At 44.8% G+C, this 57,671-nt stretch carries 37 protein-coding genes (2 of these 37 only partly in view); 20 read left to right on the forward strand and 17 right to left on the reverse strand.

All coding sequences use genetic code 11. The features are described from left to right. Nucleotides 1–1,083, forward strand: the 3' portion of a protein-coding gene (locus H6571_13415; GenBank protein ID MCB9324731.1) for a phosphotransferase. Its footprint begins 372 nt before the window's first position; only the last 1,083 of its 1,455 coding nucleotides appear in the window; its start codon lies beyond the left edge, outside the window; it ends in the stop codon at nucleotides 1,081–1,083. Between the two features lie 230 nt (nucleotides 1,084–1,313). Here the strand turns inward: H6571_13415 and H6571_13420 are convergent, their stop codons facing one another. Beyond that, complete coding sequence (locus H6571_13420; protein MCB9324732.1) at nucleotides 1,314–1,574, reverse strand: twin-arginine translocase TatA/TatE family subunit; 261 nt, start codon at nucleotides 1,572–1,574, stop codon at nucleotides 1,314–1,316. A gap of 306 nt (nucleotides 1,575–1,880) precedes the next feature. Here H6571_13420 and moaC point away from each other — a divergent pair, with 306 nt between their 5' ends. The 9 genes from moaC to H6571_13465 all read left to right on the forward strand — a co-directional run bounded on the left by moaC (nucleotide 1,881) and on the right by H6571_13465 (nucleotide 20,670). After that, nucleotides 1,881–2,366: a cyclic pyranopterin monophosphate synthase MoaC gene (gene moaC, locus H6571_13425; protein MCB9324733.1), complete on the forward strand. Its 486-nt coding sequence runs from the start codon at nucleotides 1,881–1,883 to the stop codon at nucleotides 2,364–2,366. Between the two features lie 152 nt (nucleotides 2,367–2,518). Beyond that, on the forward strand, nucleotides 2,519–3,679 hold the full coding sequence (locus H6571_13430) for an NTP transferase domain-containing protein (GenBank protein MCB9324734.1): 1,161 nt from the start codon (nucleotides 2,519–2,521) through the stop codon (nucleotides 3,677–3,679). A gap of 485 nt (nucleotides 3,680–4,164) precedes the next feature. Next, nucleotides 4,165–5,313, forward strand: coding sequence for a transglycosylase SLT domain-containing protein (locus tag H6571_13435; GenBank protein MCB9324735.1), 1,149 nt, complete (start codon nucleotides 4,165–4,167; stop codon nucleotides 5,311–5,313). A gap of 153 nt (nucleotides 5,314–5,466) precedes the next feature. Beyond that, nucleotides 5,467–6,111 (forward strand): carboxypeptidase-like regulatory domain-containing protein, encoded by a 645-nt coding sequence (locus tag H6571_13440; protein ID MCB9324736.1) that lies wholly within the window; start codon nucleotides 5,467–5,469, stop codon nucleotides 6,109–6,111. 418 nt (nucleotides 6,112–6,529) lie between these two features. Next, nucleotides 6,530–15,808, forward strand: coding sequence for a T9SS type A sorting domain-containing protein (locus tag H6571_13445; protein MCB9324737.1), 9,279 nt, complete (start codon nucleotides 6,530–6,532; stop codon nucleotides 15,806–15,808). A gap of 223 nt (nucleotides 15,809–16,031) precedes the next feature. After that, nucleotides 16,032–17,936, forward strand: coding sequence for a gliding motility-associated C-terminal domain-containing protein (locus tag H6571_13450; protein ID MCB9324738.1), 1,905 nt, complete (start codon nucleotides 16,032–16,034; stop codon nucleotides 17,934–17,936). Nucleotides 17,937–17,993: 57 nt separating this feature from the next. Beyond that, on the forward strand, nucleotides 17,994–18,920 hold the full coding sequence (locus H6571_13455; GenBank protein MCB9324739.1) for a PorP/SprF family type IX secretion system membrane protein: 927 nt from the start codon (nucleotides 17,994–17,996) through the stop codon (nucleotides 18,918–18,920). A gap of 69 nt (nucleotides 18,921–18,989) precedes the next feature. Beyond that, nucleotides 18,990–20,129 carry a DUF2236 domain-containing protein gene (locus H6571_13460; GenBank protein ID MCB9324740.1) on the forward strand — a complete coding sequence of 380 codons (1,140 nt, stop codon included), beginning with the start codon at nucleotides 18,990–18,992 and terminating at the stop codon, nucleotides 20,127–20,129. Between the two features lie 211 nt (nucleotides 20,130–20,340). Then, nucleotides 20,341–20,670 carry an RNA-binding protein gene (locus H6571_13465; protein ID MCB9324741.1) on the forward strand — a complete coding sequence of 110 codons (330 nt, stop codon included), beginning with the start codon at nucleotides 20,341–20,343 and terminating at the stop codon, nucleotides 20,668–20,670. A gap of 202 nt (nucleotides 20,671–20,872) precedes the next feature. On the opposite strand, the gene H6571_13470 is transcribed toward H6571_13465, so the two are convergent. The 10 genes from H6571_13470 to H6571_13515 form a co-directional block, all read right to left on the reverse strand. Further along, complete coding sequence (locus H6571_13470) at nucleotides 20,873–21,388, reverse strand: hypothetical protein (GenBank protein MCB9324742.1); 516 nt, start codon at nucleotides 21,386–21,388, stop codon at nucleotides 20,873–20,875. A 27-nt stretch (nucleotides 21,389–21,415) separates the two neighbouring features. Continuing rightward, a complete protein-coding gene (locus H6571_13475; protein ID MCB9324743.1) occupies nucleotides 21,416–22,912 on the reverse strand; it encodes a carboxypeptidase in 1,497 nt (498 codons plus the stop codon). A gap of 198 nt (nucleotides 22,913–23,110) precedes the next feature. Further along, on the reverse strand, nucleotides 23,111–23,788 hold the full coding sequence (locus H6571_13480; protein MCB9324744.1) for a formylglycine-generating enzyme family protein: 678 nt from the start codon (nucleotides 23,786–23,788) through the stop codon (nucleotides 23,111–23,113). Nucleotides 23,789–28,360: 4,572 nt separating this feature from the next. Continuing rightward, nucleotides 28,361–29,305, reverse strand: a complete 945-nt coding sequence (locus H6571_13485) for a MoxR family ATPase (protein MCB9324745.1) — start codon at nucleotides 29,303–29,305, stop codon at nucleotides 28,361–28,363. Between the two features lie 75 nt (nucleotides 29,306–29,380). Continuing rightward, on the reverse strand, nucleotides 29,381–30,478 hold the full coding sequence (locus H6571_13490; GenBank protein MCB9324746.1) for a hypothetical protein: 1,098 nt from the start codon (nucleotides 30,476–30,478) through the stop codon (nucleotides 29,381–29,383). 77 nt (nucleotides 30,479–30,555) lie between these two features. Continuing rightward, entirely contained in the window at nucleotides 30,556–32,013 is a 1,458-nt protein-coding gene (locus H6571_13495; GenBank protein MCB9324747.1) for an O-antigen ligase family protein, read from the reverse strand. A gap of 70 nt (nucleotides 32,014–32,083) precedes the next feature. Then, entirely contained in the window at nucleotides 32,084–33,184 is a 1,101-nt protein-coding gene (locus tag H6571_13500; GenBank protein MCB9324748.1) for a hypothetical protein, read from the reverse strand. A 74-nt stretch (nucleotides 33,185–33,258) separates the two neighbouring features. Next, nucleotides 33,259–34,710, reverse strand: a complete 1,452-nt coding sequence (locus H6571_13505; protein MCB9324749.1) for an oligosaccharide flippase family protein — start codon at nucleotides 34,708–34,710, stop codon at nucleotides 33,259–33,261. Nucleotides 34,711–34,872: 162 nt separating this feature from the next. Next, nucleotides 34,873–37,401, reverse strand: a complete 2,529-nt coding sequence (bamA, locus tag H6571_13510; GenBank protein ID MCB9324750.1) for an outer membrane protein assembly factor BamA — start codon at nucleotides 37,399–37,401, stop codon at nucleotides 34,873–34,875. A 75-nt stretch (nucleotides 37,402–37,476) separates the two neighbouring features. Beyond that, entirely contained in the window at nucleotides 37,477–38,220 is a 744-nt protein-coding gene (locus H6571_13515) for an isoprenyl transferase (GenBank protein MCB9324751.1), read from the reverse strand. Between the two features lie 152 nt (nucleotides 38,221–38,372). Here H6571_13515 and H6571_13520 point away from each other — a divergent pair, with 152 nt between their 5' ends. From H6571_13520 to H6571_13540, 5 genes are all read left to right on the forward strand, one after another. Continuing rightward, the gene (locus H6571_13520; protein ID MCB9324752.1) at nucleotides 38,373–39,362 is read left to right on the forward strand and encodes a ketoacyl-ACP synthase III; all 990 of its coding nucleotides are present in this window, start codon (nucleotides 38,373–38,375) and stop codon (nucleotides 39,360–39,362) included. A 139-nt stretch (nucleotides 39,363–39,501) separates the two neighbouring features. Further along, nucleotides 39,502–40,068 (forward strand): elongation factor P, encoded by a 567-nt coding sequence (gene efp, locus H6571_13525; protein MCB9324753.1) that lies wholly within the window; start codon nucleotides 39,502–39,504, stop codon nucleotides 40,066–40,068. 4 nt (nucleotides 40,069–40,072) lie between these two features. Further along, the gene (gene accB / locus H6571_13530) at nucleotides 40,073–40,576 is read left to right on the forward strand and encodes an acetyl-CoA carboxylase biotin carboxyl carrier protein (protein ID MCB9324754.1); all 504 of its coding nucleotides are present in this window, start codon (nucleotides 40,073–40,075) and stop codon (nucleotides 40,574–40,576) included. Between the two features lie 109 nt (nucleotides 40,577–40,685). Further along, nucleotides 40,686–42,032, forward strand: a complete 1,347-nt coding sequence (gene accC / locus H6571_13535) for an acetyl-CoA carboxylase biotin carboxylase subunit (GenBank protein ID MCB9324755.1) — start codon at nucleotides 40,686–40,688, stop codon at nucleotides 42,030–42,032. Next, nucleotides 42,004–43,845, forward strand: a complete 1,842-nt coding sequence (locus H6571_13540; GenBank protein ID MCB9324756.1) for an ABC transporter ATP-binding protein — start codon at nucleotides 42,004–42,006, stop codon at nucleotides 43,843–43,845. Before accC ends, H6571_13540 begins: the two co-directional genes overlap by 29 nt. Nucleotides 43,846–43,868: 23 nt before the next feature. Here H6571_13540 and H6571_13545 read toward each other — a convergent pair whose 3' ends face one another. Beyond that, nucleotides 43,869–44,486, reverse strand: a complete 618-nt coding sequence (locus tag H6571_13545; protein ID MCB9324757.1) for a CatB-related O-acetyltransferase — start codon at nucleotides 44,484–44,486, stop codon at nucleotides 43,869–43,871. 754 nt (nucleotides 44,487–45,240) lie between these two features. On the opposite strand from H6571_13545, the gene H6571_13550 reads away from it, so the two are divergent. The 5 genes from H6571_13550 to H6571_13570 all read left to right on the forward strand — a co-directional run bounded on the left by H6571_13550 (nucleotide 45,241) and on the right by H6571_13570 (nucleotide 52,181). Continuing rightward, nucleotides 45,241–48,129 (forward strand): tetratricopeptide repeat protein, encoded by a 2,889-nt coding sequence (locus tag H6571_13550; protein ID MCB9324758.1) that lies wholly within the window; start codon nucleotides 45,241–45,243, stop codon nucleotides 48,127–48,129. Between the two features lie 162 nt (nucleotides 48,130–48,291). Next, nucleotides 48,292–49,254: a c-type cytochrome gene (locus H6571_13555; protein MCB9324759.1), complete on the forward strand. Its 963-nt coding sequence runs from the start codon at nucleotides 48,292–48,294 to the stop codon at nucleotides 49,252–49,254. Nucleotides 49,255–49,357: 103 nt separating this feature from the next. Beyond that, nucleotides 49,358–49,831: a nuclear transport factor 2 family protein gene (locus H6571_13560; GenBank protein MCB9324760.1), complete on the forward strand. Its 474-nt coding sequence runs from the start codon at nucleotides 49,358–49,360 to the stop codon at nucleotides 49,829–49,831. Nucleotides 49,832–50,060: 229 nt separating this feature from the next. After that, complete coding sequence (locus H6571_13565; GenBank protein ID MCB9324761.1) at nucleotides 50,061–51,215, forward strand: T9SS type A sorting domain-containing protein; 1,155 nt, start codon at nucleotides 50,061–50,063, stop codon at nucleotides 51,213–51,215. A gap of 33 nt (nucleotides 51,216–51,248) precedes the next feature. Beyond that, nucleotides 51,249–52,181 carry a diacylglycerol kinase family lipid kinase gene (locus H6571_13570; GenBank protein MCB9324762.1) on the forward strand — a complete coding sequence of 311 codons (933 nt, stop codon included), beginning with the start codon at nucleotides 51,249–51,251 and terminating at the stop codon, nucleotides 52,179–52,181. A gap of 39 nt (nucleotides 52,182–52,220) precedes the next feature. Here the strand turns inward: H6571_13570 and H6571_13575 are convergent, their stop codons facing one another. The 5 genes from H6571_13575 to H6571_13595 form a co-directional block, all read right to left on the reverse strand. After that, nucleotides 52,221–52,628, reverse strand: a complete 408-nt coding sequence (locus H6571_13575; protein ID MCB9324763.1) for a hypothetical protein — start codon at nucleotides 52,626–52,628, stop codon at nucleotides 52,221–52,223. 326 nt (nucleotides 52,629–52,954) lie between these two features. Further along, complete coding sequence (locus H6571_13580) at nucleotides 52,955–54,166, reverse strand: hypothetical protein (protein MCB9324764.1); 1,212 nt, start codon at nucleotides 54,164–54,166, stop codon at nucleotides 52,955–52,957. Nucleotides 54,167–54,173: 7 nt separating this feature from the next. After that, complete coding sequence (locus tag H6571_13585; protein MCB9324765.1) at nucleotides 54,174–55,520, reverse strand: hypothetical protein; 1,347 nt, start codon at nucleotides 55,518–55,520, stop codon at nucleotides 54,174–54,176. Between the two features lie 3 nt (nucleotides 55,521–55,523). Beyond that, nucleotides 55,524–56,087 carry a sigma-70 family RNA polymerase sigma factor gene (locus H6571_13590; protein MCB9324766.1) on the reverse strand — a complete coding sequence of 188 codons (564 nt, stop codon included), beginning with the start codon at nucleotides 56,085–56,087 and terminating at the stop codon, nucleotides 55,524–55,526. A gap of 130 nt (nucleotides 56,088–56,217) precedes the next feature. Next, nucleotides 56,218–57,671, reverse strand: partial view of a DUF2012 domain-containing protein gene (locus H6571_13595; GenBank protein ID MCB9324767.1) — the 3' portion only. 634 nt of this gene lie beyond the right edge of the window; only the last 1,454 of its 2,088 coding nucleotides appear in the window; the start codon falls outside the window, past its right edge; its stop codon occupies nucleotides 56,218–56,220.

Below are 57,671 nucleotides of genomic sequence, written 5' to 3' on the forward strand. Positions count from 1 at the left end.
GCGCATTTTCAGACCAGGGGAGGAGAAGGGCTGGATTATTCCCTCTGTTATCCGAGAGAAGCTTTTGACAAACAGTCCATGCTTTGGGATTTTAATACCTTCAAATATTATTTTCTCAAACTGGCAGAAATCCCTTTCGATGAACAATGCCTTGAAAATGATATTCAAAAATTTTCAGAATATCTGCTGGAAACGGAAACGGACCATTTTATGATCCGGGATTTTCAGACCCGCAACATTATGATCAAAGGAGGAGAGCCTTTTTTTATTGATTACCAGGGCGGGCGCAGGGGAGCGCTACAATACGATCTCGCCTCCCTGCTCTTTCAGGCCAAGGCCAATATCCCTTCGGAGATCAGAACGGAATTGCTGAATCACTATATGGACACCTTAGAGGAGTTGACTCCCCTGAACCGCGAAGATTTTGCGACCCATTATTACGCCTACGTCATCATAAGAAGTATCCAGGTGCTGGGCACTTATGGCTTCAGGGGCCTCTACGAAAGAAAAGAACACTTCATTTCAAGTATTCCCTTCGCCATTCGCAATATCAAATGGGTGTTGGAAAATAAAGGATTACCGATCGAATTGCCCGAACTGGAAAAAGCCCTTTACGGAGTGATCCATTGCCGGCGGTTTGAGCCTTTCGATAAAATAAAAGGAATGTCCAGCTTGCTCACCGTTGAAGTGAACAGCTTTTCCTTTAAAAACAGTGGCATTCCCAAAGACAACAGCGGAAACGGCGGCGGATTCATTTTCGACTGCCGGGCCATCCATAACCCGGGCAGGTACGAACCTTATAAAAAACTAACCGGAAGAGACGAACCCGTGATCAATTTCCTGCAGCATCACAGCAACATGAATGACTTCATGAACAATGTCTGCCGGATCGTGGATGATGCGGTTGAAAACTATATCGACAGGAGTTTTACCAATTTAATGGTCAATTTTGGTTGCACCGGAGGACAGCATCGTTCGGTTTACGCAGCCGATACCATGGCCAGGCACCTAAAAGAAAAGTACGGGGTAAAAATCGAATTGACCCACATAGAGCAGGAAAAGAAAGGTTGGAAAAATGACTAAGGACATATTTGGGGCGACTCCTCATTTAGCAGTAAATAGGTCAATTTATTTTCATCAAATGACTGAGGGCAAGCAGTATCTTCAAGGATGGAGTATCCCTGGTTTGTTCAAATTGTTTCAGGAGTTGAACAATTTATTCAAGGCCGTACTAAACGATAACAATAATAGGCAGCCTCAACAAATTAAACTCCTGGAACAATTTGAACTTTTAAAACCCTTTGGGCCTAAGCTTAAGCTTCTTTTTTTTCTTTCAGCCTAAGTTCTTCTCTTTCCTTTTCTCTTCTCTCTTCGAGTTCTTTTCGATCCGCATCACGCATGCCTTCCTTTAGTTCGCTTTCAATAGCAGACCGGGCATTATTAAACTCTTTAATACCTTTTCCGAGACCACGCATCAATTCAGGAATTTTCTTTCCCCCGAACAACAGCAAAATGGCGAAAAAGACGACAAGCATTTCAGGTCCTAAGAAGTTGAACAACAATAAACTTTTCATATTGAAATTTTTTATTCAGTGACAAAGTTACGTCTTTTTATATATTGACCGAGAAATATTTTGGCTTTCCCCCTAATATTACATTTCATTAACAATTTTGTATCAGGACACCTCGAATTCATCTCGTTGGAACAACGGCATCAAGATCCGGCAGCCAAAGCATGGTCCAAAAGCTGAATATTTTTTCTCCTGTACCTTTCCTGAGAATGTAATTCTTCCAAAAAGTTTAACCTTAGGGTGAAATTTGTTGTACAAACTGAACCGTAAGACTACTTTTGTAGTTCACCAATAGAAAGCATCAATACCATGGGATCAGAAAAAGAATTCACCCATCTTGATACAAGTGGCAACCCGAATATGGTTGACGTGGGAGAGAAAACAGTCACCCAAAGAATCGCCCGAGCCCGCAGTATCGTCGTGCTTGGAGATGAAATCATGGATCACCTGGAAAACGATGAGATCGTGACCAAAAAAGGCCCCGTTTTCCAAACCGCCATCATCGCCGGGATCATGGCTTCTAAAAAAACATCGGAACTCATCCCACTCTGCCATCCGCTGAGTCTTGACAAATGCCATGTAGAGATCACGGTCAATAAAAACAGGGAGGTGGTGATAGACTGTACCGCATCCATCCACTCTAAAACCGGGGTCGAGATGGAAGCCCTCACCGGAGCAACCGTCGCCGCGCTTACCATATATGATATGTGCAAGGCTTTTTCCCACGACATAACCATCAAGGAAACACGCCTGATGGCCAAAAGCGGCGGCAAAAGGGATTTTGAGAGATCGTAAACAGCGCCGGTTTTCAGTTGCAAATGTCCCAAAGTTGTAAAGTGATGGCAAACGGGTCAGAAATGAAGTTTCATGATTTGAACCTTTAAATGAGGGAAGAATCTACTTTTGCAATAAACCAGATATCGAGTAACAAGTAACAAGTAATGAGCATGCAACATCAAAAACATACAAAACTCTCCCGCCCCAACCACGGCACCTTTGCACGCAACGAATGGGCCATTATTGGTACGCCCTGCAGCAATATTAAAAGCCTGGCTTTTGAACTCACACAAAGGCTGTCTGCCAAATACAAAGTAGCCTATGTAGATGCCGACCATAAGGGCGCAGAGGAAGAAAATATTATCGGGAGAGATAAAAACAGTGTCCTGGCCTTTGGGGGCAAAATGGAATATACCGACAAAATTACCTTTCATAGGGTAGATTTTGAGGGAACAATGGATAGTTTTTTATACCGGCAATGGTTCAACGACCAGGACCTGGTATTGGTAAACGGGAACCATTTCACTGCAAAAAATCAGATCGTTGTCATCGATCCTAAAAAAGAAGCCTCCCTGCAAAAGAAACTGGACCGGCTGGAAAATGTATCCCTACTCCTTCTCACCGAGGGACAAAATGAAATTTATCCCTTTTTAAGAGACCACCTAAAAGACCGCCAGGTACCGGTGCTGTCTATTGCCGATACAGATGCCATTGCCGATTTTATCCACCAACAGATGGAATTGGCCCTCCCAAAAGTTTACGGACTAGTCCTGGCCGGGGGAAAAAGTACGCGTATGGGGCAGGACAAAGGGCTGATCGATTACCATGGCAAACCCCAAAGAGAATTTGCCGCTGATTTACTCAAACCATACTGTGAGCAGGTATTCATCTCCTGCAGAGAAGATCAATTGCATGAAATCGATAGTGCTTACGAATTGTTGCCGGACACTTTTACCGGCCTTGGACCCTACGGAGCCATTCTTTCGGCTTTCCGCGCCTATCCCGACCACGCCTGGTTGGTAATCGCTTGTGATTTACCATTACTGAACCAGGAAACGATAGCATTTCTGCTCAAAAACCGGAACGAGTCCAAAACCGCTTCTGCGTTTATTAGCCCGGTAAATCAATTTCCCGAACCGCTTATTGCCATTTGGGAGCCCAAAGCCTATCCCGTTCTCTTTCAGTTTCTGGCCCAGGGATATTCATGCCCAAGGAAAGTACTCATCAATTCGGACGTTAAATTATTGAATGTTCCGGACGAAAAAACGTTAATAAATGTCAATGAAAAAGCTGATTTGGAAAAAATTTCCACTCATCTGTCCAGGACGTAATCCGGTTGTTAAGTTTATTTTGTTGCGAAAATTTAAAATATTAACATTTTTTTAACACTTTTTTTAGGCTTAGAATGCTTTTAGGCTCAAACCAAATATAATTCCGTTCATTTCTTGTTATCTGGTGATTAAATCCCTGATATACATTCCTTCCCATAAGGTCTAAGCCATTTTCAATCATCTAAATATTGCAAAAAACGCTCTTTCCAACGATTATTTGGAAAAGAGGGTAACATCTTTTAAAAACCATTGATTATTCTATGAGAAGCGAATACCTTTGCGCCTGCTTTTAACGGGGAAGTAACTTTTCAAAAATTTATACGTTTAAAGTATAGACATGAAAAGGACCCCTAATTAGTGTGTTGGTTATGGTATTCATTTAAACTACACTAATTAATTAAATTCATTATCCGGACAGTCGTTTAAAGAACCTCCTCCTTTTTTAAATGATATTGGCCTGATGATGAAAAACTAAATCTGAAAGAATGAAACTCCTATGGACATTAGTAATCACGCTATTGGTATTTCCTTTAGCGATGAAAGCTAGTACAATCAAACTAAATCCGCGCGAATCGGAACCTTCAGCTTATGCTGAAAGCTGGGACGCCCACACTGACGAGCTGATCAAACAAAGGCTCGGACAGTTGTCACTACCTTTTACTGTTAGATACAATGATAAGGTAAAAACTTACATCAAACGCTATGTTGAATTAGGTTTTAAAGAATCTGAATCAATGTTAGGCCGTTCAAGTCTCTATTTTCCAATTTTTGAGCATTATCTTAACCTTTACGGTTTGCCAATGGAGCTTAAATACCTCCCAATGGTAGAGTCTACATTGCTTCCTGGAGTTGAATCTAATGCCGGAGCCGCAGGGTTATGGCAGATGATACCTGCTTCGGCAAGATATTTCGGACTCACTATTGATGGCAATATCGATGAAAGGCTTGATCCAAACAAATCAACAGAGGCCGCAGTAAAAATGCTTTCTATGTTGTATGATCAGTTTGGTAACTGGCCCTTAGTCATGGCGGCTTACAACTGTGGCCCGGGTACCGTTAAAAAAGCCATCCGTTATGCCAAATGCGATGACTATTGGGAAATAAGCAAGTACCTGCCTAAAGAAACACAGCGTTACGTTCCTGCTTTTATCGCAGCAGCTTATTTGGTGAATTATTATGACGAACATGATATGGCACCCAAATACCCTGCCTATGATTTACAGGATACCCGTACATTTGTTACTTACACAAGTCTGAGATTTTCTGACATCAACAAAGCAACCAATGTAAGCTGGGATATTTTGAAAAAACTTAACCCGGGATACCTCGGAAATATTATCCCTGCCGGCAAAAATGGCCACTTTATCATATTGCCATCCTATGCTGCAGAATCTTTCCGTACTTTTATTTCCGGAAAAGTTAACGCTTCAGAGGATGCAGGATCATTTCCAATAGGTTCTTTGAGAACGTCCTACACTACCGTTGCAGGAGACAATATCGAGACACTGGCATTGCTCTTCGGATGCACTGTTGAAGATATTATGGCATGGAACCATTTGAGAAGCAAGAACCTCGCGGTGAATCAATCTCTTATTCTTTACCTTAAAAGAAATACGACTATTGTAAAACCTTAACAATTATTAAGGGGTCCAATGTCTGACAAAAAAAAACGGGAATCTTCAGTGTTTACTGATGTTCCCGTTTTTTTTATCTTTGCTATCAAACCAAATACAGGTTTTATTCGTCTTAATATAGTCTGTTGGCTTAATAACAAATATTGATAACAAATGAAAAATAAATTTTTGGTCCTGATCATAGCATTGACCCTTGCCGGAGGAGCTTTATTCGGCCAGGAAAATAGTACTCTGGTACAATTCTCGGGAATGGTCCTTGACGGGACTACCAATCAAATGTTCCCAGTGCCGTACACCAATATCCTGGTCAAAGAAAAAGGCAGGGGAACCTATTCTGACTTCGACGGATTTTTCTCTATTGTAGTGGAAGAAGGGGACATTATCGTTTTTTCGGCCCTGGGATATAAAACCGTAGAATTCCAGATCCCAGAAAATCTTAAAGATGACCGCTATTCACTTGTTCAACTAATGACCAAAGATGCCGTCAACCTGCCGGAAACCGTGGTATTTCCCTGGCCAAGTAAAGAACATTTCAAACTCGAATTCCTGGCGATGGATGTCACCAGCGAACTCCAGGCAAAAGCTTCGGAAAACATAGCCAACGAAACCCTTGAAAGGATGCGTAATGCTGTCGTTTCGGACGGGGTGGAAAATACCGGTTTTTACCTCCGGCAACAAGCGAGAAAAACTTACTATGTCGGCCAGACACCACCTATGAATATTTTCAACCCGGTGGCCTGGAAAGACTTTTTTGATGCCTGGAAAAGAGGTGATTTCAAAAAGAAGAAAACCAATTAATAAAGTTGTTTTTACAGATAGTTTGTTCTGATAGTTGAACCCCAATGACGTATTTTGCCATTGGGGTTCAACCGTTTTATGGGCATTCACTACCACTTAACCTCCCTATTTGTCTTATAATAAATAAAATTCGAAATTATATCTGATAATTTATGTATCTTTACACACGTTTGTTTTTTACCCTTTAAGTAGTTCCCCTTCGTACTAAACCCCCTTAATATCTACCCTTTCCTTTTGGGAGCAATCCAGGAAGGAATTTCCCTTATTTTGAAACAAATTTATCAGTCACCGTATGGAGGCTGGCCTAAATTTTTATTGAATTATTGTTAACTCGATAATAGGTATCCAATGGATGCCGTGATCGCGGTGCTCACCCCACTGTGTTCATCCCTATTTTGAACGTATTATAAGAAACACAATGAACAAATCATTTACACTCAATTTGACGGTCATTCTATTGCTTGGAATGAACGTGGCCAATTTATCAGCCCAAATGGTCTGGCCGGGCGATATTAATAATAGCGGCCGGGTCACCGGAATGGATTTATTGTATATCGGAACCCAATATTGGTCTTCCGGTCCACAAAGACCCAATGCTAATACAGATTGGACGGCCCAACCCATGGGGCAAAGCTGGAATACGAATTTACCGGCAACCTCTATTGACGCCGCTTATGCGGATGCCGACGGGGATGGCTACATTTCGGATACGGATATTACCGGGGGCATTGATGCCAACTTCGGAAAGACCCATGGCACCGTTACTCCTGACGTATTTCCACCGGTGGGCTTGGAAGGCATACATCCGCCTATTTCACTTTCTTCACCGGTCACAGAAGCTGCCCTGGGAGCTCATCTGGAATTTGACTTAACGCTGGGGTCTCAGGCATTTCCGCTCAATCATTTTTTTGGCATTAGCTTCAAGCTGCAATTTGACCCCCAGCTCGTCAATTCCGATATTACTTTTGAAAAAAATCCTGACTGGTGGCTGGCCTCTTCTCCGGGGAAAACCCGTCAACTGGTGAAAACAGATTACGAAAACGGTATTATTGAAATTACCATCGTCAGAATCGTCCCGAACGAAACGATTGGTTTTGGAAATATCGGGACCATTTCCCTAAACCTGTCTGATAACGATAATCTCGTATTACCCTTATCCCTTAATCTCGCAATAACAGATATCGTTGTCATTGACAGCGATATGCAAAAATCATCGCTTTTCCCCACAGGGGTTTCGCTGAATATTGGAGCTCCTCCAACTAACTTCAATTGTCCTGACATCATTGCTCCGGTGTGCGGAGACAATGGCGTAACTTATTTAAACAGTTGTTTTGCGGAAGCGGCGGGTGTTCTCAACTACACCGAGGGCGTCTGTTTTGGAAGCTGTATCAATCCGGAACTTATTGATCCTGACGCGGATTGTGGAGATGAATACAATCCTGTCTGCGGATGTAATGGTGTAACTTATATAAACGAATGTGTAGCCCTGGCTCACGGAATAACCACTTTTTCAAGTGGTTCGTGCAATAGCGATTGTTACGACCCCTATTATATTGTGACGAGTGCAGGCACATACGTTAATGAAGAAACAGGTGTAATTTCACTTGATTGTCCGGCGGGTAATGATCCGGTGTGCGGATGCAACGGCATCACCTACGCCAATGCTTGTATCGCGGAAGCCAGCGGCATTACCTTTTATACACAGGGTGTATGCAACGAAAATTGCGTGGATCCCGGAAGTATGAATCCTAATGCCAGTTGCCCTACCGTTTATGCTCCGGTGTGCGGATGCAATGAGGTGACGTACTCAAATGCGTGTTATGCTGAAGCGGCGGGAGTCACCAACTACACCCCCGGTGTTTGCGGAGTAAGTTCTCCCTGGTGCGAAGAGGCCATTCCCATCCAGTGCGGTGATTTCCTGGCTTATGAAACAACGATAGGAGCGGGGAATCAGATTACCAGCTACCCAGGCTGCAGTAATTACACCTTCCAGGGGCCGGATAAGGTTTACGTTTTGAATAAAACAACAGCAGGCGACCTGCAAATCGGGCTGGAAATTACTACGCCCGGAATGGACCTTGATCTCTTCCTTTTAGCAGACAATTGTAGTCAACTAACTTGTATACGTTCGAGCACCTCCAGCAACTCAGTGACCAATAACGAAGGGATTCTCTACGAAGATGCCCCGCTGGGAACCTATTATATTGTGGTGGATGGTCAATACGCTACCTCAAAAGGGGATTATCATATTGAAGTAAACTGTGGGTACCTTTATTGCGGAGACGCGCAACCTTTGGTGTGTGGAGTTCCTTTCCAGGGGAATAACATGAACGGTAATGACGACGTATCATTATATGGATGCGATGGAAATGTTTTTAATGTTGAAAATAACGGACCGGAAATGGTTCATTATTTTACGACTACTGAAGCCGGTCAGGTTACTATTACCATGACCAATTTATCAGCCAACCTTGAACTTTTCCTTTTGCGTTCCTGTGACCGTGGCGATTGTATGGATTACAGCCAGAATTCAGGCACCACAAATGAATCAATAACCGCCTGGCTTCAGCCTGGCACTTACTACGTGGTGGTTGACGGTTATAACGGTGGGGTGGGGAATTATACCCTTAACGTAGATTGTACCTCCAATTGTGACCTTGCCCTGGTAGATCTTACTTCAACCCCCACATCCTGTGGCCAAAATGATGGAAGCATACACATCGTTTCCAGCGGAGGCACCCCTGGGTTTATCATTCATTATTCTGGGCCATTATCGGGAAGCTTTTATACTAATAGCAATAACTGCACCCTCTATCATCTGCCAGCGGGAATTTATACGGTTACCAAAACGGATGCTTCCGGTTGTTCGGCAACACAAACCGTTACCGTTTATTCCTCAGGCAACCTTAGTGTGACGCTTACCCCTACCAGTACCTCATGTATGGATATGGGGTCTCTTTGGGTAACCATAAATAATGGCGTCGGCCCTTACAATGTGTTAATTTCCGGACCACAAAATTCTAATTTAACATCTAATAATTCCAGTTTCGAAATCCAGAACCTGCCCACCGGTCACTACACTATTTACGTGACCGATCACAATGGTTGTTCTGTATCTAAACCATTTGAAATAGACCAGAATAGCGGGAATTTTTATTACATAGCGACCCCACATCCCGGAGCATGTGGTGAATTAGGATACATCCACGTCGAAACTTACAATGGTATTGCTCCCTACAATATTCTTATTGCAGGACCGATGTCAGGATATACCACAACAAATTATTCATCATTCAACATCATCAATCTTCCGGCGGGAACCTATACCCTTACCATAGAAGACGGAAACTGGTGCAACGATCAACAAGTGGTCGTCATTGGCGAATCCAACCTGGATATTACCGCAGTCGCTATCAACGGAGCCTGTGGTCAGCAAGGTAGCATTTATGTAAATATGTCCTATGGAACAGGTCCATATACTGTCAGTTGGACCGGCCCCGTCAATGGAAGTACCGTCACCAATAACGATTCTTATACCATTCAAAACCTGCCTACCGGAAATTACCAGGTGATCGTTGAAGATGATAACTGGTGTTCTGATTATGCCGTCGTACAGGTAAATAATTCAGGAGGGCAACTCTCCTTTGATGTCATTCCACTGGATGGAACCTGCAGCGCACTGGGCGCTTTATGGGTGGACATCAATAACGGCACCCCTCCCTATATTGTAACATGGTCGGGGCCTTCTTCCGGAACCAATACCATTTACGGAGACGGATTTGACATTCCAAACCTCACAGGAGGTTGTTATACGGTTCAGATTACAGACGCCAGTGGTTGTACAAATACCGAAATGGCATGTATTGTTCTTGCAGGCAACCTGGACGTAGACCTTACCGCCATTAGCGGTACCTGTGGACAAAATGGATCCATAAATGTGCTCATTAATGGTGGTTCTCCTAATTTCCAAATCAACTGGACCGGACCGGTTAATGGTTCCGTAAGTGTTAATTCCAATACTTATACGATCACCAACCTGCCTTCGGGGACTTATTCCGTTTACGTTACAGATGCCAGCGGTTGTACTGATTATGCCGTCGTCCAGTTAAATAATACTACGGGGGGACAACTTACTTTAAATGCTACGCCAATCAACGGAACTTGTAATCAGTTAGGAGGAATCTGGCTGGACATCCTGGGAGGATCAGCACCTTATTCCGTCAGTTGGACGGGACCAGTTTCTGGATCAACCACCATCAATAATAATGGCATGGCCATCAACAACCTGCCTGCCGGAACCTATTGGTTGTATGTAACCGATGCCAACGGATGTTCGGGAAGCACAAACGTCCAGGTGGTTCAAACCAACAATATTGCCATATCATTGTCTTCCACCCCTGCAGGTTGTGGAAGTTACGGAAGCATCTTTGTTAATATTACAAACGGCACCGGGCCTTATTCCATCACATGGAATGGGCCTTCCTCAGGTTCTACCAACACCAACCTGTCCACTTATAACATTTCCAACCTGCCGGCAGGTGCTTATTCTATATGGGTCACAGATGCCAACGGTTGCTCGGTGGACAATAACATATCCATTCTCTACACCAACAATCTGGACATCGTCGCAAATCCTGAAAACGGTAATTGCGGCCAAAACGGAGCTATCTGGGTGAGCATTAATGGAGGAACTCCTGCTTATACAATTCAATGGTCAGGACCGGTTTCAGGATCAGCGACCAGTAACAATGGATACAATATCGCTAACCTGCCAACAGGAATTTACACTATCACAGTAACGGATGCGAATGGATGTTCGGATTCCCAAAACGTTTACCTCAACAACGGGGGCGGTACTATCGATGTAACCGCCATCCCAACAAATGGGGAATGTGGGATCAACGGAAGCATTCATGTGGGCATCAGTGGTGGCTCACCGGTGTTCACCATCACCTGGTCGGGCCCGGTTTCTGGAACAGCGAATACCTCTAACAATTTCTATAACATCAATGGTCTGCCTTCCGGAACTTATTATATAACAGTGATCGATGCCAACGGCTGCTTTGATACCTATACGGTTACCATTAACAATGGTTCGAACAACCTCGATATTCATACTACCCTCGTCGTCAACAACTGCGGACAATATAACTGGGTATGGATCGATATTACCGGAGGATGGCCCACTTACACCATCACCTGGACCGGACCACAAAATGGTTCCGGAACCACAGAAACGAACGGTTTTGAGATCATGGACCTGCCTCCTGGCATTTATACGATTACCGTAACCGACATTCACGGGTGTTCCGATACGGTAACGGTGACCATTTACAACGCACCTGTGGAATTATTGACCCTTACGGGGATCAACGGCGAATGTGGAGGACTTGGCACCATCGTTGCGCATGTGATCGACGGGGTTCCCAATTACCAAATTTCCTGGACAGGACCGGTTTCAGGATCAATAACTACAACGTCCACGACACACACCATAAGCAATCTGCCTTCAGGTACCTATACTTTTACCCTCCTGGATGGCAACTGGTGTACCGATGTGGAGGTCATCACAATAACTAATTCTCCGGGAGATCTGGACATCAACACCACGCTGGTTCCCAATGATTGTGGCCAATACAATTGGGTATGGATCGATATTACCGGAGGATGGCCCACTTACACCATCACCTGGACCGGACCACAAAACGGTTCCGGAACGACCCAGGGCAGCGGTTTTGAGATCATTGATCTTCCTCCGGGTGTTTATACGATTACAGTAACCGATATCCACGGCTGTTCAACCTATGAAGTGGTTACCATTTACAATGCTCCGGTGGAACTGCTGACGCTGACCGGAGTCAACGGGGAGTGCGGCACCTATGGGTCTATCATTGCTACGGTAATCGGTGGAGCCCCCAATTACCAGATCAGCTGGACGGGGCCAGTTTCGGGATCCGTTACCACCAGCAATTCAACCTACATCATCCAGAATTTACCTTCCGGAACCTATACCGTAACACTTCTGGACGGCAATTGGTGCACCGATGTAGAAGTCATCACAATTACCAATACTCCGAACGACCTAGACATTGCCACCACCCTTGTTGTAAATGATTGCGGTCAATACAACTGGGTTTGGATCGATATTAATGGCGGATGGCCAACCTACACCATCACCTGGACAGGACCGCAAAACGGTTCCGGAACCACAGAAACCAGCGGTTTTGAAATTATGGATTTGCCACCAGGGGTTTATACGATTACCGTAACCGACATCCACGGATGTTCAGTTACCGTCACGGTAACCATTTATAATGCTCCTGTTGAATTGTTAACCTTAACGGCCAATAATGGAGATTGTAATGCTTACGGTTCCATTACGGCCAACGTGATTGGTGGATTACCCGTTTATGAAATCAGCTGGACGGGGCCGGTTTCCGGGTCTGTATCAACAAATGATGTGACTTATGTGATCGACAATCTGCCTTCCGGAACTTATACTGTTTCATTACTCGATGGGAACTGGTGCACAGACGTAGAAGTCATTACCATCAACAACGCCGGTGGAAACCTGACAGTAGTTGCCGTTGCGGTAAATGGCACCTGTGAACAAAATGGTTCCATATGGCTGGATATCTATAACGGAACAGCACCCTACACCATTACCTGGTCAGGACCTGTCTCGGGATCGGTAACGACGGTTGCATCGGGTTACAATATTCCTAACCTGCCACAAGGCACTTACACGGTAACGGTAATCGATGCCAATGGATGTTCCGATACAACAGTAGTGTATGTATCGGTCAGTGAAAATGACCTGAGCGTAATTGCCGTTCCTTTTGACGGCGACTGTGAACAGGCGGGATACATCCACATAGGCATTACCGGAGGAGAGGCCAATTATATTGTCAACTGGTCAGGGCCTGTCTCAGGCAGCAACGTCATACAAGATCCTGGTTATAATATAACGGATCTTCCGGCAGGCACTTACACGATAACCATAACAGATTCGAATGGTTGTTCAGCTGTTGTAATGGCTACGATAAATTCTCTCAATACGGGCCTCAACGTTTCTGCCATGGCATCCAATGGCTACTGTAATGGTCTGGGCAATATCTGGATGGATTTTTACAATGGATCGGCACCGTTTACGATCACCTGGACCGGACCGGTTTCAGGATCCACTGTAACCAATTATTTTTATTACGATATTGTCAACCTGCCTTCGGGCACCTATATCGTGACGGTTACAGATACCAACGGTTGTGCTTATACGGAGACTTTTACCATTGTAAATGTCATAGATGACCTTACTGCTTCGCTTTCTGCGATCCAGGGAGGTTGCGGTGTTCCCGGATCAATACAGGTGAATGTTACGGGCGGAACCCCTGGATACACCATCACCTGGGTGAGCAGCAACGCATCCGGAAGTTTTACCACAAATAACAATACCTATTATATTCAAAACCTGCCTTCGGGCATTTATACGGTTTCTATTGAAGACGCCAATGGTTGTGGGGAGATCACCAGCATTCAACTGCTCAACTATCCGAACAACCTCCAGGTGTACACTACTCCTGTCCACCCAACCTGTACCCAACAAGGGGCTATTGGATTGATTTTCAATGGCGGCAGCCCGGATTACAATATCAGTTGGACGGGTCCGGTTTCTGGGTCTGCTACAGTGAGTTCAGGTAATTATGCTATTGGCAACCTGCCCGGTGGGGATTACACCATCAATATCAATGATGCCAATGGTTGTTATGCTATCGTAAATGTGAGTCTGGATTCAACTCCGGAAACGCCAATCGTCGACTTTAACTTCCAAATTTCCGGTTTGACGGCTACTTTCACGAATCTCTCTGCTGCAGGAAGTTACCTTTGGACTTTTGGCGATGGAACATCTTCAACGCAAACCGCTCCGACGCATCAATATTTATCAAGCGGCAGTTACCAGGTATGTCTTACTGTAACCAACTCCTGTGGCTCCGCAACGTATTGTGAAACGATAGGGGTTGCCAGTGGATTCGATGCGGTTATTTTAGATATAGGGCAAGGTTTTGGCGGGCCTGGCACAACCATCCAGGTACCTGTGACCATCCAGAACTGCAACCTGCTTGTATCCCTGGCGGGTACGATACAGGTAGATGTAAACGCCGTAGCTTCCGTAACAGGAATCAGCCACGGACTGATCGCTCCGCAATACAATGCCATCAACCATACCTTTAATTTCTACGACAACACAGGGGAAGGCATTCCTTTGACCGATGGGGATATTCTTTTCTATTTCAATATCGAATTGACCGGAAGTGCCGGTAGCCAAAGTGGCCTGCATTTAATCAACAATCCACTCTCTATCGAAGTGGGGGGTATTGTGAATGATCTGCCAACCGTATTGCCACACATCACCGTTCCGGGAAGTGTTCAAATTATGGATACCGGCATCGTTGAAGGTCTTGTTTCCACCTACTGGGGTGCAGGAATCAAAGACGTAGAACTGCTGATCAGTGCAGCCAATATATCGGATACGGAAATGACTAATGATAATGGCGTCTATTCGATAGGTAATTTACCGGTTGGACAGCTGTATAACATTCGTCCGGAAAAGGATAACCTGCCCGCCAACGGTTTGTCAACTTATGCTCTTTTCATCGGACAGCGATTTATTTTGGGAATGGATCCACCACAGATCACCTCTCCTTACCAGGTTATTGCCGGGGATGCGAATTGCAACGGTTCATTCACTACCCTGGATCTTTTTATCATCCAGCAACTGATCATCGGGGCAACTCAATCTTTCGAGGAATGTCCTTCCTGGGTATTTGTCGGGGAAGGAAATGCCATGCCTGAAGATTTCAATGCTCAGAATGTATTTCCTTACCTTTCAGAAACCTCCATGATGGTGATGCATGATACGATCGCCAATTTCATCGGGGTGAAAGTAGGGGATATTCTGGGGCATGCCAACCCGAACAATTTGCAGGATGATCCGGATGTGCGCAATGATAACGAGCTTTTATTCACTACCGATAACCATCAGTTAACTGCCGGGGAATTCATCGATATTCCTGTAAGCAGCAGTAACTTTGAGGATATCGTCAGCTTCCAGATGGGGCTGGCCATTGAAGCAGGGAAACTTGGGTTCGTGGAATTCCTCCCGGGCGACAATCCAAACTTCTCGGCCACTGCCGCTGCATTTAGCGAAAACGAATTAAGAATTAGCTGGTTCAACAACCAGGGGACTTCCTCCACCGTGTCACCGGAGGAGGTACTGTTCACGATCCGGCTTCAGGCTTTACAAAACATTGATGATCTGAATGGATTGGTTGCCGTCAGTAACCATGCCATAACTTCCGTGGCTCATACAGTAGCCGGGGAGGCTTGGGATGTTTCTTTCCAGTTTAACGGAGTGACAGCAACCAGCGATCCGACAATCGATTCGTTCAAACTTTTCCAAAATGAACCGAATCCTTTCAGCGATAAAACGACGATCCGTTTCACCCTTCCGGCTTCGATGGAGGCAGAATTGATTATCCACGATAGTTATGGCCGTACGCTCCGTCAATTCAACGGACAGTTTACCAGGGGAGAAAACAGTGTGCACCTTTCAGATCTGAACCTGGAAAGTGGTGTATATTTCTACAGTCTTAGGGCGGGAAATTACGCGGATACCCGGAGCATGGTTATTTTGAAATAATTAAGGCTAATAACCGAGGTCGGAATTTTTCCGGCTTCGGTTATTATTAGTCTTTTCTAAATCCAAACAGCCACAATACAATAAAATAGAATAGTGTGTTCATGAGAAGAACAAGGAATGGTCCTCCAGGGAAAATTACTTTTAAATGGTAATTTACCGGGTATCATTTAATTTTTGCGAAGACACCCAAGCCCTTCGATTTCCCAAAACCGTCATTATTCCTATGAGAAAAAAAACATTAATTCTATCGCTATTGGCGATTTTGTTTCCACTTTTTACTTCGGGTCAAACCATCCATTTTCAGCTTCCCGATCTCGAGGCGCAAAACGGGGATGCCCTCCAAATCCAAATTACGACTACGGGGTTTGACGAAATGGTGAGCATGCAGTTCTCCATCAACTGGGACCCTACTGTGATCACTTATGTTTCCCACCAACCGGCTGATCTCCAAAACGTAGCGATAGGCAACCCTGAAGCCGAGTTGGGAAAACTAAGGCTTTCCTGGTTTGATGTGGAAGGAAATGGGTTTTCCTTACCGGACAATGCTTCCATTATTGCTTTGAACTTTTTGGTTATCGGAACTGCAGGAGACTATACCGACCTCAATATAACGGATGATCCTCTCGCCATTCAAATTTTCCAGACTACGGATACCCCCGGAATTTTCACCCCCGTGAGCGTGGATCAAACTGCCGGATCGGTAACCGTAATTGCCCCCGGAACCATTTCTACCAATAGCCAGGCAGTAAGTTGCTTTGGTAATAATGACGGAAGCATCAACCTTTCTGTACCCGCTGGAGAGAATTATTCTTTTAACTGGACCGGACCGGACAATTTTTTTGCAGATACTGAAGACCTTCAAAACCTTTCTGCCGGCGATTATCAGGTTACGGTGACCAACGATTCAGGGGCCATAATTTATGAAAATACCGTTACTGTTATCCAGCCCTCACCCATGCTGCTTCAAAATATTGAATTAACTCCTGCCACCTGCAATCAGCAGGTTGGCACGGCCGATATTTTGATCACCGGTGGTGTTCCCCCGTTTTCATTTGACATTGGGAGTCAGAATAACAATACAGGTATTTTTACCAACCTTTCCGCCGGCAATTATGCCCTCACTGCCACGGACAATAACCAATGCACCCTGGTCGATACTTTCTTTATTCAGGCAGCGGATGCCCCCCAGGTTGACCTGGGGGAAGACGTGGCAATTTGTGAAGGAGAATCTGTGGTACTGGATGCCGGCCAATATCTTAATTATCAATGGTCAGACGGAACGGCTCTAAATACTTTGACCGTCAACCAATCGGGGACCTACAGCGTGACGGTCAGTAATGACCCTTCCTGCCCGGGGACAGCCGAGATTGAAATCACCGTGATGAACATCCCGAACCTGTCCATTGAAAACGACAACCTGAATATTTGTCCGGGCGATTCCCTGCAGCTTGAAATATCGGGAGGAACCACCTACTATTGGAGTGGACCGGTAAATTACCTCAGCGCGGTAAATGTTGCTGACCCGATTGCCTATCCTGACAGCACAGTGTCTTTCCAGGTGATGAGCGAAAACGAATGTGGTTCGGATGAAATGGAAGTTGAAGTAGTGGTCGTAGCGGTCACGGCAGCAGCGGGCCCGGACACCTGCATCATCCTGGACACAGAAGCAAGGCTCATGGCTTTCGGTGGGGTTAGTTACTTCTGGCATCCCAATGAATATCCGGTGAGCGATGACGAAATTTACGATCCTGTGGCCCACCCACTAGACAGCACCACCTATTTTGTCACCATCATCGATGCCAATCACTGTGAAGTAACCGACTCGATGATCGTTTTGGTCGCCACTGACCCACTTTCAACTATAAAGGCCGTCAATATGATCACCCCGAACGGGGATGGAAAAAATGATTTTTTGATGTTTAAAGGCCTGCAAAAATTCGGTCCCAATTCACTCAAAATTTACAACCGGTGGGGGGCACTGATCTACCAGAAAGTAAACTACCACCACGATAATGAAGTATTCGACGGCACCTATAAAAACAAACCTCTTCCCTCTGGTAATTATTATTACATTTTATCCTTCCAGTCGGGAGAGATCAAGCAAAAACTTACCATCGTCCGGGACTAATAAACATCCCTGACAGCCTGTATGAACTCCTTTGTTTTAAAAATCAATAAGATCGTCATGTCAAAAAAAATACTTACCATTCTCATAGTTCTCCTTCCATTACTTAGTTTTAGCCAACAACTACCGGAACGTAGCGTATTTGACGAGACCAACTTCCTGTGGAACCCGGCTATGACTGCCCCCTGGGAGTATTGGGAGATGGGAGCCACCTACCGGCAGTCGTGGGTAGGATTTGAAGATGCTCCCCGAACAGCAACGCTCAATATGCAATATCCGATGATCAAGGAAAATATGGCTATGGGTGGTTTTTTCCTACATGACGATATCAGTCCATTAAAGATCAACACCTTTGCCATGACTTATGCCTACAAACTCCGGCTTGGCGGCAAGCAGCAGTTGTCATTGGGGGTCATGGGAATAATGAATCACTTCCTGGTCAACGGGCTCGAAGTGGTCGTTAATGACGATGATGATGAATTACTGCCGGGTCCGGAAGGTAACTTACTATCGCCCAATGTCGGTTTTGGAATATTTTATATCAACAATACCGGCGGTAATTTTGAGGGCAACTCATTTTACGCAGGACTGGCCGCCAACCAGCTCCTTTCCACCGATATAGTATTTAAAGAGTTCGGCAGTCCTGGAAATTTCAAGAGGGCATTCCATGGCAACGCAGTACTTGGCTACCGCTCCATTTCCGGGGACATCCTCATAGAACCGGCATTGTGGATCAATTTCAGCACCCCGGGCATAACAGATGCCAATTTTTGTCTAAAATTTGAAAAAAGGGAATCTTTTTGGGCAGGACTGAACCTGTCGTTCAACCAAACCCTGTCGTTTCAAGTGGGATATATTCTCACCAAAGGCATTGTAAAGGATGGCTCGCTTAGGGTGGGCCTCGCCGGTTCATACAACCTCGGTCCCTTTGCAAAAGCCCGGGGTATTGGATATGAATTTTACGTGGCGTACAGATTTGAATTGTAAATAAAAGGGGAAGGAGATTATTTTGTATCTTGCTTCACAGATTTAACCCTAAAACAAACACCTATCCATATGTCAGCACTATGGACGCCTGATTTTTTAGACAATAAACGCCAATTGGCAGACCCCCTCGCAGATGGTGTGCTCGATACGCTGGTCGAAAAAACCGGTAAAGAAGCCGCCATGGCCCTTTTTGAGGAACTCACCCGCAACGTTGAATTACCCATCAAAGGTCGTTTCCCTGAAGTGGACGAATTTATCCAATCAACCACTGCCCTGCCTTCGTGGGCCGATCCTGACAAAATAGCCCTTGCCAACCGCTTTTTTACCGATCATGGCCCTAAATTATTGATCCTTTTATACCATAAATCCCTTCCCACGCTTTATGTTGATGCGAAAGGAGCACAGGTTCTTGTCCAAACCGGGCGGCTGGCACATGATGAAAAAACAAAAAATGTCTTTGCGAGGAGAGTGGCAGAAACCGGACAGTTTTTATTGGATGTAATGCACAAAGGAGCATTGTCGCCCAATGGAACGGGAATTGAGGCCACACAAAAGATCCGGCTGATCCATGCCTCTGTAAGGAGTTTTATCCCTCAGGCGCATTGGGATGCCACAACGCTGGGACGCCCCATTAACCAGGAAGACCTGGCTCTGACACTGATGTCTTTTGGTGCACTGCTCCTGGAGGGGCTTGATACGCTTGAGATTGAATACACGAAGGAGGAAGCAGAAGCTTATATTCATCACTGGAACGTCATAGGTTATTTTATGGGGGTTGATGAAAATCTTCTTCCTGCTTCCAGGGAGGAGGCCGATAAATTGATCAGGATTATCCTGGACCGACAGGCAGCTTCGTCGGAAGCAGGCATCATCCTGGCCAATGCGCTGATTGACTTCGCCAAATCGAATATACCTTTCGAGCGGCTTGAGAATACTTCCCTATACCTCATTCGTTATCTGATTGGTGACAGGTATGCCAAAATGCTCCAGGTAATTCCACAAGAAGGTTGTATCGGAATTCTGGTTCCTGAAGTCTTAAAAAAATTATTTAACCTGGGAGAACGGCTCGAAAACAAAGTAAACCTCCCCATGAATTTATTCATCGATGAATTCTCCAAAATCGCCACAAAAAAAATGGTCGATTATTTTGATGGGTACAAAAACCGAAATTTTGTGATCCCAAAAGAGTTTATGAAAGCCTGGTTTTGATCATGGAGTCTTAGGCATCTTTTTATTTCCCTTAGCATTTACGGGGCTTTATGCGTTTTTTACAATAAAAGAAAAAACTGATAATCAATAAATTATAAAATTATTTACTCCAAAATTAGCTTTAACAGAATTAATAGCTTAGCTTTGTATTGAGTAACGGGGTTCTGTAATCCCGATTAGCTCATATTTTTTATTATTTTAATTTTTTTTTATGAACATTTTTGTAGCAAAGTTAAACTTTGACACACAGGAGTCCGATTTGCAGGATGCATTCGCTGAATACGGTGAAGTAGATTCTGTAAAAATTATTATGGACAAATTTACCGGCAGGTCGAAAGGCTTCGGTTTCGTTGAAATGCCTAACGATGATGAGGCACAAAATGCTATTAATGGCTTAAACGAATGCGAATTCGACGGAAGAACCATTGTAGTTAAAAAAGCCGAGCCAAGAGAAAAAAGAGATAGCCCACGTGGTGGCGGCGGCGGCGGATACCGCGGCGGTGGCGGCGGTGGCGGCGACTACGGCAACAGAAGATATTAGAATTTATTTATTCAACATATTTTTTGTGTTTAACTGGAAGCCTCTGTATGATTACAGAGGCTTTCGTCATTTTAGCCTATAACGCTTTTGTCGCCTATCACTCCGGCACTACCATTTCCAAAAAGATCGAATCGATTTTTATTCAAACCACCACCACAGGGCTTTATTTTAAAAAACCCTAACCGCCAACAAGACTTCTGCCTCAATGGCCAAAGATTACGTTCCCTAAAACAGTATTCAGGCCAAAAGCATAATAAATGACAAATAAAAAAATCAACCTCGAAAGGATCTTTATGCTATTGGTAAACTCGTAAAGCCAGTTTTCAGCCGTAAAATATCTGATCAAAAAATAGATGCCGGAAAGCCCAAGGCAAAACAACAACATCGAGTTCCCAATGATGGCCATTTCTTTTTTCCCTTCCCAATCCATGGCCCAAAACAGGATACCCATAAGAATGATAGAAATGCCCATTCCAAAAAAGGTGGCTATTAGTTTATCAATTGCCCTGTATTTTAAGGCTTTGAAAAAATACCAGGAAAGAAAGATGTAAAAAAAACACGCAATGGAAAATCCCATTATGGTAAGCGTTGATACATTGAACAACACCCCGAACAAGCCGACAAAAAGGGGCAAAAATTCCAGCAGCAGGGCAGGTGTCCGATATCTCTCATATTCGACGGCCTGCACGGTATTATGCTGATCTGAGGTTTCGCTCATAGAAATTATTTTTTGGATTTTAACAGCCTAATATTTTGCCGACTTTCCATCGGGAAGACTCTCCCGGATAAAAGTCCTGATATCCTCATTGGCAGTCTCCAGGTCCTCCTTTCTCAGGTACATCATGTGCCCGCTCCGGTACCCCTTAAACCTGAAACGGTCTTTCATCTTACCGCTGGGATCGATTTGCCACATGGTGTATTTTGCACTGAAATAAGTCGTGGCTCCATCGTAATACCCTGATTGGAACATGACTTTCAAATAAGGATTCTCCGCCATAGCCTTCCGCAAATTATCGCGGGTATTGTTATTTTCCGAATTCCACGGATTGACCGGCCCGAACATATTGTATTTCACATCGGTCTTGAACTTCAAATGCTCCCGGATGTAATAATTGATGGCAGGGGTAAAAGAATGTAACCAGGAAGTGAGTTCCGGGCTATAATCGGGACTAACGCCGGCCTCCGTTCTGTCCAGGCCCAGGTAACGGGAATCCAACCGTCCAATAGTATGCCCGCTTTCATCTCGCAACAATTCCTTCCAGAAAAAATTTGTCGGCACGTCCAGATTGTGCTGAAGGATCACTTTCGTGGAAAGCCCGGAATAATAAGCCATTTTTTCGGCGACAGCCTGCTTTTCGTTTGCTTCAAGGAAACCTCCTTTTGCCAGAGCAGGCATTAAAACATCCAGGGTAAAAGCTTCCACTTCGGGCAACAATTCCAACAGATCTTTTTGCTGAAGCTCAGGAGACAGCACTTTATGATACCAGGCCGCTGCCGCAAAGTAGGGGAAATGAGTCGCTGAAGCAATGGGACTGTCGGAGGAAAATACTTTGTAGTCCGCCGGAGAGACCATGATCACCCCGTTGAGGTACATCCACTGGCGTTCCTGCAGTTCCAGCGCCAGACCGGCCACCCGGGTGCCTCCGTAACTTTCTCCTATCAGGTATTTTGGCGAAAGCCATCGCTCCTGCCGGGTGATAAAAGTATTCAGCCAGTCGGCAAGGTACTTGATGTCGGCGTTGATCCCGAAAAATTGTTCCTTTTTGACTTCCTCTCCCTTTTCGGGAATGGTCCTCGAATAACCCGTATTCACCGGGTTGACATAAACGATGTCCGCCACATCTAAAATAGAATATGGATTGTCATGAACACCATAGGGCTGCAGCGGGTATCCTTCTTCATCAATATTGAGCACCTTAGGCCCGGTATAAGCTATATGCATCCACACGGAAGCCGAACCCGGCCCGCCGTTGAAAGACATGATCAAAGGCCTTTCCGCAGGGTTGGCAATATCCTCTCTTTTGTAATAGGTATAATACAAAGTAGCGATTGCCTTTCCGCCCTCGTCCCAGACAGGCTGGGTCCCTGCGGTAGCCGTATAAGCTATTTTTACCCCTTTTACAGTAGCCACATGATGAGTGATCACCGCCGTATCAACAGGAATGGTTCTGTTTTGAGACAGTACCTGCAGCGCACAGCCGCCCACAAAAAACAATAAGACAACAATTTTTTCTATTCGCATGATTTTGGATGTTTTAAAACCAGGTGCCTCACCCCCTCACAAAAACCTCCCCACGAAGCAAAAACCACCCCGCTTGCGGGGTCAAATTTGACGAAGACACGCTACCCCAGGCAAAACCTCCTCCCGTCAAATTTGGGGGTGGCCTCCCCCTCACAAGTATTCCACACACAAAAATTTCATCTACCCCCCGGCATCCGCCTACTTTGAACTGTGGGCCAGGCGGAAGCCAAGGCCGCTGCTCCCGTAGCTGGCGAGCCAGATGTCGCGGTAGGAGACCCGGCAGAACTCCGCGTTGCCGTTCCAACTGCCGCCGCGGTCCACGCGGCGAGAGCCTTCACGAGGTCCTTTCGGATTACGCTTAGAACTGTTCTGATAATAATCTGCTCCATACCAATCACTACACCATTCCCAAACATTGCCACTCATATCATACACTCCAAGCGCATTGGCCATTTTCCCTCCGACAGGATGTGTTTTTGAACCTGAGTTTTCAGCATACCACCCCACAGCATCCAGGTCATTGCTTCCGGAATACACATACTGCCCCCCTTTTGTTCCCCCTCGCGCCGCATACTCCCATTCCGCCTCCGTAGGCAGTCGATATTCTTTACCCGTTCTTTTATTCAATTTTTCGATAAAGTCCTGTACATCATCCCAACTCACATTTTCTACCGGACATTTAGGGCAATTTTGGAACTCACTCGGATTATTCCCCATTACAGACTCCCACAATTCCTGCGTCACCTCGTATTTCCCTATAGAAAAAGCATCGAGCGTCACTTCGTGAAGTGGACGGGCGTCCTGGGGGCAATTCCCCTGATCCCCTTTTTCTTCCTTACACCCCATCTGGAAAGTACCGCCCGGCACGCGAATCATTTCCGGTTCGCGGAAGGGAGGCGGGGCCTGGGCATTTTCTTTTGGAAAATCCTGTTTTTTCAACCCAGCATAATCATTCGTTGAGCATCCGTTTTCATCTACCGTATCCCCTTGCCTGGTATTGGGGCAAGTGTCCTTATTGTCGGGTACGCCGTCTTTGTCGGAGTCTTTTGGCGCAGCCGGGGCGGAAGGAGCGGCCTGTACCGCATTATAAAGGTCCTGGAATGTAATGATACTTTTTTTCGTTTGGTCATTAATGACAATGGAGTAATTCACTTCTATTTCCTTAAAAACCTGATTCAATGTCACATTATCAACGCCGAGGTCAGCGATGAATTTTGAGGAAGGATTGATCACATCTAAATTGAGTCTGACCCTTATGAATTGTTTTAATTTTTGGTATTCAGCGGTCTCTTCTTGGGATTGAGGCAGAGGAGTATCTTCCGGCTGTTGATCAAAGATGATCTCCACACGCCGTTCCATCGCGGCAATTATGGCATAGACGGAATTTTTCGGGTCATTCAAATTATCCGAAACATATCTTGGAGCCTGCTCCTCCCCAATAGACGTCAACGCAAGTGTCAGTTGACCGGAATCGATATAGGGCATCAAAACCCCTCCCTCAAAGGCTGATGCCATATTTACCACAAAATCCACCCGGCGCTCGGCGATTCTTTTACTTGCTGCAGCCGGGCCTCTTGGGTCATCGAATCCCCGCAGGCTTATTTTCATCCTTTCTCCATTTTTTAACTTTTTCAACAGGGAGTTAAAAGCATAATTTAGGTCCCTTTTTACTCCATTGACTTCCTGATCAAAAAATTGGGATACTCTTTGGGTCGCAATAAATGCGTCCTCCGCACTTAATCCGACGGTAAGTTCGCTGATATACGATTGTTTTTGCTTGTAATAATCATCTATCACTTTTTCGAAATAGGAGAAAGGCTGCCCCTTGCCAGCATCAGTGGGCTTTTCGTCATCAAAATAGACGGACAGCGGCAGAATCAATGGATCTCCCATTTGTGGGGTCAGATAAACTTCAATATCCGAAGCCTTCCTGACGTCAAAAACGTGTTCATCAGGAGGATACCCCGGCTTGTTGGCCACAATGCGATAAGTTTTTCCTTTTACCAGGGTTAAAGAAAATTCATTTCCTGTAACATTTGACTGACTATCTATCAATTGTTCCCTGCCCCTTGACAGTCTTTCGTACACCGTAACGGTTGCCCCAAACAAAGGCTCCTTTGTCATTCTATTAAAAGTCAACACCTTTATGTTCAGCTTTTCTTCCTTCGGTGCCTTGACCCGGGGATCAACTGTTGCAGGAACCTCTTCACTGTCCTTGAACAACAAATACTCTAAATGCGGATAAGTGGATAAAGTATCAAAAAACAGGCTGTCAGACTCATTCAGGATTTGCCGGTAATGCACGAAAGCCGAGTCCCTGTTTTCTTCGTAAAAATGGAGCAGGCCATTGGCATGCAAGGCATCGAGCTTAACAGAATCCAAAGCGATGGCCTGCTGAAAATAATTGTGCAATCGGTCCGCTTTGGCCTCCGTGAAATCGTTTTTTTCCAGCATGTCATTGTACAGGGCCGCTCCGACGTTGAACCACAATTTTCCTTTATTGGTTCTGGCCAGTTCGTAATCGGAATCAGATTCCAAGGCCAGGTCAAACCCACTGTTAACGGCTTCAAGCACTTTCTTCAGGTTGGAAGAATCTCCGCTGGTTTCTTTTTCAATTTCCCCCAGCAGTTCGTTTTCGTATTGGGTTACACTGGCGTTGTTGTAAATGGCAGCACTGTCCAAGGGGAGTGTTTCCTGTACAAAATGGTACAGGTTTTCCAGTTCCCCTTCGTCACCAACCACTTTCAGTGTTTTTTCATTCCCGAAGGCCATTTGGTACAACCGATCGGTGCCATCGACTTTCCAGATAAAAAGAAAAAGCACGATAAAAAGCACGGTGGCTGAAATGGCTTTAATAAAATCCGGCGTAACCAAAGGCTTTTCAGGTAATTCGGCCGGTTCGTCGCTTTCCTCCAGGAATTGATCCAGGGTAGGAACGGGAAGTGCCATTTTCGACATCATGGACGATTGGGCGTAATCCTCCTCTTGGGCAGCCATCGCATGCCTTTGCACGGCGGTTTCCAGTTCCTCCACCTGTCGTTTATCCAACAGACCGTTTTCCAACAAATAGCGGATGTCGGCTTTATGGGAAGCGTCTTGGGGGCTTAGGGCAAACCGCTGCACCGCCAGCTGGCTGTTCAGCTCGTAATTGGCATGGCTGTCCTTTACTTTGGCTTTGATGGCTTCCAGTTCTTCCCGGACCACCTCGCGGGCCAGACGCTCCGTGGTTTCGTCCAGCTCGCGGAGCAATTCTATCCGCAGGCTTCCCGGCAAAATACCCGACTGTAAAAACGGAATCCGGGCCAGCAACAACAGCTTATCAAAAGTCACCTCAACTCCAACGGGTTTTAGTGCTTTTCCTATGGCAATGGTGGTTTCCCACCTGGGTTGAGGACAGACCGCCAGGGCGCACAACCATTTATACACATCCGGATGATCCTTCAAAAAGGACTGGTATTCTTTCAGCCGGTGCCAACGCCGGCGGTTGACGTCCGCTTCGGCACGGTCAGCGAGGAGCCCTTTTTTCCATGTTTCAAAATTCGGCTGGTGTTCGTCCTGTGCCCCGCCACTCTCAATATAATTCATGGCCTGACCGAGACCAAGAATGTCTGCAGGGAAAACCGGGAACAGGTGGTGCAGGGCCGCTTCCTTCCATGTCCAGGATTCAGGAGGAAGAGGCGTGATGAGCAGTCGTTCCTTCCATGCCTTCAGCACTTTGCGGGGTTTTTCCCTCAACTGCCGGCCCCCGTTCCCAAAAGGATCCAGCAAGCCATGGGCATCTCCCATCACCACGAGCCTGTGGTGCTGAAACATCCTGGGTAGCATGACATCATTAATCCCCTTTGGATAGTATTTATTCCAAAATCTGTTAAAATCGGTATTGTAATAAAACGTATCCAGGAGAACGTCCTTGCCCTTGAGAAAGGTGATGAGGTATTCAAACAACCTGGCCTGGTGGCTCTCCATGGATTGTTCATCGATCAAAAAGAGGTATTCGGTTGGCTGAGTGTCCTTTTTCTCCAGCAGTTGAGGAAATCCTCCGCCCTCAATGGTGGCTTTGACCGAACCCGGGATATCCAGACTACTGCGCAATCCTTCCTGCCTGGAACGCATGGTATCTGCAAAGCGGAACAATTGCTGGCCGACCTGGATAAAAGCATCCTGGGAACGATAGGGAATCAGGTAAGGTCCCTTGTCTGTTGATTTGAAATGATCGGGCAGGCCATCTTTTTCCTTTTCTTCTTTTTCAGGTTCAGGGGTTTTTCTGGCAAACCAGCGAACCCAATAATAAACAATGGCGAGGGCCAGCAGGCTCATCAAAACCCAGGTGGCCCAGCTGAAGGAAGCAGAAGGGGCTAATTTGTCTTTTTCCAGGGTTTTTAAAGCCAGGAAAGCCTTCTCCTGCCCTATGCTGACCTGGTTGCGCAGGACGGTTTCACAATAACCGGCTGCATTTTCATCCACGACTCTTACTTCTATTTCATAGTTGCCATTCGATTCAAAGGTATGTTCTACAGTGAAACCTTCCACCGGTGGGGTTTCATCATCGAAGTCCCAGATGGCACGCAGGGTATCCTGGCCAGGTACGGTTATGCCGAACGGTATGGCTTCCCCTTTTTGACCTTCCTTGGGTATCCCGGGCTGTGATAAGATGACCGGTGGGCCTCCTGCACATTGTACCAGGAGAGGATTCGAAAAAGTATCTCTATGCATCGTTTTCTTATCCTCATAGATCAACTTTACGGTTTTTCGGTAATTTTTTCCGGGTTGGGGCACTTCGAATTGCCAATGGAAGGAGGAACTGTCCTCCATGGCCGTTTCACCTGTCTCATCATCGAGAAGGGACCAGTATAAATTTTGGGTAAGAGTATCTTCCGGAGGGGCCAGGTTCAGAAAGGTCACCGTATCCCCAATGGCTGCGGCAGATACATCTGCCCGAATGCCCCGTTCCGGAGGCGGCACCACAGTCAGAACCTTAAAAAGGCCATAACCGATCAAAACCATCACCGGCAACGTGATCAAAATCCACATCAGCCATTTGGGCATCCGCTCCCAAAAAGCAATCTCTTTTTCCTCAATTATTTCAAGTTCTTCCGATAATACGTCTTTGTGAAACCGATCGAACAGTTCGTAAAATTTCAGCTGTTCGGCAGCGCTTTTGGCCACCACGGGGCAGAGAATATATTTGAGCTGTTTGGAATCGTGAAGAAAACGCTTGCCGGGGCCTCCCAATGTTTTGAGCAAACGCAGGCGCATAGCAGGCGTGACGCGAAATCCTGCCATTTCGAGCTGCTGCACCAGACGGTCCAGCGGAAAGGCGTTATGTTGAGGTTGATTTTCTATGGTTTACTTTTTTTGAACCGCAAAGCCCGCCAGGAAGACGCAAGGTTCGCAAAGAAGTAATAATATTGCAGGCCTTGAGTCTCCTTTTGCGCTCCTTGCGGTTTATTACATTTTCTTCAACATATCTTCCACCGCCCGGAGATCCTCCTGCGTTTTGACGAGAATGGAAAGGTTATCCAAAATCTGTTCCTTTTGCGCCTGGGGATCCTTATCGAGAAAACCATTGATTTCGAGGATGCGCAGCCAGGCCACGAGTTCTGCTGTTGCAGGGGACTTTCGGACTGCCGTCGAACGAATGGTTTTGAATAATTTAAGAATTTTCTCCAAAGCTTCTCCGGTAAATTTCGTGCTTTGCCCGAGGTTGGCCTTGACGATCTGGGCAAGTTTATCTTCCGGGAATTCGATATTAAAAAACACACAACGGCGGAGAAACGCATCGGGCAGGTTTTTTTCCGAATTACTCGTCATGATGACAACGATCTGGTGTTCCTCTCCTTTTTTGATCTCAAAATTATCCTGCTCCTTGATGGCGAAACGATAATTCTCAATTTCATGCAAAATATCGTTGGTAAAATCACGGGGTGCCTTATCGATCTCATCGATGAGTACGACCATGCTCCGGGGATCCTTTTCCAAAGGTGTTTTAAACTTGCTCTGATCGACATGCTGCGGATTGGTTTGTGCAATCGCTTTTCCCAGGGCCTGCAATTCGATAAAATCAGCCGTATGGGCCGTAATCTCTCCTTTACTTTTCACATTAGCCGCCTGGAAATGGGACAAAGCATCATAGGTATAAAAAAGGTCCTTGGCGGATGAGGTCGTCTTGGTATTGAACACCAGCGGAGTCGGAGCAAATTCCGGGTAGGCATTCGCCAGTTCGGCCGCCACCTTGTAGGCCAGCAACGTCTTTCCTGTGCCCGGCTCACCGGTCAGCAAAAGGGGTTGCCCAAGCGCAATGGCTACTTCGACGGCATTGGTGAGTTTGTCTTCAAGGATGTATTTGTCCGATGAAAATTTTGGAATGTTAAGTTTTTGAATCTTTATGCTCATTGCTTGTTACTTGTTGCTTGTTGCTGGTTGCTGGTTGCTGGTTAAGAAACAAGTAACCAGCAACCAGCAACAAGTCTATTCTCCATTAATTTGTTCGATAATATCTTCCAGTTCGGGCTTTACATCATCCATGAAGTAAGCGCCGTTCTCTTCGTATTGCTTCATGTTTTCCAGGCATTTTTTGAGGAGTTCCTTGCGCTCCCTCGCCCGAGGCATAAATTGTTTGTACAAACCGAACCATTCCTCGATATCTTTCTCCTGCACCATGTCTAATTCCGGAATGGCCTGGACCCATTCAGAATCAGTCACCGTCTGCCTTACTTCATCTCTTACCTTTTGGCTGCCTTCCTCATAAATCACGGCAAAGAAAAAGAGAAAATTTGTCGAACGGCCGGGTATTTCTTCCCCGCAAAATTCTCTGATAAACCACAAAGCCAACTGGGGGATGATGACCGGATGCCAGACATCTTCTTCAATATTGAGAAATATCCATACATGATCCGCCTCAATATTGATCCGCGGGCAGTGTTCCAGTACGTAGGCAAAGTTTTTCTCTAAAAGGGGTTCATGCTCATTGGGCTGCAGCCCCATCGCTCCAAAGAAATAGGTCAATATTCCTTTTTTATAATCCTCAAGATCCACTCCCTTCCGGAAGGGAGGCACCACAATCGTCTGTGGGTTTTCGCGTTTGTGTAACCCGATATTGAGATGATCCAGGAGCTTTCCTTCCTTTTCAAAGGCGATGCGTTCAAACATGCTTTGGTGGGCATGAAATTCTTCCCCGTAAATGTAAAAAAACTGAAAGTGTTTTTCAGGCTTAAAAAAGGTATTGAAGGAATGGCTTTGATCGGTCCGGTTGATGGATAAACTATGGTAGTTCCTGAAAACCGGTGGATTGTCTTCCTGGCTACTGGTGGTCATCTCACATTCTTTCATAAAAAAGAGAATGGATTCACTTATTTTGGCCGATTCTACATTGAAAATTTCCTGGGTTTTGGTGCCCTTATGGAAATCGAGCAATAGTTTGTGATAGGCCCCGGACAACAATAAAATATCGTTGGCCAGTTTGTGATTCGGATTCTCGTCCACCCACAGACAAAATACTTCAACGGCTTTGTCGAGCTTGCCGCCGGCAATAAGATTTCTGATGTCGCCAAGTGGTGGAACGGCCACGGTTTATGAATTTTAGATGATCAAAGACATAAATTTATATAATTCTGGGCAGACATCCTATTTTTAGAAAAAAACTGCTACTCAATCTGCTTGTGATCCTGCTGATTGGCCCTATCCATATTGATCAAAACGGCCAGGCAAATAAAGAAGAAGCTACCCGCCTTATCTGTTTCAATCAGATCGTTGATGATGAGGAAGGCATCGATAATCACCAGGCACAAAAGAACGGTCATGACGATGTTTTTTCGCTCCCGATCTTTACTCTCGTGATAGATGTTCTCCCCTTTAGCAAGGGCATAAAAACTTAAAAAAAGAAATAATATCAAGCCCGGTACTCCCTGTTCCACCAGCGTCATTAGGTAATATGAATGGATACCGGACTTTTCAGGATTATCACTGACGTAGGTCTGAAATCCGGTAACGGTATAGGATTTGTAGAAATTATAAAAATTGCCCGGGCCAAAACCTGCCAGGGGATGATCCACACTCATCCGCATCCCGGCGACCCACCTGTGGAGTCTTTCCATGGTTGAAATGTCCTCCATCTTTGCCGTGGCTTCAATCAGGTTGTCAAAACGTTTATGAGCAATGGTCGTATCGTAATTGGGGGCATATTCAAGGTACTTATTGTCCACCACCATATAGGAAACCAGTCCCAACGCTGCGATAACGGAAATGGCGATTACCAATTTTACCAGTCGCAACCTGATCACTACATAAGCTCCTGCTGCAATGAACAGTGAGAGGTAGGCCGCCCGGGTATAGGTCAGATAAATGGCTCCAAGCATCAGGATCGTCACGGCCGTAAGCAACATCCTTTTTCCGCTCTTTTTGGGATACCAGAACCTGGCAAACCAAATAAAGGGAAAAAAAACAGAAAGGGTGGCAGCGTAATTAACGTGATTGCGTTGAAATGGCCACATCACCTTATTTACTTTGTCAAAGGCAAATCCATAAGTGGAATGCCTTGCTAAAATGATACAAACCGTTACTACCAGGGGAATCAAAACTACCCAAAAAAGGGTTTTGAAATCTTTCTCTGTTTTAATCAGATGTCCCGCCAAAAAGAAAAATACCGCCAGGTACCAGGTTTTCGCCAAAGAAAATTTAACGGAGACCAGTATATCCTGGGAAGTAAAAGAAGTGGCATAAATCCACCCGATATGCAACAATAAAATCAATGTTAAAGGATGGGTAATAAAATCTGCTTTCATCTCCCTAGGGTGTTTCAGTACATACAAGCCGAAAATAACCATGAGCGCCACCATTAGCGGCTCCGTGGGTAAATCCGTGCCCAGTCCTCCCGGCAAATGTATTTCTGTGGAAATGGGAATGAAAAACAACAAGAGAAAAAAGACCTTTTTAAAATCCAGCAGCACTACGTAACCCAATAGCAATAAAAAAGGTAACCCCGCCAGAAAATACCATTCTGTAGCTACGCCGGCAAATAAACTCAACAGGACCACTCCCGCATAAACCCCGAAAAAGGTTTGCGCTGTATTCCATCCTAAAAATATGTCGTTGAGCTTACGCATGCCGCCAGGGAAATGTAAAAGTTTGTTAAATCGTTGAAATAAGAAGCATAGGCTTATCCTTCCGAATCAGTTATTTGCCATCGTAAATTTCCTTCCAGTTGACATCTTTGTAAAACTCCAGTAAAAGGACACCTACAATGGAGAAGAAAAAAGCAACCATAACGACTCCGATGATAAGGAATTTGCGTTGAGGTCTCGATTTAATCACAGGAGCCTGAGCTTCTTCCACCAGGATCAGTGCCGGAATAAGAGCGTTGTAGGCTGCTTGATATTGTTTCAAACGTTCTTTATCCAATCCCAGGCTTTTTGTCGCTTCCATATATTGCCGGTCAAAATTGATCACCTGTCCCAGCCCTTCATTGAGCAGGTTCACTTTCTCTTTCAGCATGGCTACCTGGTTTTCGGTTCCCTTGATTTGGGCACTTAGAAATGAGATCGTATCCCTGGGAATCCCGGGAATTTTTTTCAGGGCTTCCAGGCGTGAAGCGGAGGAGGCGAGATTAGACTCTGCAGTAAAATACTGGTCCGAAAGGGATTCTGTCTGTGCGTCGGCATTGTAGATATTATACCTGCCCCGGAGGACGGCCAGGGTGTCGCCCAGGATCTGAAGTAAAGCTTCTTTAGATTGGATATCTCCCTGATAGGTAGCGATGGATTTGGCCTGACTGTCCTTGATAAGCCGTTGAGCAATTTCATCAATTTTGACCCGGGCACTTTGGGTCATCTCGGCAGCCAGTTCCCTGTCTTTATCTTCAATGGTAAGTTCAATCGCGTCTTTACTGGTTCTTTTTACATCATAATGCTTAGACAAGGCCAGCCTAACGTAATAAGGAGCTTTGACTTTTGTGGAATCAATATCATAATGTTGGTAAAGATTGAATTTCTGAACCAGGTAATCGCTGAGCTCCCTGGATTCGGCAATGGTCAATATCCTGTCGATATCTTCATCCTCACCGTAATATTCGAGTTCGTTCCCCGTTTCCCCGAAAAGCAACTCGGGTTTGGCCTGGTCAGGGCTGGCCACCAGGAACACTGTCGTCGATTCGTAATAAACCGGCAATACCAGCGAAATGATTACCCCTCCAATTCCCGCAATAAGGCAAGTAATAAAAATTTGCTTTTTCCATTTGAAAAGCGTTTTTAATACTCCCAGTAAGTTATTTTGTTCCATTGAGATAACGTTCAGTTTTATTATTTTTCGCAAAAGTAGGAAAGATTCTGATGATTGAGCGGAAAGTACCGGTACTATTGACTATCGGTCCGTTTCAGTAACTCAACAAAATGGCGCATGTTTAATACACGAAATAAAAACGCGAGTACCATTCCGATAGATGCACACAGCAAAAATTTAACAACCCAATTCCCTGGGACATAACTCTCAACAACCGACGCAAGGAGCATAAAAGCAATCGTAAACCCCGCCAGTGCCAATAATTCCCGACGTGGAAAGGATAGGTCCAACAGCTTCACAGCCAGTACCAATTGCAGGATAAAAACAAAAAACTGGGTGATACAGGTGGCCACTGCCGCGCCTTCAGCAAAATATTCAGGAATAAAGAACCAATTGAGTGTAAAATTGAGCACCAGCCCAAACACAAAAATGATGTTCATGCCTTTTAAATTACCGTTGGCGGTCAACAACGTTCCAAAAATATAACCTCCGCTAACAGCGATAAAACTGATGATGAGGTAACCAAGTACAGGTCCTGATTCTGCTGTTACATTATCGTAAAGCAAGTGCATGATCTCTTCCCTGAAAAACCATACCGAAATGGCAAGTGTCACAGCTCCCGTCCAAATCAGGCTAAAGCCCGTCCTGGTTAACTCCTGGATACTCTTTTGTTCTTTTAACAACCTCGAAAACATCGGTAACAAAAGGCTGGCAAAAAGATACCCGAACATATTGGCCGCATCCAGTAATCGATAGGCAGAAGCATAAATGTCCGCCTCAAAACGGCCATCCGGCAGCATCCTTTCGATCATCACGCCATCGAGCCGGGTATAGGCTGTCATCAGGAAGATGATCAATGCATAGGGATAACTTTGTTTGAAAATCAATAACCAGAAGACGGGCTTAAAGCTCCATTTGAACCACTTCAGTTTTTTATATGCGATGGCAAAAGCCACCATCCCTGTTGCCCCAAGGGAAAAGGTCTGTGCCAGGGCAAACCATTCGATTTCAAAAACTCCCCCCGTCAAAGGGCTCCACAACAGTACTCCGCAAATGATAATGAGCAACAATTTGTCGAGTACCGAAAGCATGCTATCCACCCTATACATGCCTAGTGCTGAAACATTGGAGCGCAAATAGAGGAGGAAGGAAGTTAAAATCCAGTTTAAGGCAACCAGGAAAAGCAGGTTGTTCCAAACGGCCTCAAATTTCAAAATGGCCGCCACGATAAACACCACCACCAGGAAAACGAGCCCCATCAGGGTCTTGAGTACAAGAATATTAGGAAAGTATTTATCGATCAGGTGCCTGGATTGGGAAATATTTCGGTTGTTAAAGTTCTGAATACCGAAATCATTGATGATCTGGAAAAGATAGGTAAAACTGAACAAGGTGAAATACATGCCATAATCACCGTCAGCCACTACATTTTGAATCGTCCTGTCAATACCAAAAATATAAAACGGTTTGATCAGCAAATTGATGACCACCAGGAAAATGATATTGACGAGAAATTCTCTGTTCATTAATGTAAAATCGTTTAACCAGGGTCAAAGGTAAAAGTATTCCCCGACAGATATCCGGGGAACGGCTGAAATTTAAAATGGGAAAGCCACGAATGCGCAAATTCTATCGTGCATTCGTGGCTTTCCCATTCCCATCAGCTCCAAAGGAGGGTTTAAGATTTATTATTCCGGTTCAAATCCAAGGATGATACTGAATTTACCGGCAGCTTTGAATTTACTTCCGTCAACCGCGGTTTCGAGATCCTTATCAAAACCGAATCCATAATCGAATCCAAGCAAGCCAAACATCGGCAGGAAGACGCGAAGTCCCACTCCTGCAGAACGCTTGATATCAAAAGGATTGAAATCACGGATGCTTCTCCAGGAATTACCTCCCTGGGCAAAAGCCAGCACATAAATGGTTGAACTTGGGTTAAGAGAAATGGGGTAACGCAATTCCACCGTAAATTTATCAAACAAGGGCGTTGCCGCGCTTTGACCATTCAGCTGGTTATTTTCCAGGTCGGTGATTTCATACCCTCTAAGAGAAATGATATCCACCCCGGTAAAAGAGAACTGCTGGTTGTTGATCCCGTCTCCACCGATCTGGAACCTTTCAAAAGGCGAGGTACCCAGCACTGAATTGTATTTTCCGAGGAATCCAAACTTCATGGATGCCTTGATCACGAATTTTTCTCCGAGGGGCGCATACCAGTCGGCATTGATACGCCATTTGTGGTATTCCAGCCATTTGAATCTTTCGGTAGCAGGAAGATCAGCGTAATTCTTGTCGCTAAACAAAGAATAAGGAGGGGTAAACTGCAAAGAAACAGAGAACGTAGATCCTTCTCTTGGAAAAATCGGGTCATTGACGGTCGTTCTTGCAAGGGTTTGAGTGATGCTGAAGTTATTGAAATTACCTTCAGAAACATATTCCCCTTCATCCGTGGTAAATCCACCGAAGTAGTTGTTCAGTTTGATGGTCTGAATATTGATGGCTGTACTGGACACGAAGTTATCATCCGGCCAGCTCAGTCGGGTACCCAGACTTACACTTCCATTGAGGATTTCAAAACTGCCGTAGGTGGAAAGGCCTTTAGTACCCCGGGTAATCTTGTTGTAATACCCGCCAACCGTCAGGGAGTTCGGTTTTTTGCCTCCTAACCACGGTTCTGTAAATGAAATATTATACGATTGATAAAAACGTCCATTGGATTGTGCCCTCAGCGACAGACGTTGTCCATCCCCCATTGGCACAGGGCGCCAGGCATTCTTTTTAAACATATTGCGCAAGGCAAAATTGTTGAAAGACACCCCAAGCGTACCGATGACCCCCTGGTAACCTCCCCAACCTGCTGACAATTCGAGCTGATCGGAAGGCCTTTCTTCGAGGCTGTATTCAATGTCCACGGTTCCTCGCTGAGGATTTACCGGAGTATTGATGCCAAGCGTTTCCGGGTTAAAGTATCCCAGGTTCATGATTTGGCGCTGGGAACGGATGATGTCCGTTCGGCTGAACTTCTGCCCGGGCAGGGTTCTCAATTCACGGCGGATGACGTGCTCATGCGTACGATCATTACCTTTGATGACTACCTTATCAATGGTGGCCTGGGGGCCTTCAAATATCCTGATTTCCAGGTCGATGGAATCTCCTTCGATGGCGACCTCTACAGGATCTACCTGGAAAAACAGGTAACCGTCGTCCATATACAAAGTACTCACATCACGTCCATCCTGGCTAAAACTCAACCGATTGTTAAGCAATTCCTGGTTATAAATATCTCCTGAATTGATGCCCAGGATCTGGTCAAGCTTTTCGGAATCATGGATGGAGTTACCCTTCCATGCGATATTCCTGAAGTGGTAACGGTTGCCTTCTTCGATATTGAGCTTCAGGACCAACTGCCCTTTGTCATTACGCCACATGGAATCACTGAGGATGCGAGCATCCCTGTACCCTATGGTATTGTAATGCGCAATGATGCTGTTTTTATCCGCCTGGTAGTCGTGTTTGATAAATTTTGAAGAGGAAAAAATACGCTTTTTCCATTTGGTCTCCTTCATTTGTTTGCGGAGTTTCCTCGGGCTCATATTTTCATTCCCCTCAAAGATAATGTCCGCAATTTTCACTCTGGGGCCCCGGTCCACGTTAAACGTCAATCCGACCGCATTGATCCTTGAGGTATCCTTGAATTCATCAACAGTGACCGCGGCATCAAGAAAACCTTTGCCAATAAAATACTTCTCAATAGCCTCTGCCGCATTGGCTTTGACGTTTTCGGTCACAATTCCCCCTTTGAGTACGAATTTATTGACTTCATCATTCAGGTCGTCATGTTTGGACTTTTTCACGCCTTTGAATGAATGTTTTGACAAACGGGGGCGCTCAACCACGAGTATCTCCAAAAAGATCACATCACCGATGGTTTTTTCTTTAAGAATCTGTACATCGGTAAACAACCTCAGTTTCCATAATTTTTTTATCGCCTGTGGGATATCGGGACCCGGTACGCGGATTTTATCCCCCACTTTCAACCCTGACACCCCGATTACCGCATTGTCATCACTATATTCAGCTCCTGTTACCTTAATGCCTCCGATTTCAAACTCTGTGGGCTCATCATACTCGTAAATCGGTGTTTCGTCTGTTGTCTGAGCAAATACTCCCGCAGACAGGGTGACAAAAAGGAGCGCAAAAATTACTATTCTCATATAATTCTTTAAACTTTTAATAAAATAGAGGCAGTTATCAATCAATAGGTTGTATGTATCTGCCATCCTTCCAAACTAAGTTTTGAGTTGTTCGCTGGTTTTTCCAAACCTGCGTTCTCTGTTTTGAAACTCAATAATGGCTTTGTAAAATTTTTCTTTATCAAAATCAGGCCAGTAAACGGGAGTAAAATACAATTCAGCGTAAGCTATTTGCCAAAGGAGAAAATTACTTAGCCTGGTTTCTCCGCTGGTCCGAATGAGCAATTCAGGATCAGGAATACCTTGAGTACTGAGTGCGTTGTTAAAAATATTTTCGTCAATATCGTCGGGTTCCAGCTTTCCGTCCCTGGTCTTCATGGCAATAGCTTTGGTCGCCTCAAGGATTTCCCATTTTGCGCTGTAGTTGAGCGCTAAAACGAGCGTCATCCTGTTATTATTTTTAGTAGACTCAATGCCCTCCCGCAAAGCTTTTAAAGTTTTAGGAGGCAGCCGTTCCAGGTCTCCAATAGCCTGTAGTTTAATATTGTTCTTATTGAGGGTTTTTACTTCATTGTGGAGCGTATCCACCAGCAGTTTCATCAATGCCCCCACCTCATATTTGGGCCGTTTCCAGTTTTCGGTGGAAAATGCATATAGTGTAAGGTATTTTATACCAATCTCAGCAGCAGCCTCGGTGGCTTCCCGAACTGCTTTAACACCATTGCGGTGTCCAAAGACCCTCGGCATATTATGTTCTTTTGCCCAACGGCCATTCCCGTCCATTATTATGGCAATATGCTGAGGCAGTCTTTCAACGTCTATCTGAGATCGTAAATCCATATATAAAAAATACCGCCCTCAAAAAATCGTACAAAGCTACGAAAAGATAGGAAACTGTCAGGATAATTTTCAATTTCTCGAAGACAAATGCAAATTTTAAGGATTCAAGAAAGTTTTTTCATACCTTGCGGCCAATTTTGTAAAATAATCAATTGACAATGATCCGAGCAGCAATAACCGGAGTTCATGGATACGTTCCTGAATATGTTTTGACCAATCAGGAACTGGAAACCATCGTTGAAACCAGTGATGAATGGATCACTACAAGAACCGGAATAAAAGAACGAAGAATACTCAAAGGCGAAGGTCAGGGGACATCAGTCATGGGCATTGAGGCCGCAAAAGGGCTACTGGAAAAAACGGGCACACATCCTGAGGACATTGAATTGGTCATTTGTGCTACCGTCACCCCCGATATGATTTTCCCCGATACGGCCAATGTCATCTCTTACGCAGTAGGAATGAAAAACGCCTTTACTTTTGACCTGAGTGCTGCCTGCTCCGGTTTTCTTTTTGGGTTGGAAACAGGCGCTAATTTCATCGCTTCGGGCAGATATAAAAAGGTTATGGTGATCGGAGCCGACAAGATGTCTTCCATCATTGATTATACAGATAGAACGACTTGTGTGATTTTCGGGGATGGTGCAGGAGCAGTCCTGCTGGAACCCAGCAAAGATGAGAACGGCGTGATGGATGCCATCCTTCAAAGTGACGGCCTCGGCGAAAAATATTTAAAACAGAAAGCGGGAGGATCACGGTATCCTGCGACGACGGATACGGTTCTTGCACGTGAACATTTCATTCAGCAGGAAGGCGGTCCCGTTTTCAAGGCCGCAGTAAAAGGCATGTCGGATGTAGTGACAAGGATTATGGCAAAACATGAACTTGAGGAAAAGGATGTTCAGTGGCTAGTGCCTCACCAGGCCAACCATCGTATTATTGAGACGGTTTCCAAAATGGCTGATTTCCCTATGGAAAAAGTCATGGTAAACATCCATAAATACGGAAATACCACGGCAGCTACTCTTCCTCTTTGCCTTTGGGATTACGAAAATCAGCTAAAAAAAGGAGACAATATCATCCTCACTGCCTTTGGAGGCGGCTTCACCTGGGGAGCAGTTTATATTAAATGGGCAATTTAATTTTTGTATCTTTGCACCGTTTTGAAAAAATCTGCATAAATTAGATGAAATTATGCAGCATAATTTATGTAATGACCGGGTAAATTAAGCCAAAACAATCCATAATTTATCCGCTTAATTTTTAAAAGGATTATTTAAAATGGCATCAACTTCTGACATCCGTAAAGGATTGTGTATCGAATTTAACAACGATACTTTTACCATTGTGGAATTCCAACACGTAAAACCAGGAAAAGGTAACGCTTTTGTCCGTACTAAACTCAAGAGCCTTACCACAGGAAGAGTCATTGAAAACACTTTTCCTGCCGGACACAAAATAAATGATATCCGAGTAGAAAGACGTCAGTATCAATTCCTGTATGCTGATGAAATGGGTTACCATTTCATGAATACGGAGACCTACGAACAGGTGAATCTTTTGGAAGCGATGATCGAAAATGCGCCATTACTTAAGGAAGGTACGATGGTTGACATTCTTTTCCATGCTGATAATGAGACCGCACTGACGCTCGAAATGCCCCAATATATTGAGCTTGAAATAACCTATACAGAACCCGGAGCCAAAGGAAACACCGCAACTAACGCACAAAAAAGCGCCACGGTAGAAACAGGTGCTGAAATTCGTGTACCTTTGTTTATAAATGTAGGAGATTGGGTTAAAGTTGACACCGCAACCGGATCTTACGTCGAACGTGTAAAAAAGTAGTAACATGACTTTTAAAGAGATTCAAGAGCTGATCAAACAACTGAGCAAATCAAATCTTTCGGAATTTAAATTGAGAGATGGAGATTTCGAAATTTCAGTTAGGACCAAGCACTTCAACAAGCAAAACGCAAAAGCACAACTCATTTCTTCTCAGGCTATTATGCCCTCGGCACCGGCTTTATCTGCTGCCCCTGTGGCGGCTCCGGCCAGGCCTTCAGGAGATACTACTGGTGAAGCAGCTGCGACACAAAATCAAATGGATGGAAATTACCTGGAGGTAAAATCCCCAATGGTTGGTACATTTTATCGTTCTCCCTCACCGGATAAACCCCCATATGTAAAAGTTGGGGATTCAATAGAAAAAGGCAGTGCTGTTTGTATCATCGAAGCCATGAAACTTTTCAACGAAATAGAATCTGAAATTGGAGGAAAGATCGTAAAAGTTATGGTGGAGGATGCCCAGCCCGTAGAATACGACCAGGTTCTTTTCCTAGTTGATCCGAGTTAAAATAAAGACTAAAGTTTATCGGCTGGACCACATTGCATTTTTCACTTGAATTGCTATCAGTCACGAGTACTTTATGCTTTAATCTTTAAAAATTAAACTAACCTAGAGTATGTTCAAAAAAATACTCATAGCCAACAGGGGCGAAGTAGCGCTGCGTGTCATCAGGACCTGCCGTGAAATGGGCATTAAAACTGTGGCCGTTTATTCCACGGCTGACAGGGAAAGCCTTCACGTACGCTTTGCAGACGAAGCCGTTTGTATTGGCCCTCCTTCTTCTGCAGATTCTTATTTGCACATTCCCAAGATCATGGCTGCCGTAGAAATCACCAACGCCGATGCCGTGCATCCAGGGTATGGGTTTCTGGCTGAAAACGCTGATTTTGCCGAAGTTTGTAAAGAATATGGTATAAAATTTATCGGCCCCACGCCCGAACAGATGCGTAAAATGGGCGATAAAATCACGGCCAAAGAAACCATGATCAAAGCCGGTGTTCCCGTAGTGCCCGGTTCCGGTGGATTGCTCAAAGATGCCAAACAAGGATTAGAGGTTGCCAAAAAAATCGGCTATCCTGTAATTCTTAAAGCTACCGCCGGGGGAGGTGGCCGTGGGATGCGTATTGTCAGAAATGAAGAGAGTTTTGAACAAAATTACAATATGTGTCAACAGGAAGCAAAAGCAGCCTTTGGCAACGATGGTATTTACTGTGAAAAATTCGTGGAAGAGCCCCACCATATAGAATTTCAGATCGCTGGTGACCAATACGGGAAAGTGATCCACCTTTCTGAACGTGACTGCTCCATTCAACGCCGTCACCAAAAACTTATCGAAGAAAGCCCTTCTCCGTTCATGGACGAGGAACTTCGTAAAAAAATGGGCGATGCTGCCGTAAAAGCTGGAGAATCGATCAAATATGAAGGTCTGGGAACCGTAGAGTTTCTGGTCGATAAACACCGGGATTTCTTCTTTATGGAAATGAATACCCGTATCCAGGTGGAACACCCCGTTACCGAGGAAGTCATCGACCACGACCTGATCAAGGAACAAATAAAAATTGCGGCCGGCGAGCCCATTACCGGCGAAAGCTACCTGCCGAAAGGACATGCCATGGAATGTCGTATCAATGCAGAAGATCCATTCAACGACTTCCGCCCAAGTCCCGGTAAAATACTTTCTTTTCACAGCTCCAAAGGGCACGGTGTCCGGGTGGATACCCATGTTTATACCGGCTATACGATTCCTCCCTATTACGACTCCATGATCGCGAAATTGATTTGTCGCGCCCATACAAGGGAAGATTGTATTAAAAAAATGGAAAGAGCCCTCGAAGAATTTATTATCGAAGGCGTCAAAACGACTGTACCCCTTCATAAATTAATTATGAAAGACGAAAGATTCAGGTCGGGCAAGTTCGATACTTCCTTCCTGAATGATTTTGAATTCAAAGAAGGTGAATAGTTTTTGGCGACTTATCGGTAACCTCCGTAAATACAAACTCAATGTAGGACTCAACATTATCAGTAATATTTTTACGGCTATTTTTACAGCGCTGAGTGCTCCTGTGATTATTCCGTTCTTTAATTTACTGCTCGGGCAAGAGGATCTGGTGACGGAAAAACCCGACCTCGAGACAGGCCTGGCTTCCTATTTACCTTATTTTAAGTACGAATTTAGCCAGCTCATCCTCGAAAGCAGGGACAAAGCCTTATTTTACGCTTGTCTCGTCATTGTCATGGTTTTCTTTCTCAAAAATGTTTTCCTGTATCTTTCGATGGTCTTCATGGCTCCTGTTCGGAATGGCGTAACACGTGACCTGCGCAGCCGCTTGTTCGATAAAATACTGAGCCTTCCCCTTGCCTTTTTCTCTGAGGAACGCAAAGGAGATATGATGTCGAGAATGTCTTCAGATGTTCAGGAAATTGAAGCGAGTATCCTCAACGTTTTGGAAGTGATTTTCCGAGAACCACTGGTCATCCTGGGTTCATTGGTTTTTATGTTTTACGTGAGTACAGAGTTGACTATTTTTGTTTTCATTTTAATTTTGTTTACAGGGGTAGTGATCGGCGGCATTGGAAAATCCCTAAAGAAAACGTCTAATATAGTTCAGTCCAAACTGGGCGTTCTCGTCTCCATGACGGAAGAGGCATTGTCAGGACTTCGAATCATCAAAGGGTTTAATGCAGAAGGTTACCAAACCGGGAAATTTGGAAAGGAAAACGATGACTATCGCCACATTCTCACCCGGTTGTTATGGCGTCGCGACCTGGCCTCTCCTTTGTCCGAATTCCTGGGTATCTGTACGGCTGCTGTTCTGCTTTGGTATGGCTCAAAACTGGTCTTTGACGGTTCCCTGGATGCAACCACCTTTCTTGCTTTTTTCCTTGCTTTCTTTAACGTGATCAACCCCGCAAAGGCATTTTCCAAGGCTTATTACAACATACAAAAAGGGATCGCGGCTTTAAACCGGGTAGAGGAAATCATTTTTGCAGAAGAAGTTATCAAGGATGATCCGGAAGCATTGGTCATTCCATCATTTGAACAAGGTATCGAATACAAAAATGTCAGCTTTTCCTATAACTCGTCGGATGGCCCCGTAGTCAAAAATATTGATATAAAAGTTCCCAAAGGAAAGATTATCGCGCTCGTGGGTGCTTCAGGTGCCGGAAAATCGACCATCGTGGATCTGCTGCCCCGGTTTTATGATGTAAACGAAGGAGCCATCCTCATCGATGGGGTGGATATCAAAAAGTATAAAATAAAATCTTTAAGGGCACTCATGGGCATCGTTTCCCAGGAAGCGATTTTGTTCAATGATACCATTTACAACAATATCGTTTTCGGAAAGGAAGGGGTCAGCGAGGAAGAGGTATTCCGGGCCGCCCAAATCGCCCACGCCCATGAATTCATTGTCCATACGGAAAATGGCTATCAGACCAATATCGGTGACCGCGGCAACAAATTGAGCGGTGGCCAGCGCCAGCGACTCACCATTGCCCGGGCCATTTTAAAAAATCCGGACATCCTCATCCTCGACGAGGCGACTTCCGCCCTGGATTCCGAATCTGAACGCCTTGTCCAGCAGGCTTTCCTGGAACTGATGAAAAACAGGACTTCCATCGTCATCGCACACCGGCTGTCCACCGTTCGGCATGCCGACGAGATTATCGTCATGAACGAAGGAAAGATCATCGAAAGAGGAACCCACGACGAATTGCTCGAACGCGGCAAGGAATACGCTAAACTCGTTAAACTTCAGGCTTTTGAAGAATAACTTTATTGTAAAAAATAAATGAATCAAAGGGCATCAATATCCTTTCCTGTCAGGTCGCGGGTATGATTCGTGATCTTCTCGATGTCCCAATCCCACCATTTTAAAGCGAGCAGCTTTTCGATCTTTTCTTCTGAAAATCTTTTTTTGATCTCTTTGGCAGGGTTGCCGCCTACGATGGAGTAAGGGGCCACGTCTTTGATCACCACCGAATGAGCCGCAATAATAGCGCCATCCCCAATGGTTACCCCCGGCATAATGGTGGCTTTATAACCAATCCAGACATCGTTGCCCACCAGGGTGTCTCCTTTGACCGGATATTCCTTGCCCTCCATGGCGTTGGACCAGTCTTTTCCAAAAATAGCAAAAGGATAGGAGGAGATGGCATCCGTAAGGTGATTGGCGCCGTTCATAAAAAAAATGACATCCGAAGCAATCATAGAGAACTTGCCGATGATGAGTTTGTCTCCCACAAAATCGAAATGATACTTTACATTTTTCTCAAAATTATGAACGTCTTCAAAATCATCATAATAGGTGTAATCCCCCACTATGATGTTCGGGTTTTTGATGATGTTTTTCAGAAAACACAACCTGTCGTGGTGTTCCAACGGAAAAACGATGTTTTTATCAGGTATATTCATTGTCTGTTTTTTCTACGTAAAAATAATCGCATTCAATAAGATTTCGCTTGCCCAGTGCTTTTGCGCGGGGTGTAAAATATCATCAAGAACCCAGGCCTAATTGGTTTTGTACATTTAACTGCCGAATATAATCAGGTGCAGAGCACCTTAATCTTTGTCACCAAACAAGGGGGAAGAGGATTTAAGGTGCAGCGCACCGCAACCTAAATCTCCAACCATAGAAAAAATGTTGCGGCCTCGCCTGGCGGTCAGACAGGTGCGCTGCAACTATTATAAATTTCGGCGGCAATTAAATTAATTCAATTAGGCCTTACCTATAAACGACCATAAGAAAGGGCTTTCAGCATAAAATAGTTTGATAGTTGCTTCTCTAATCCTATCAAAATTTCTCTTAGAACGATTATCGCTCCCATCTTCATCTTCTCATTCAAAAGCCAGGGAAACCTACTCCTTCTTCACAATTTTATGTGTAAGTATTGTCACCACGTAAATAATAATGCAAAAAAAATCACCGTAACAGACAAATGACCCAATAACCATTTTTTAAAGCTGATTTGAAGCCTGTGCATTAAAGGTAAAAAATACCCTGTGAATCCGGTAAGGGAAAGGAATACTTTTTGGTTTTTCGGAACTCTTTGAAAAAGTTGAAGTCACGCAAAACAATACCTCGACAAAAAATAAATTTACGAAATTTAGAATCACTTAATAATAATTTCACTTAACTTGGTATTGATTTATCATAAAAAAGCCAACAATGCGGAAAGTCATTATTATTTTGTTTTGCTCCGTCATTACAGTTTTTTGCGCCGATGGTCAAACAGAAGAGATAGCCCGGTTGCGTGATGTCTATAAACAGGCAGCTGATCAGAACGCCCGGTTAGAATCCTATTACGAACTGTCCTATGCCGTATTGCAAAATAGTCCCGAAAAAGGAATTGGCTATTCCGATACACTGGAACAATTGGCGAAAAAAGCCAAGGATCTCAGAAGTTTATCCAGGGCTGAATATCTCAAAGGATATGCGCTGGAAGAATTAGGGAAATTTGATGAAGCCTTACCTCATCATAAAAAAGAACTGGCGCTGGCTTTGCAGACCAATGATTTTGAACTTCATGGAAAGGCCTTCAACTCTTTAGGAAGCTGTTTTCAAAACATGGCTCGTTATGACAGTGCCATTGTCTACCTGGTTCGCTCAGCTGAAATAAAAGAAAAAGTGGGGAATCAGAAAGACCTGGCTTCTGCTTATGCCAACATTGGAAATGTTTATAGTGATCAGAATGTGCCGGACAAGGCCGTTGAATGGTTGGAAAAAGCGCTTGCCATACGGTTGAGTATTCCGGAAGGGGAAAAAAGTGCCATTTTTACCTACAACAACATTTCGGTAGCCTATAACGGTACCGGGAATTATGACAAAGCGATAGAATATGCTCAAAAAGGCTATGAGCTGGCCGACAAATCGGGCAATAATTTTCTGGCAGGGGTGCTTTCAGGGACGCTGGCTCACCTGTGGATGCAAAAATCAGATTATGACAAGTCCATCGAAATGGCTGAAAATTCCATCCGGATTTTAAGGGAGGCCAATCGGGAATCCAACCTGGTCTTTCCTTACGCTACCTTATCCGAAGTGTTGTGGCGTAAAGGTAATTATGCCAGATCATTGCAGGTCAACCAGGAAGGGTTTCAGATCATGGAGCAGCTTAAACTCGCGGAACCCCTGGAAGAATACTATAAAAACTTCGCCAACGCCTATGAATCTTTAGGAAACCCGGGGGAGTCCATATTATGGTTGAAAAAATACATGGATTTTAAAGATTCCCTTTACACCAAGGAAAACGTAGCCGCCATTGCCGAGGTAGAAACCAAATATGAAACGCAAAAAAAAGAAGCCCAACTCATCAGGCAGGATCTGGAACTCGAACGCCAAATGCATCAGAAAAAAAATATTCTCCTTGGAGCCATCGCCGTATTACTCGGGTTTGTTTTTATTTTTCAATACCTGCGGTTTAAACAAAAAACCAAGCAGAAAGAAGCAGAGCTTTTTGCTCAGCTCAGGCTCGCGGAAACTAAAAAATTAAAAGAACTGGACACCATTAAATCCAACTTTTTTGCCAATATAAGTCATGAATTCCGCACCCCGCTTACCCTTATCTTAAGTCCGGTCGAGCAAATGATCAATGGTTCCTTTAAGGATGATCCTCAAAAATATTATCGCATCATTCATCAAAACGGGAAACGCCTGCTCAACCTGATTAACCAGCTTTTGGATCTGTCGAAACTGGAAAGTGGAAAACTAAAACTTCAGGTGTCTGAAGGAGACCTGGGAAAATTCATCAATGCTGTGGCAGGATCTTTTCAAAGCCTGGCGGTCCGAAAGGAGATTGATTATCAAATTGAAAAACCTCAGCTGGCGACAAAATGCTTTTTCGATAAGGATAAGGTAGAAAAAATACTGGTCAATTTGATTTCCAATGCTTTTAAATTTACGGAAGAGGGCGGCAAAATTACCGTAGGGGCAACATTTACTGAAGGATATATCCGCATGACTGTCAGCGATTCAGGTATTGGCATCCCGGAATCACAAATACCCCATATTTTTGAACGATTTACCCAAAGTCACCCCTCAGAAGTTCAGGCGGGTAGTGGGATCGGACTTGCCCTGACCAAAGAACTTACTGAATTGCACGGGGGAAAAATTACCGTAGAAAGTGAAGAAGGAAAAGGAACCTCGTTCAGTGTATTGCTCCCCGTTGAAAAAAGATTTTTCAACTCCGGGCAAATCGTTGAGGCAGCGGAAGTCACAATCCTGGCAGATGAGAATCCAATGGATTTCACAAAGGGTGTTCAAATAAAGGAGGAAGGGAGTCCCTCCATGAATGAAATTTTTTCACCGGAAGACAAACCCTTGCTCCTGCTCGTCGAAGACAATAACGACCTTCGTGCCTATATTGCTGAAATCATGAGCCGTGATTTTAAGATTATTGAGGCCGAAAACGGAAAACAAGCCATTGAAAAAGCGATCGAAACCATGCCGGACCTTGTGATAACGGATGTCATGATGCCGGAAATGGATGGGATCGAATTTTGCCGGCTGATCAAAACAAATGAAAAAACGAGCCATGTTCCGGTTATTATGCTCACGGCACGAGCAGAACAGTCTGATAAATTTGAAGGCCTCGAAACGGGGGCCGATGATTACATTTTGAAACCTTTTGATGCCCGGGAGCTCAAAGTACGGGCCGCCAATCTCATTTCCCAAAGGGAACAGTTACAAAAATATTACCGCCGGGTGCTCAACACCTTTTCTCCTGCCGAGGTGAAGGTAAAAAGTATGGACAACGCTTTTATGCAAAAAATAAAAGAAGCCATTGAAGCCCGGCTTGAAGATGAACAGTTCAATGTGGTTGTTCTTGGGCAGCAGATTGGCATGAGCCGAAGTCAGCTGCATCGAAAATTATCGGCCCTCACGGGGTTTTCTCCCAATGAAGTCATCCGCAATATGCGCCTTGAAAGAGCAAAACAGTTGATCGAACAAAAAGCCGGAACTGTTTCAGAGGTCGCCTACCTGTGCGGATTCAGCTCTCCCACGTATTTTATCAAGTGTTTTAGAGAATATTTCGGCTCAACACCCGGTCAAATATCTTGATAATCAACATTTTATAAGTCTGCGACATTTTTGCCATCCTTTGCGACAATATTGGTATGCTCTCCGGCATATCCCCCCCCATATTTGCATCATGCAATCGAAAAAAATCTTACAGATCACCTATTGCATACTTTATTTATCACAACAAAAAAGAATGCGATCATGAAAAAAATTTTAAAAACCCTCGGTATCATTCTAGGCATCATAGTACTCGCCATCGCAGGTTTATTGGCTTATGCTAAACTGACTCCTATGAAAACATTCCCCGTCAAAGCGCCTGTAGTGCAAATCCCGACGGATTCGGCCAGCCTGGCGTTTGGCGAAAAAATAGTCGTAAACGTTTGCGCTCATTGTCACCTTGGCAACGACGGAAAACTCAGCGGCCGGCAGTTTTCCCAAAAAGAGGATCCATTCGGGGAAATGTGGACGGCAAACATTACCCAACATCCTGACAAAGGCATTGGAACCTATTCCGATGGGGAACTGGCCTACCTCATCCGTACCGGAATCAACCGCAACGGCCGGTTTGTTGGTTACATGATGTGCCACCCCCAAATGTCGGATAAGGATATGGCATCTGTAATTGCTTACCTCCGGTCAGATGCCGACATTATGAAACCTTCAGAAGCCCAACACCCCACGCCTGATTATCTATCTTCTGCATTGGTGAAGACCCTGGTATTATTGAACGTGTACTCGCCGCTTGCCTACGACGGAAAACCAGTTTCTGCACCACCTGTTTCTGACAAGGTAGCTTTTGGCCGATATTTGGCCACCGATATTTATGAATGCGCCACCTGTCACTCAGCCAGTTTTGAAACCATGAACCTGCTGGAACCTGAAAAGTCTTCAGGGTTTTTCGGAGGGGGCAACCCTGTACCGGACGAGGACTTTAACCTGGTCAATTCAGCAAATCTCACCCCGAGCAAAAAATTTGGACTGGGTAATTGGACCGAGGAGCAATTCATCAGGGCCGTAAAGACAGGACAAAAGCCGGACGGAACCATCCTAAAAAACCAGATGCCACGCCTCGGGCTGCTAAGCGATGAAGAAGTGAGCGCCATCTGGGCTTATTTACAGACAGTACCTGTACTTGAAAATGACCCAACAAAACCTTCAAAGTAAATTAAAATAAATCAATAGCGGCTTTGAAACCAGAACCCTAAAACACTGTACGTCAAAGCTGTATCAATTAACCACTATTATTAATCATTAAATTTTTTAAACAATGAAATCATTATTTTTAAGCTTGTTCACCTTGATCACCATCACCTCCTTTGGCCAGAGAAACAATGTAGGAACCGACAATGAAGCTACTTTTAAAAACCTTTTAAAAGAAGTTTATGATGCTTACGAAAGCGGGGATGATGAGGCCATGTGGGCATTTTATACAGAGGAAGCTTCAGAAATTTCACCCGACGGCTCCCTGGCACAAGGCAAAGCAGCCCTTAAAGCCGGCTGGTCTGAATTCATGAAAATGGTGGACAGTAAACCTACTTTCACCTATGAATTAACCTCCTGGAGACTGCTCGATCCGAATATCGCACTGTTAACCTGGAATTCAACGGCAAACATTATGGTTCAGGGACAACAATTCGGCGGCCCTTCAAGCTGCATGGGAATCGCACACAAAATTAAAGGAAAGTGGATGATCGAATTTGATTCCATGACGCCGATCATGCAAATGCCGGAAGGAAATTAATCCACGAAGGCGTTTCAGCGGGCGGCTATTAATGAATGGCGCCCGCTGAAATGGCCTTTAAGCAGCAAGACTGCCTCTTCTCTTCAAAATTAAATTTTCGGCTGCCGATCCTGATAAAAATGATGCCGATTACTTAATATTAGGTTAAAGAATTGGCATTAGAACAGATACGTATAACTTCTTTCAGAAATAATCCCTATTTTTGAAATCAACTTCATTAATATTGATTATGCAAAAGAAATTTTACTTTTTGATTTCAGGGTTGTTTTTTAGTGTTTTGGGATTCGGACAAATCACCATTGACGACAGTTATTTCCCTCAAATCGGGGATACGCTTTTCACGGCTGTTGATAATATGCCTTCAAATATTGATGTACAGCCTGGTTTTGGAGAACATACCTGGAACTTTGCTTCTCTCCAGGCACCTTTCACCCGTCAAAGGGTGGTGCGGGCATTGGACGAAGGCACCGCTGCCGATCTTTTCCCTTCAGCCGATTTTGTCATGGAAACGAGCGATGGTCTTGGGGAAGGATATTATCGGATACAGAGCGGCCGGTTTGAAATGATCGGTTTTGCAGGAAATGATCCTGTTGGGCTGAATTTTAATCTTTCTGCCATTTTTAACCCTCCTTATGTAGAGCGTACGGCTCCTTTAGACCTTGCCGATCTGAACCAACACGAATCTGCTATCCTCTATACTTTTTCACCGGATGATCTGCCGATCAATATCTTTGACGGTTTACCAATTTCTCCAGACTCACTGCGCATCAGGGTCGCCATAGATCAAACCAATTTCGTTGACGGATGGGGAACCCTTACCATTCCCGGGGGGATATTTGACGTGCTTCGTGAAAAGCGAACCGAAATCAGAGCTACCCGACTGGATGCACTGGTTGGTTTTTTTGGATGGCAGGACATTACGGATATTGCGCTCGGAGCCATTGGCAATGATGCCATTACAGGAGCATTGGGCCAGGACACAACCCTGGAATATCATTTTTATACCAATGACACCAAGGAAGCCATTGCAATCGTTCAAATGGACAATTCCGGAACCAATGCCAATAATGTCGAATATAAATCGCTGGATGTAGTGAGTGATGTTCAGCAGGTAGCCGAACTAAAACCCATGGTTTATGCCTTTCCCAATCCTGCTATTGTCAATGTGCGATTTGAGTTTTCGAACCTGCCAAAAGACACTTACAACCTGACCATTTACAATATCATCGGGGAACAACTCTGGAATAAAAGATATTCTATTGACCGAAATTTAATGGATAAAGTCGATGTCTCTTTCCTCAGAAAAGGAACCTATTTGTACAGTTTATCAAACGCTGAGGGACGTATTATTACTACCAAAAGGCTGGTGATTGTGAGACCGTAATTGATTATAAATTTGGGGTGTTTATAATATTTGATGCAAAACGAAACCAACTGGTACATCATCGTCAACCCTGCTGCAGGTAATGGGGTCGCAAGTCGTTTGTGGCCCAACATCAAACCTGTCCTCCTCGACCGGATTCCCAATGCTACTATTGTCCACACCGAATATCCCGACCACGCCATTGAGTTGGTCGAATCGGCCGTAAAATCAGGCTTTCGCTATTTTATAGCCGTGGGAGGAGACGGCACCAATCACGAAATGGCCAACGGGATTCTCCAGCAAAAAATCGTTCCTTCTACCGAAATTACCTACGCGCTGCTGCCTGTAGGAACAGGTAATGACTGGATCAAAACCTACGGAATTCCGAAAAACATAAACCAATGGCTGGATATGCTGCTCCGGGGCAATACTTTCCTTCAGGATGTAGGGATTCTGGATTACCACAAAGAAGGGCAAAAGCATCTTCGATATTTCGTAAATGTGGCCGGACTCGCCTACGATGGCTTCGTCGTTCATTTTATTGAACGAAATAAAAAGAAAGTCAAAAACAGCCTTTTTTATCTCTTTATGATCGTGAGGTGTATTTTTAGATACAACCTGATCAAAGCACGGATCACTTTCAACGGGCAGGAGGATACCGGCTATCATTACACCATCAATGCAGGCATTTGCAAGTATTCGGGAGGGGGCATGAGCCTTGTTCCTCATGCCATTTCAAACGACGGGCTTATTGCGCTGACCATTGCCCACAGGGTAACCAAACTGGGCGTCTTACTGAATTCCTGGCGTTTTTATAACGACAGCATCACCAGGCACCGAAAAATCCAGGGCTTCCAGACCAAAGAAATTTTTATAGCGGAAATGGGCGAAGGGCCTCTTCTGCTGGAAGCCGACGGGGAATTCCTGGGACATACCCCTGTCAGGATCACTTTACAGGAAAAAGCATTCAGAATCATTGTACCCTAAATCCAAATGGCTGGCCCACTCCCCTAAAGCATTTTTCCCTTACGGCAGATCTTCTTCCTTTATCACAAACGTACACTTCCAATAAGTATGCCTGCGATCCGTCTCGGATTCCCAATTGTTGGGATCGGTAAAGTCCCTGATCAGTGTTTTTCCATTGGAAATTTCCATTTTATAACCGGCTTCATTTAATCCCGGGCCGCATTCATAAAGTTTATTCTTTCCCAGGCGGTACGTATTAAAATATTCGGAAGTCGCGTGGGGCGCCACAATAACGGAATCAGGTTTAATAACGGTACCTTTCTGGTCAAAATAAATAATGATCTCCTCATTGGTGTCGTTCCGAATGGCCCTGATATAATGAGTCGAAGGATCACAGGAGGTGAACAAAAACAAGGAAATAAAAAAGAACAAAGGAACTGTTGTCTGCTGCATTTTATCATTTATCATGGGGCTGGTTGTTTGTTTAAATCAAATGCCCCGGAAGATCGGGTATCCTTTCCCTGAATTTTCTACGGCTTTCCCACCAAAAAATCAGGGGGCTGCATCATATTAATGTTTTCCGAAGCATAGTTTACGCTCTAACCCCGAAAAACCTCCCGACCTTTCGGTGCCGGATTTCGTTGCGCTCAATTTAAAGCTTCGAAAAACAAGTAAAAATATCCACTACTGCGCGGTAGTTTTTCGACGACGGAAAGGGGGTTGTTCTTGGATCAGCGATGAAAAGAGAACGCCCCTTTTCTTATTAACTGTAAATGGTTTTTTTTATTTAACAGTTATTCCGGATAAGCAACGCCTATTGTTCCCTGACCGGAATTGATTTTTATCATACTGCCGTTTGTAGCAAACAAATCGCAGCTAAAGCCCAGTTTTACCTTCTTGGTCGGTTCCCCAAATTCATTCAGCTGAAAATCTGCTACTTCCTGAACCTCAAAGAAAGCATTCATCCCCTGTGCCTGTCGATCCGATCGAAAAATGCCCCCCTGCCCGTCGCGGTAAATGACGGTGACGGTTGAAAATTGGGCCGGAGCCTCGGTGGAATCGGTTACCATAGACGTTGAATATGAAAATTGGGCATTACAAATCTGGTAACCTCCCAGTATATTGCCACACCAGCTGGATCCACATCCCGTGGCATCGGTAAGGGTAACACAAAACTGCTGTTCAAGCAAGAAGGAGTCAATAACAAGGCTAATGGTTTGGGAGTTTGCGCCTATACTCCAATCATAAGTGTAAGGAGGTACCCCCCCGATGGGGCTGGCGGTAAGATTCAGGGTGTTGGTTTGGAAAGCGTTAACCTGAAGGCCACAGGGCAGAACATTAGCCCCGAAATTGAGGTTTCTGCTCACGCTTACATATTCGCCATCAGGTCCGTTGATTTCCATGTTTATCGTTCGTTCATCATTATTAGGGTATTCATGAATGACGGAATATCCTTCTCCAAAAGTACCGTCGTCAAAATTCCAGGTAAAAGCACTGGAAGGTAACCCGGAACAGGACTGTCCGGTGGAAGCGGTAAAAGCAGCCCGGTAGATTGTATCCGATTCTCCTGTAAGGGTCTGGTCGTAAAAGCCGGCAACAGACATCAAAGCCTGCTCCACCTCCACCGACAATGGATTGGCCAGGAAATCACGAATCTCAAATCTGATCGAAGGAAAAGTGTCCGGTACCACACCTTCCTTTTTCAGTTCACCTATAAATGTGAAGACCCCATCCGCGCCCTGCTGATAGGAGGTAAACATGCGATAACCGTCCACTCCGCCACCGAAAGCGATGGTTTCTCCGGCATCCGTCCCCATGGAAAGTGTAAATACCGGATCCTCTGTGACATCAGGCGGCAAATCCAAAGGGCTGCAACGGGAAAGCGTAAGCAGCAGGAAAACACCCAAAAGGATGCCCCCCCCCTTATTTGCTCCCAAAATTTTTCCGAAGTCCATGATCTCATGGCCGGGTGAAAACGGGTGAATTTTTATTTTAAATAATTTCATGCTCATTTCATCTGCTGAATAAATTATAACGAAGTCCTACATCAAAGAAAAAGGGGTTCGACTCCAGGTAAATGCCACTCTCCGGATGCTCTAATACGCTTCCGAAAGTATAATGTAATCTGGCTCCAAGACTTATTTTCGTGTCCACAGCAAAGTACCAGGCACCAAACGCATCCCAATGTTTAGGGTTAAAACCGGCAGTGTCGATCCATCCGCGTTCGAGTATTTGAACTCCCTGTCCGGCGGGGAATGATTCTCCGCTGCCCTGCCGGTTTAAGGTTCCTTTCAGGCCGAGCAAATAACTAAAATTCACCCCGGCAGAAACGGTGTGACGGTTTCTTGAAAAGGTAACGGCCACCGGAATTTCAAGCGTATGAATTTGTTCCGGCAAGGCGAAAAATTGCTCGATACTCCTGCTGAAAGCGTAGGTAATTTGTTCCGTCGTGGCTGATTTTGAAAAAGTACCTTGTCGCAAACGGTAATAAATCCCCGCCTCAAAGCCCCATGCCTTTTTTAAAAAGCCTGCATAATTCACCCCGGCAGTATAACCGATTACATTTTTCCCTCCGGCACTGACATAAGGATATAAAGTAGTAGCGGCAAAAATATTGAGCTGATTTTTAAAAAGCGGTAAAGGATCCGGAATGGCAATATCTCCCTCGACAGCCCGGTTTTTGGTCTGAACCAAAAAATCCAATATCGGCAATTTCAGGATCAAAGTTGAACCAAAATCTTCCTTTTTAAAAACCATTTCATCAACCATTATTTGATCTTTCACCGGGGGTTGATCCTCTTTTGCTTCATGGTCATTGGTAAACAAAGTTTCCTTATTTAACGCGGGCGCTATCGGCGTATTGGAAACCTTTGCCGGTAATGTTGCTCCATTCGAGGCTAAAGGATTCTTCTTTTTATCCAGATTTGGGGTCAACTCCTGCTGATCTGTCTTGTTATTCGGCTCTTTGGATAACGTCGGGTTTTGCTTTTGATCTCTCTTCGCAGGTAGAACCTGAACTGTGGAAGGTGTTTTTTTACCTAAGTCATTTATTTCATTACTCTTGGTAGCGGGCAGCCGCTGTGGACCTGATGATTTCAATGTTTCACGACGGTCTGTTTGTTCTGCTACAGCCTGATTGTTTTCAATTGAAAAACCCGTCGAATCCAGGCCTGTTTGCCAAAAAGCAAAGACCAGGCCGAGTAGCAGTATCTGTCCTGAGAGCAGACAAAACCAGAAAATCTTCCTGCGTTTCCTGCCCTGAGTTTCGAGCATTGCTGCTGCCTGATGCCAGTGAGCCTCGTCAAATTCAAACTGACGCTGCTCCATTTTCCCTTTTATAAAATCATCGAGCTTATTCATCTTTTATACTGCTTTTGATTTTTTCATTTCTTTGCTCAATTGCTCCTGTATCATTTTCCGGGCCCCCGAAAGGTACCATTTTGAGGTGCCTTCCGACATCCCCAGCTGATCCGCTATTTCCTTGTGTGAATACCCATCGATCGCGAAAAGATTAAACACCTGGCAGGAAATTTCAGGTAATTCGTTGATTATGCACTCAATATGATTGGCATCAAAATACTTTTCAGCTTCGTTGTAATCCACCGTATTTCCGTCGGTCATCAAACGATCTGCTTCGGCATAAATGACTTGCTCCCTTTCCTTTTTATTTTTACGAAAATCATCGATCAGGATATTGATCATAATGCGCTTTGTCCAGGCGATAAATGGCACTGAGGGGGAATACTTTTTAAGATTATTCAACATCCTTAAAAAACCGGTATTCAGCATAGCCGCCACTTCATCCTCGTTTTTTCGGTACCTCCGGCAAACCCCCATAAGCGTGGGATAACACAATTTGTACAATTCAAATTGTGCCCTTCGATCCCCTTGGATGCATGCTTTTAATAATCGAGGTTCCGGGTTCATTAAATGGATTAACTATAACCTTTATTGCAACATTTTGGGGTCAAGTCAATGATCAGAAATAAGGAGAGTAGCCCTTTGGAAATATTCCCCGGGGCCACTCTCTTTATTTCATTTTTTGTTTAATTATTTGTTACTCTTTCACAAACTGACGGGCAACGATGCCATCAGTGGTTTGTACTTTCAGAATATATACGCCTGCAGTAAGTTGGGATAAATTCATGCTCATCCCCTCAAATGGTTGATTCATCACTACCTGTCCCGTTAAATTTACAATCTGGTAGCCAATAATCTTGCCTGAAGACAGATTCATTTCCACATTCAGCATATTTTTAACAGGATTTGGATAAAGAGCGACCATTTCATCCACCAATAATAATTCGCGGGTAGCGGTAGTGACACTGGTTCCGGTTACGGTAAAGACGATATTGTTCACTGTTTCATTATCCGGGCTTAAGGTAACGGTATATTCACCACGTTCCACTCCGGGAATTTCAACATAAACGGTATAAGTCCCGTAAGGAAGATTTCCAAAATTGAAGCTGCCGTCCCCCCCTGTAAAAGCATAACCAATGGGTTGGTCGCTGCTGTTATGCAAAAGGATCTCCACACCTTCCAGCGGGCTGTTGTTTCTTTCATCGAAATCATCATGTCCTCCCCAGAATCCGTCTTCGTCGAAAACGTTTCCTCCAATCACTCCCGGGCCATCGGCATCGTCATCCACAGGGATCATCATAATGCTATGAAGATAATTTTGACCTGGCAGGGTAATGACATCTGCCTCATCCCAGAATTCAGCACTGAAATGATAAGTCGGCAGGTAATCCGCAGCAGCTGGAGTATTGGCATCCAGTACGGCTTGTACAACGTAATTGCCGGGAGTCAGGTTTTCAAAATCAAAATAAGCTCCTGCGTTGGTCGCCGCGAACGTTGTGGACCCCACCAGGTTCGCCCCGTCTCCTTCCAGTACATACAGGTTGGCCGTTCCGCTCAGGTTCTCAACGATCAGACTATCCTGAAGGAAAACATACCCGGAAATCCCCGGCAGTGTATTGTCGAAGCAAGCCGTAGAGGTGCAACCGGTAGCATCGGCAACCGTTACACAATAAACAATATTTTCATTCATCGCAATGCTCTGCGTTGTTTCATTAGTACTCCAAACAAAAGAGAATGGCGCCGTTCCGTAGGGAGTAGCCAGGAGCCACGTGCCTCCCTGAACCAAATCCATGGTTACATAACATAAGGTATCATTGCCTCCGCCAAGCTGGTAATAGGCACAATCGGTAGAAACGCAACCATTGGCATCGGTTACCGTTACACAAAAATTGCCACTGGACATCGGAACAATGCTTTGGGTGGTTTCCCCCGTATTCCATAAATAGGCATAAGGTGCCGTGCCGTAAGGCTCTGCCAAAACGCTGGCATTGCCTGCGTAAACATAAACCGAACAGGAGTTGTTGGTCAGGTCAATACAGGCCGTAGATTCACAGCCGGAAGCATCCGTAACCGTCACACAATAAGCGGCGAAGGCATTAATCGTAATGCTTTCTGTTTGCGCACCGGTACTCCATGCATAGGTATAAGGAG

The organism is Lewinellaceae bacterium (assembly GCA_020636105.1).
Taxonomy (GTDB): Bacteria; Bacteroidota; Bacteroidia; order Chitinophagales; family Saprospiraceae; genus BCD1.

Bases quoted from the DNA above. Each gene is read 5' to 3' on its own strand.
- H6571_13465 (MCB9324741.1), top strand. From the start codon at position 20,341: ATGAACATTTTTGTAGCAAAGTTAAACTTTGACACACAGGAGTCCGAT.
- H6571_13580 (MCB9324764.1), bottom strand. From the start codon at position 54,166: ATGAAATTATTTAAAATAAAAATTCACCCGTTTTCACCCGGCCATGAG.
- H6571_13575 (MCB9324763.1), bottom strand. From the start codon at position 52,628: ATGATAAATGATAAAATGCAGCAGACAACAGTTCCTTTGTTCTTTTTT.
- H6571_13420 (MCB9324732.1), bottom strand. From the start codon at position 1,574: ATGAAAAGTTTATTGTTGTTCAACTTCTTAGGACCTGAAATGCTTGTC.
- H6571_13455 (MCB9324739.1), top strand. From the start codon at position 17,994: ATGTCAAAAAAAATACTTACCATTCTCATAGTTCTCCTTCCATTACTT.
- H6571_13500 (MCB9324748.1), bottom strand. From the start codon at position 33,184: ATGGAACAAAATAACTTACTGGGAGTATTAAAAACGCTTTTCAAATGG.
- H6571_13445 (MCB9324737.1), top strand. From the start codon at position 6,530: ATGAACAAATCATTTACACTCAATTTGACGGTCATTCTATTGCTTGGA.
- H6571_13505 (MCB9324749.1), bottom strand. From the start codon at position 34,710: ATGAACAGAGAATTTCTCGTCAATATCATTTTCCTGGTGGTCATCAAT.
- H6571_13560 (MCB9324760.1), top strand. From the start codon at position 49,358: ATGAAATCATTATTTTTAAGCTTGTTCACCTTGATCACCATCACCTCC.
- H6571_13590 (MCB9324766.1), bottom strand. From the start codon at position 56,087: ATGAACCCGGAACCTCGATTATTAAAAGCATGCATCCAAGGGGATCGA.
- H6571_13480 (MCB9324744.1), bottom strand. From the start codon at position 23,788: ATGATTCGCGTGCCGGGCGGTACTTTCCAGATGGGGTGTAAGGAAGAA.
- moaC (MCB9324733.1), top strand. From the start codon at position 1,881: ATGGGATCAGAAAAAGAATTCACCCATCTTGATACAAGTGGCAACCCG.
- H6571_13540 (MCB9324756.1), top strand. From the start codon at position 42,004: ATGATTTTGAATTCAAAGAAGGTGAATAGTTTTTGGCGACTTATCGGT.
- H6571_13475 (MCB9324743.1), bottom strand. From the start codon at position 22,912: ATGCGAATAGAAAAAATTGTTGTCTTATTGTTTTTTGTGGGCGGCTGT.
- H6571_13495 (MCB9324747.1), bottom strand. From the start codon at position 32,013: ATGCGTAAGCTCAACGACATATTTTTAGGATGGAATACAGCGCAAACC.
- H6571_13515 (MCB9324751.1), bottom strand. From the start codon at position 38,220: ATGGATTTACGATCTCAGATAGACGTTGAAAGACTGCCTCAGCATATT.
- accC (MCB9324755.1), top strand. From the start codon at position 40,686: ATGTTCAAAAAAATACTCATAGCCAACAGGGGCGAAGTAGCGCTGCGT.
- bamA (MCB9324750.1), bottom strand. From the start codon at position 37,401: ATGAGAATAGTAATTTTTGCGCTCCTTTTTGTCACCCTGTCTGCGGGA.
- H6571_13555 (MCB9324759.1), top strand. From the start codon at position 48,292: ATGAAAAAAATTTTAAAAACCCTCGGTATCATTCTAGGCATCATAGTA.
- H6571_13550 (MCB9324758.1), top strand. From the start codon at position 45,241: ATGCGGAAAGTCATTATTATTTTGTTTTGCTCCGTCATTACAGTTTTT.
- efp (MCB9324753.1), top strand. From the start codon at position 39,502: ATGGCATCAACTTCTGACATCCGTAAAGGATTGTGTATCGAATTTAAC.
- H6571_13570 (MCB9324762.1), top strand. From the start codon at position 51,249: ATGCAAAACGAAACCAACTGGTACATCATCGTCAACCCTGCTGCAGGT.
- H6571_13585 (MCB9324765.1), bottom strand. From the start codon at position 55,520: ATGAATAAGCTCGATGATTTTATAAAAGGGAAAATGGAGCAGCGTCAG.
- H6571_13450 (MCB9324738.1), top strand. From the start codon at position 16,032: ATGAGAAAAAAAACATTAATTCTATCGCTATTGGCGATTTTGTTTCCA.
- accB (MCB9324754.1), top strand. From the start codon at position 40,073: ATGACTTTTAAAGAGATTCAAGAGCTGATCAAACAACTGAGCAAATCA.
- H6571_13545 (MCB9324757.1), bottom strand. From the start codon at position 44,486: ATGAATATACCTGATAAAAACATCGTTTTTCCGTTGGAACACCACGAC.
- H6571_13470 (MCB9324742.1), bottom strand. From the start codon at position 21,388: ATGAGCGAAACCTCAGATCAGCATAATACCGTGCAGGCCGTCGAATAT.
- H6571_13460 (MCB9324740.1), top strand. From the start codon at position 18,990: ATGTCAGCACTATGGACGCCTGATTTTTTAGACAATAAACGCCAATTG.
- H6571_13565 (MCB9324761.1), top strand. From the start codon at position 50,061: ATGCAAAAGAAATTTTACTTTTTGATTTCAGGGTTGTTTTTTAGTGTT.
- H6571_13440 (MCB9324736.1), top strand. From the start codon at position 5,467: ATGAAAAATAAATTTTTGGTCCTGATCATAGCATTGACCCTTGCCGGA.
- H6571_13435 (MCB9324735.1), top strand. From the start codon at position 4,165: ATGAAACTCCTATGGACATTAGTAATCACGCTATTGGTATTTCCTTTA.
- H6571_13485 (MCB9324745.1), bottom strand. From the start codon at position 29,305: ATGAGCATAAAGATTCAAAAACTTAACATTCCAAAATTTTCATCGGAC.
- H6571_13430 (MCB9324734.1), top strand. From the start codon at position 2,519: ATGCAACATCAAAAACATACAAAACTCTCCCGCCCCAACCACGGCACC.